At 61.5% G+C, this 55,626-nt stretch carries 57 protein-coding genes and 7 pseudogenes (2 of these 64 running past the window's edge); 40 read left to right on the top strand and 24 right to left on the bottom strand.

Annotated features, from left to right (window positions below):
- From tauA to F3H98_RS21135, 5 genes are all read left to right on the top strand, one after another.
- A protein-coding gene (gene tauA, locus F3H98_RS21155) for a taurine ABC transporter substrate-binding protein (RefSeq protein ID WP_149762307.1) crosses the window boundary here: on the top strand, positions 1-113 show its 3' portion. 901 nt of this gene lie to the left of the window's left edge; only the last 113 of its 1,014 coding nucleotides appear in the window; its start codon lies beyond the left edge, outside the window; its stop codon occupies positions 111-113.
- A gap of 102 nt (positions 114-215) precedes the next feature.
- Positions 216-989, top strand: coding sequence for a taurine ABC transporter ATP-binding protein (locus F3H98_RS21150; RefSeq protein WP_149762306.1), 774 nt, complete (start codon positions 216-218; stop codon positions 987-989).
- Complete coding sequence (locus F3H98_RS21145) at positions 986-1,846, top strand: ABC transporter permease subunit (RefSeq protein ID WP_149762305.1); 861 nt, start codon at positions 986-988, stop codon at positions 1,844-1,846. The genes F3H98_RS21150 and F3H98_RS21145 overlap by 4 nt, the downstream gene beginning before the upstream one ends.
- Positions 1,847-1,865: 19 nt before the next feature.
- A complete protein-coding gene (locus F3H98_RS21140; RefSeq protein ID WP_149762304.1) occupies positions 1,866-2,054 on the top strand; it encodes a hypothetical protein in 189 nt (62 codons plus the stop codon).
- A 183-nt stretch (positions 2,055-2,237) separates the two neighbouring features.
- Complete coding sequence (locus F3H98_RS21135; RefSeq protein ID WP_149762303.1) at positions 2,238-2,960, top strand: glutathione binding-like protein; 723 nt, start codon at positions 2,238-2,240, stop codon at positions 2,958-2,960.
- Positions 2,961-3,100: 140 nt separating this feature from the next.
- On the opposite strand, the gene F3H98_RS21125 is transcribed toward F3H98_RS21135, so the two are convergent.
- Complete coding sequence (locus F3H98_RS21125; RefSeq protein WP_149762302.1) at positions 3,101-3,589, bottom strand: cupin domain-containing protein; 489 nt, start codon at positions 3,587-3,589, stop codon at positions 3,101-3,103.
- A 26-nt stretch (positions 3,590-3,615) separates the two neighbouring features.
- Positions 3,616-4,230 (bottom strand): peroxiredoxin-like family protein, encoded by a 615-nt coding sequence (locus tag F3H98_RS21120; RefSeq protein WP_210249703.1) that lies wholly within the window; start codon positions 4,228-4,230, stop codon positions 3,616-3,618.
- A 459-nt stretch (positions 4,231-4,689) separates the two neighbouring features.
- Here F3H98_RS21120 and msuE point away from each other — a divergent pair, with 459 nt between their 5' ends.
- From msuE to F3H98_RS21050, 14 genes are all read left to right on the top strand, one after another.
- Positions 4,690-5,250 carry an FMN reductase gene (gene msuE, locus F3H98_RS21115; protein WP_149762300.1) on the top strand — a complete coding sequence of 187 codons (561 nt, stop codon included), beginning with the start codon at positions 4,690-4,692 and terminating at the stop codon, positions 5,248-5,250.
- A 31-nt stretch (positions 5,251-5,281) separates the two neighbouring features.
- Complete coding sequence (locus F3H98_RS21110) at positions 5,282-6,451, top strand: acyl-CoA dehydrogenase family protein (RefSeq protein ID WP_149762299.1); 1,170 nt, start codon at positions 5,282-5,284, stop codon at positions 6,449-6,451.
- Between the two features lie 25 nt (positions 6,452-6,476).
- Positions 6,477-7,589 (top strand): LLM class flavin-dependent oxidoreductase, encoded by a 1,113-nt coding sequence (locus F3H98_RS21105; protein ID WP_149762298.1) that lies wholly within the window; start codon positions 6,477-6,479, stop codon positions 7,587-7,589.
- Positions 7,590-7,662: 73 nt separating this feature from the next.
- The gene (locus tag F3H98_RS21100; RefSeq protein WP_149762297.1) at positions 7,663-8,730 is read left to right on the top strand and encodes an ABC transporter substrate-binding protein; all 1,068 of its coding nucleotides are present in this window, start codon (positions 7,663-7,665) and stop codon (positions 8,728-8,730) included.
- 12 nt (positions 8,731-8,742) lie between these two features.
- On the top strand, positions 8,743-9,756 hold the full coding sequence (locus F3H98_RS21095; protein ID WP_149762296.1) for an ABC transporter permease: 1,014 nt from the start codon (positions 8,743-8,745) through the stop codon (positions 9,754-9,756).
- Positions 9,750-10,547: an ABC transporter ATP-binding protein gene (locus tag F3H98_RS21090; protein WP_149762295.1), complete on the top strand. Its 798-nt coding sequence runs from the start codon at positions 9,750-9,752 to the stop codon at positions 10,545-10,547. Before F3H98_RS21095 ends, F3H98_RS21090 begins: the two co-directional genes overlap by 7 nt.
- 22 nt (positions 10,548-10,569) lie before the next feature.
- Positions 10,570-11,112: a YcnI family copper-binding membrane protein gene (locus F3H98_RS21085; protein WP_149762294.1), complete on the top strand. Its 543-nt coding sequence runs from the start codon at positions 10,570-10,572 to the stop codon at positions 11,110-11,112.
- 17 nt (positions 11,113-11,129) lie between these two features.
- Positions 11,130-12,743: a copper resistance CopC/CopD family protein gene (locus F3H98_RS21080; RefSeq protein WP_188130507.1), complete on the top strand. Its 1,614-nt coding sequence runs from the start codon at positions 11,130-11,132 to the stop codon at positions 12,741-12,743.
- 195 nt (positions 12,744-12,938) lie between these two features.
- A complete protein-coding gene (locus F3H98_RS21075) occupies positions 12,939-14,276 on the top strand; it encodes an LLM class flavin-dependent oxidoreductase (protein WP_149762292.1) in 1,338 nt (445 codons plus the stop codon).
- Between the two features lie 52 nt (positions 14,277-14,328).
- Positions 14,329-15,306, top strand: a complete 978-nt coding sequence (locus F3H98_RS21070; RefSeq protein ID WP_149762291.1) for an ABC transporter substrate-binding protein — start codon at positions 14,329-14,331, stop codon at positions 15,304-15,306.
- Positions 15,307-15,330: 24 nt separating this feature from the next.
- A complete protein-coding gene (locus F3H98_RS21065) occupies positions 15,331-16,212 on the top strand; it encodes an ABC transporter permease subunit (protein WP_149762290.1) in 882 nt (293 codons plus the stop codon).
- Positions 16,185-16,976, top strand: a complete 792-nt coding sequence (locus F3H98_RS21060; protein ID WP_149762289.1) for an ABC transporter ATP-binding protein — start codon at positions 16,185-16,187, stop codon at positions 16,974-16,976. Before F3H98_RS21065 ends, F3H98_RS21060 begins: the two co-directional genes overlap by 28 nt.
- Before the next feature lie 11 nt (positions 16,977-16,987).
- Positions 16,988-18,577, top strand: a complete 1,590-nt coding sequence (locus tag F3H98_RS21055; protein ID WP_149762288.1) for an FAD-dependent oxidoreductase — start codon at positions 16,988-16,990, stop codon at positions 18,575-18,577.
- The gene (locus tag F3H98_RS21050; protein WP_149762287.1) at positions 18,574-19,005 is read left to right on the top strand and encodes a 4Fe-4S dicluster domain-containing protein; all 432 of its coding nucleotides are present in this window, start codon (positions 18,574-18,576) and stop codon (positions 19,003-19,005) included. The genes F3H98_RS21055 and F3H98_RS21050 overlap by 4 nt, the downstream gene beginning before the upstream one ends.
- A 257-nt stretch (positions 19,006-19,262) precedes the next feature.
- Here the strand turns inward: F3H98_RS21050 and F3H98_RS21045 are convergent, their stop codons facing one another.
- The 4 genes from F3H98_RS21045 to F3H98_RS21030 all read right to left on the bottom strand — a co-directional run bounded on the left by F3H98_RS21045 (position 19,263) and on the right by F3H98_RS21030 (position 22,737).
- Complete coding sequence (locus tag F3H98_RS21045) at positions 19,263-20,624, bottom strand: FAD/NAD(P)-binding protein (RefSeq protein WP_280178017.1); 1,362 nt, start codon at positions 20,622-20,624, stop codon at positions 19,263-19,265.
- 115 nt (positions 20,625-20,739) lie between these two features.
- Complete coding sequence (locus F3H98_RS21040; protein ID WP_149762285.1) at positions 20,740-21,072, bottom strand: BRA0787 family protein; 333 nt, start codon at positions 21,070-21,072, stop codon at positions 20,740-20,742.
- Between the two features lie 75 nt (positions 21,073-21,147).
- Positions 21,148-22,332 (bottom strand): FMNH2-dependent alkanesulfonate monooxygenase, encoded by a 1,185-nt coding sequence (gene ssuD, locus F3H98_RS21035; protein WP_149762284.1) that lies wholly within the window; start codon positions 22,330-22,332, stop codon positions 21,148-21,150.
- Between the two features lie 174 nt (positions 22,333-22,506).
- Complete coding sequence (locus tag F3H98_RS21030) at positions 22,507-22,737, bottom strand: permuted SH3 domain-containing protein (RefSeq protein ID WP_149762283.1); 231 nt, start codon at positions 22,735-22,737, stop codon at positions 22,507-22,509.
- Positions 22,738-23,076: 339 nt separating this feature from the next.
- Between F3H98_RS21030 and F3H98_RS21025 the strand changes: the two genes are divergently transcribed.
- Positions 23,077-23,991, top strand: coding sequence for an aldo/keto reductase (locus tag F3H98_RS21025; protein WP_425294863.1), 915 nt, complete (start codon positions 23,077-23,079; stop codon positions 23,989-23,991).
- The gene (locus F3H98_RS21020) at positions 23,992-24,654 is read left to right on the top strand and encodes a DUF6064 family protein (RefSeq protein WP_149762282.1); all 663 of its coding nucleotides are present in this window, start codon (positions 23,992-23,994) and stop codon (positions 24,652-24,654) included.
- Between the two features lie 417 nt (positions 24,655-25,071).
- Here F3H98_RS21020 and F3H98_RS21015 read toward each other — a convergent pair whose 3' ends face one another.
- Entirely contained in the window at positions 25,072-25,812 is a 741-nt protein-coding gene (locus F3H98_RS21015; protein WP_149762281.1) for a DUF6065 family protein, read from the bottom strand.
- 105 nt (positions 25,813-25,917) lie between these two features.
- The gene (locus F3H98_RS21010) at positions 25,918-26,910 is read right to left on the bottom strand and encodes an autotransporter family protein (protein ID WP_188130506.1); all 993 of its coding nucleotides are present in this window, start codon (positions 26,908-26,910) and stop codon (positions 25,918-25,920) included.
- A gap of 31 nt (positions 26,911-26,941) precedes the next feature.
- On the opposite strand from F3H98_RS21010, the pseudogene F3H98_RS21005 reads away from it, so the two are divergent.
- Positions 26,942-27,583: pseudogene (locus F3H98_RS21005) on the top strand (pyridoxal-phosphate dependent enzyme); the annotation flags it as partial.
- An 80-nt stretch (positions 27,584-27,663) separates the two neighbouring features.
- Here the strand turns inward: F3H98_RS21005 and F3H98_RS21000 are convergent.
- On the bottom strand, positions 27,664-28,134 hold the full coding sequence (locus F3H98_RS21000; protein WP_149762279.1) for a MarR family winged helix-turn-helix transcriptional regulator: 471 nt from the start codon (positions 28,132-28,134) through the stop codon (positions 27,664-27,666).
- Positions 28,135-28,279: 145 nt separating this feature from the next.
- Between F3H98_RS21000 and F3H98_RS20995 the strand changes: the two genes are divergently transcribed.
- Complete coding sequence (locus tag F3H98_RS20995) at positions 28,280-29,065, top strand: alpha/beta fold hydrolase (protein ID WP_149762278.1); 786 nt, start codon at positions 28,280-28,282, stop codon at positions 29,063-29,065.
- Positions 29,066-29,397: 332 nt separating this feature from the next.
- Here F3H98_RS20995 and F3H98_RS20990 read toward each other — a convergent pair whose 3' ends face one another.
- From F3H98_RS20990 to F3H98_RS20970, 5 genes and pseudogenes are all read right to left on the bottom strand, one after another.
- Positions 29,398-29,649, bottom strand: coding sequence for a hypothetical protein (locus F3H98_RS20990; RefSeq protein WP_149762277.1), 252 nt, complete (start codon positions 29,647-29,649; stop codon positions 29,398-29,400).
- Positions 29,650-30,123: 474 nt separating this feature from the next.
- Positions 30,124-30,877 (bottom strand): annotated as a pseudogene (locus F3H98_RS32575) (DUF6766 family protein).
- A gap of 18 nt (positions 30,878-30,895) precedes the next feature.
- The gene (locus tag F3H98_RS20980; protein WP_188130505.1) at positions 30,896-31,504 is read right to left on the bottom strand and encodes a cysteine hydrolase family protein; all 609 of its coding nucleotides are present in this window, start codon (positions 31,502-31,504) and stop codon (positions 30,896-30,898) included.
- An 82-nt stretch (positions 31,505-31,586) separates the two neighbouring features.
- Entirely contained in the window at positions 31,587-31,829 is a 243-nt protein-coding gene (locus F3H98_RS20975; RefSeq protein ID WP_149762275.1) for a hypothetical protein, read from the bottom strand.
- A 13-nt stretch (positions 31,830-31,842) separates the two neighbouring features.
- A complete protein-coding gene (locus F3H98_RS20970; RefSeq protein WP_149762274.1) occupies positions 31,843-33,432 on the bottom strand; it encodes an FAD-dependent oxidoreductase in 1,590 nt (529 codons plus the stop codon).
- 114 nt (positions 33,433-33,546) lie between these two features.
- Here F3H98_RS20970 and F3H98_RS20965 point away from each other — a divergent pair, with 114 nt between their 5' ends.
- The gene (locus F3H98_RS20965; protein WP_149762273.1) at positions 33,547-33,726 is read left to right on the top strand and encodes a hypothetical protein; all 180 of its coding nucleotides are present in this window, start codon (positions 33,547-33,549) and stop codon (positions 33,724-33,726) included.
- Between the two features lie 6 nt (positions 33,727-33,732).
- Here the strand turns inward: F3H98_RS20965 and F3H98_RS20960 are convergent.
- The 4 genes and pseudogenes from F3H98_RS20960 to F3H98_RS20945 form a co-directional block, all read right to left on the bottom strand.
- Positions 33,733-34,211 (bottom strand): annotated as a pseudogene (locus F3H98_RS20960) (DUF2269 family protein).
- Positions 34,211-35,493 (bottom strand): annotated as a pseudogene (locus tag F3H98_RS20955) (SDR family oxidoreductase). Before F3H98_RS20955 ends, F3H98_RS20960 begins: the two co-directional pseudogenes overlap by 1 nt.
- A gap of 40 nt (positions 35,494-35,533) precedes the next feature.
- The gene (locus F3H98_RS20950; RefSeq protein WP_188130504.1) at positions 35,534-36,046 is read right to left on the bottom strand and encodes a hypothetical protein; all 513 of its coding nucleotides are present in this window, start codon (positions 36,044-36,046) and stop codon (positions 35,534-35,536) included.
- Positions 36,043-36,474 (bottom strand): GFA family protein, encoded by a 432-nt coding sequence (locus F3H98_RS20945; protein ID WP_244621822.1) that lies wholly within the window; start codon positions 36,472-36,474, stop codon positions 36,043-36,045. Before F3H98_RS20945 ends, F3H98_RS20950 begins: the two co-directional genes overlap by 4 nt.
- Before the next feature lie 45 nt (positions 36,475-36,519).
- Between F3H98_RS20945 and F3H98_RS20940 the strand changes: the two genes are divergently transcribed.
- The 10 genes and pseudogenes from F3H98_RS20940 (at position 36,520) to F3H98_RS20895 (ending at position 45,022) form a co-directional block, all read left to right on the top strand.
- Entirely contained in the window at positions 36,520-37,200 is a 681-nt protein-coding gene (locus tag F3H98_RS20940) for an alpha-ketoglutarate-dependent dioxygenase AlkB (protein ID WP_244621821.1), read from the top strand.
- 13 nt (positions 37,201-37,213) lie between these two features.
- Positions 37,214-38,219, top strand: a pseudogene (locus F3H98_RS20935) (ATP-dependent DNA ligase).
- 188 nt (positions 38,220-38,407) lie between these two features.
- Positions 38,408-39,043 carry a LysE family translocator gene (locus F3H98_RS20930; protein ID WP_244621820.1) on the top strand — a complete coding sequence of 212 codons (636 nt, stop codon included), beginning with the start codon at positions 38,408-38,410 and terminating at the stop codon, positions 39,041-39,043.
- 105 nt (positions 39,044-39,148) lie between these two features.
- The gene (locus F3H98_RS20925; protein ID WP_149762272.1) at positions 39,149-39,598 is read left to right on the top strand and encodes a GFA family protein; all 450 of its coding nucleotides are present in this window, start codon (positions 39,149-39,151) and stop codon (positions 39,596-39,598) included.
- 90 nt (positions 39,599-39,688) lie between these two features.
- Complete coding sequence (locus F3H98_RS20920) at positions 39,689-40,222, top strand: inorganic diphosphatase (RefSeq protein WP_149762271.1); 534 nt, start codon at positions 39,689-39,691, stop codon at positions 40,220-40,222.
- Positions 40,223-40,952: 730 nt separating this feature from the next.
- Positions 40,953-42,142: pseudogene (locus F3H98_RS20915) on the top strand (MFS transporter).
- A complete protein-coding gene (locus tag F3H98_RS20910) occupies positions 42,139-42,615 on the top strand; it encodes a cyclophilin-like fold protein (protein WP_188130503.1) in 477 nt (158 codons plus the stop codon). The pseudogene F3H98_RS20915 and the gene F3H98_RS20910 overlap by 4 nt, the downstream one beginning before the upstream one ends.
- Before the next feature lie 24 nt (positions 42,616-42,639).
- On the top strand, positions 42,640-43,656 hold the full coding sequence (locus tag F3H98_RS20905; RefSeq protein WP_149762270.1) for a zinc-dependent alcohol dehydrogenase family protein: 1,017 nt from the start codon (positions 42,640-42,642) through the stop codon (positions 43,654-43,656).
- Between the two features lie 188 nt (positions 43,657-43,844).
- Positions 43,845-44,234: a (R)-mandelonitrile lyase gene (locus tag F3H98_RS20900; protein WP_149762336.1), complete on the top strand. Its 390-nt coding sequence runs from the start codon at positions 43,845-43,847 to the stop codon at positions 44,232-44,234.
- A gap of 29 nt (positions 44,235-44,263) precedes the next feature.
- Entirely contained in the window at positions 44,264-45,022 is a 759-nt protein-coding gene (locus F3H98_RS20895) for a carboxymuconolactone decarboxylase family protein (RefSeq protein ID WP_149762269.1), read from the top strand.
- A gap of 58 nt (positions 45,023-45,080) precedes the next feature.
- Here the strand turns inward: F3H98_RS20895 and F3H98_RS20890 are convergent, their stop codons facing one another.
- On the bottom strand, positions 45,081-45,977 hold the full coding sequence (locus F3H98_RS20890; protein WP_149762268.1) for a LysR family transcriptional regulator: 897 nt from the start codon (positions 45,975-45,977) through the stop codon (positions 45,081-45,083).
- A gap of 157 nt (positions 45,978-46,134) precedes the next feature.
- Here F3H98_RS20890 and F3H98_RS20885 point away from each other — a divergent pair, with 157 nt between their 5' ends.
- The 6 genes from F3H98_RS20885 to F3H98_RS20860 all read left to right on the top strand — a co-directional run bounded on the left by F3H98_RS20885 (position 46,135) and on the right by F3H98_RS20860 (position 51,582).
- Complete coding sequence (locus F3H98_RS20885) at positions 46,135-46,581, top strand: (2Fe-2S)-binding protein (RefSeq protein ID WP_149762267.1); 447 nt, start codon at positions 46,135-46,137, stop codon at positions 46,579-46,581.
- Between the two features lie 10 nt (positions 46,582-46,591).
- Positions 46,592-48,826: a xanthine dehydrogenase family protein molybdopterin-binding subunit gene (locus F3H98_RS20880; RefSeq protein ID WP_149762266.1), complete on the top strand. Its 2,235-nt coding sequence runs from the start codon at positions 46,592-46,594 to the stop codon at positions 48,824-48,826.
- Positions 48,823-49,191, top strand: coding sequence for a c-type cytochrome (locus F3H98_RS20875; RefSeq protein WP_149762265.1), 369 nt, complete (start codon positions 48,823-48,825; stop codon positions 49,189-49,191). Before F3H98_RS20880 ends, F3H98_RS20875 begins: the two co-directional genes overlap by 4 nt.
- A 90-nt stretch (positions 49,192-49,281) precedes the next feature.
- On the top strand, positions 49,282-49,467 hold the full coding sequence (locus F3H98_RS20870; protein ID WP_149762264.1) for a hypothetical protein: 186 nt from the start codon (positions 49,282-49,284) through the stop codon (positions 49,465-49,467).
- A gap of 543 nt (positions 49,468-50,010) precedes the next feature.
- Complete coding sequence (locus F3H98_RS20865; protein ID WP_149762263.1) at positions 50,011-50,928, top strand: aldo/keto reductase; 918 nt, start codon at positions 50,011-50,013, stop codon at positions 50,926-50,928.
- Positions 50,929-51,582: a DUF6064 family protein gene (locus F3H98_RS20860; RefSeq protein WP_149762262.1), complete on the top strand. Its 654-nt coding sequence runs from the start codon at positions 50,929-50,931 to the stop codon at positions 51,580-51,582.
- Positions 51,583-51,956: 374 nt separating this feature from the next.
- Here the strand turns inward: F3H98_RS20860 and F3H98_RS20855 are convergent, their stop codons facing one another.
- The 5 genes and pseudogenes from F3H98_RS20855 to F3H98_RS20835 form a co-directional block, all read right to left on the bottom strand.
- Positions 51,957-52,280, bottom strand: coding sequence for a hypothetical protein (locus F3H98_RS20855; protein ID WP_149762261.1), 324 nt, complete (start codon positions 52,278-52,280; stop codon positions 51,957-51,959).
- A 347-nt stretch (positions 52,281-52,627) separates the two neighbouring features.
- A pseudogene (locus F3H98_RS20850) lies at positions 52,628-52,925 on the bottom strand (IS30 family transposase); the annotation flags it as partial.
- A 50-nt stretch (positions 52,926-52,975) separates the two neighbouring features.
- The gene (locus F3H98_RS20845; RefSeq protein ID WP_149762335.1) at positions 52,976-53,473 is read right to left on the bottom strand and encodes an RES family NAD+ phosphorylase; all 498 of its coding nucleotides are present in this window, start codon (positions 53,471-53,473) and stop codon (positions 52,976-52,978) included.
- Positions 53,474-53,477: 4 nt separating this feature from the next.
- Entirely contained in the window at positions 53,478-53,828 is a 351-nt protein-coding gene (locus F3H98_RS20840; RefSeq protein ID WP_149762260.1) for an MbcA/ParS/Xre antitoxin family protein, read from the bottom strand.
- Positions 53,829-54,402: 574 nt separating this feature from the next.
- On the bottom strand, positions 54,403-55,626 hold the 3' portion of the coding sequence (locus tag F3H98_RS20835; RefSeq protein ID WP_149762259.1) for a PhoX family protein. Its footprint extends 774 nt past the window's final position; 1,224 of the gene's 1,998 nt are visible here — the last part of the coding sequence; its start codon lies off the right edge, out of view; it ends in the stop codon at positions 54,403-54,405.

The following is a 55,626-nucleotide window of genomic DNA, read 5'->3' as shown; positions in this document are numbered from 1 at the left end:
TCGAGGCGACATCCGCTTTCCTAAAGGAACAGGGCAAGATTGACGCAGTCCTCCCGGACTACTCGAAATATGTGACCGCGAAATACGCCACCGAGGCGCTTGCCTCGAATTGATGAGGTCGCGCGGCTTCCATCCCGATGCCGCGTGCTGCCCGCCTTGGAACCGCTAAGCGGTTTCGGGGCGGGTTTGCGTCCGTAAAACCTGTGCGAGGGCCGATGCCGAGACTGGTGCTTGACCAAGTGTCCGTTCGCTACGACGGCCAGACGAGGCCGGCGGTGGAGCGCGCCTCAATCGAAGTCGCCAGCGGAGACTTCGTCGTGCTGGTGGGCCGTTCAGGATGCGGCAAGTCCTCGCTGCTCAACGTCGCGGCTGGTTTGGTGACGCCGACCGGCGGAAGCGTCACGGTTGACGGCACACCTATTATTGCGCCCGGCGCCGATCGCGCCGTGGTCTTCCAAAACGATGCGCTGTTTCCGTGGTTGACGGCGCGCGAGAACGTTGCCTTCGCGCTCCGGCTGCGCGGTGTCCGACCAAGCGAACGCGAGCGCCGCGCTGATGCGCTTCTGGCACTGGTGAAGCTCGAAGGCTCGGGCGACAGGCGCATCTGGGAATTGTCGGGGGGCATGCGCCAGCGCGTTGGGCTGGCGCGGGCGCTGGCCGCGGAGCCGCAATTCCTGCTGCTCGACGAGCCGCTGGGCGCACTCGATGCGCTGACCCGCGAGCGTATGCAGACCACGCTGCTCGACATTTGGAAGGAGAGCGGCGTCGGCGTCCTGATGGTCACGCACGGCATCGAGGAAGCCTTGGTGCTGGGCACCCGCATCGTCGTCCTGGCGCCAGGTCCGGGCCGTGTCGTGCGGGCATTCGAAACCGGGTTCAGCCGGCGCTATCTGGCTGGTGAACCGCTTCGCGACATCAAGGCCGATTCCGTCTTTGCAGCGGCGCGCGGCGAACTCACCGACGCGATCTTCGAGGGAGAGGCGGCGTGACGTTTTCCTCCTACGCCGAACGCCGCGGTCGCAAGCTCGACGAGGTCCACGTGCTGTCGGTTCCATTGTCGCGACCGCGACGCACGCGAGTGATAGTCTCGGCGCGCGTCGTCAGCGCAGTCACCATTCTGGTCGTTCTGGCGGTCTGGGCGCTGTCGGCGCGCCTGCAACTGGTATCGCCGGTTTTCCTGCCTTCGCCGGTCGCGGTGTGGAGCAAATTTATTGCGGTAGCAAGCGACGGTTTCGTCGATGCTACGTTGCTCCAGCACATCGCCGCCAGCTTGTGGCGGGTGTTCGCCGCGCTTGTCGCTGCGGTCCTTGTCGGCGTGCCGGTGGGGCTGGCGATCGGCATCAGCACCGTCGGGCGCGGCATCTTCGATCCCTTGCTCGAATTCCTGCGCCCGATCCCGCCGCTCGCCTACCTGCCGCTGATCATCATCTGGTTCGGCATCGGCGAGCCCTCCAAAATCCTGGTGATCACGATCGCCATGCTGGCGCCGGTGGCGCTGTCGACCGCTTCCGGCGTGCGTGGTGTTTCGCAGGAGCGCATCAACGCGGCCCTCTCGCTCGGCGCCACAGGCGGACAAGTCGTCTGGCACGTGATCCTGCCCAGCGCGCTGCCCTCGATCCTGACCGGCCTACGGATCGCGCTCGGCGCCGGTTGGTCCACACTGGTCGCCGCCGAGTTGGTGGCGGCAACGCGTGGCCTCGGCTTCATGATCCAGTCGGCCGCCCAGTTCCTGGTGACTGACGTCGTAGTGATGGGAATCCTGGTCATCGCGGCAATCGCATTCGCGCTGGAATTCACCATCCGCAGGATCGAGCGCGCACTCGTCCCGTGGGCGGGACGCGAATGACCCCACCGGAGACATGATCGTGGCTCACCCTGCAACGGCCCTGTTTGCCCTTCTCGGAAGCCGGCCCCGCGCTCTGGAGGCGAAACGCGAGACGCAGGTCAGCGACGACCCCAACGCCCTTGGAAGTGCGGAGCAGAATGCCAAGCGTATTCGTCTTCCACCGCCTGACGAGAGTTTCTACTGGGCATGGCAGTATTGGTCAAAATGATCGAGCCATCCGTCATGGCAACAATCACGGCCGGGCAGTTGGGATCGGTCGCCTTTTGTTTCAACCTAATGGCAGGCGTTTGCCAACCTTGCCGGCAAACGACGCGTTCTCGCCGCCAGATTTCTTCGCGCGTATTGTCGGCTTCCAGGCCTCCTCCACCACAATCGAACGAATGGACTGCACATGATTGATCTCTACTACTGGCCCACGCCTAACGGCAAGAAAGTTTCGATCTACTTGGAAGAGACGGAGACGCCGTACTCGCTGGTGCCCGTCAACATTTCGCTTGGCGACCAGTTCAAACCGGAGTTCCTGAAGCTCAATCCCAATCACCGCATGCCAGCGATCGTCGACCATACGCCGAAGGACGGCGGGGCGCCGATCAGCGTGTTCGAGTCGGGGGCGATCCTGTTTTACCTCGCCGAGAAGACAGGTAAGCTCTGGCCGCAGGATATTCGCAGCAAATACGAGGTCACCCAGTGGGTGATCTGGCAGATGGCGAACCAGGGCCCGAAGCTCGGCGAGGCAGGACATTTTCGCCGGCTAGGCGACAGGGAAGGTGATCAATCTTACGCGGTGCGCCGCTTCACCGATGAAGCCAACCGCCTCTACGGCGTGCTCAATATGCAGCTGCGAAACCGGCGCTACATTGCTGGTGACGAACTCACGATCGCCGACATAATCAGCTATCCATGGACCGTGGGGTGGCAAGCACAGGGGCAGGACATCAACGAATTCAAGCATTTCAAGCGTTGGTTCGAGGAGGTTGGGGCTAGGCCCGGCGTACGGCGCGGTCTGGCCGTCGGGGCAGACCTGTCCACCGACACGAGCAAGCTGTCGCAAGAGGAGCAGGATCGTATCCGCAAGATACTCTACAACCAGCGGGCGCTTCCTGTGACGGAATGACAGCAAGCCAGAGGAAGTCTCATGAGATCTGAAGTCGCCGTTGTCGCCGGCGCGGGATCGGGCTTGAGTGCATCGCTAGCGCGGATTTTGACCCGTGAGGGTTTTCGCGTCGTACTGGCCGCCCGGACATCGCCTGACGTTCATCTGTGAATTGGATCTATCCAGAGCACCTCTTCGGGTGCTTCTACAGGTTCAATGTCCAGATTAACTACCACCGGCTCTTGGCCTGATCTGACAAGCACGCATTCCAGGGTCTCGTCGCGGCTGGCATTGATCTCCTGGTGTGGCACGTAGGGCGGCACATAGATGAAGTCGCCGGGGCCGGCCTCCGCAACATATTCCAAGCTTTCGCCCCACCGCATGCGCGCCTTGCCCTTCACCACATAGATGATGCTTTCCAGATCGCCGTGGTGATGGGCGCCGGTCTTGGCGTTGGCGTGGATGGTGACCGTGCCGGCCCAGATCTTTTCAGCGCCCGCCCGCGCTTTGCTTATCGCCGTTGCCCGGTTCATTCCGGGTGTCTGCGCGGTGTTGGGGTCAAGTGAATTGCCGGGAATAACCTTCACGCCATTCTCGCGCCAGTTGGTCGGCGGGCGGTCGTGGTCGTCATGTCTATGATCGTGTGTCATGTCGTTTTGCTTGTCCTGATCCTTGCTCAGGCCGCGGCGCGGGCCGGGATCGCCCGAACAGCTGCGATGATATCGGCAGGTTCGGTGCGCACGAGCCAGTCAGGGCTGACATCTGCAAATCGTACCGTGCCCGCCTGATCGACCACAATCGCCGTTGGCATCGGAAGCTCCCAGGTTCCTGTCCCGGTGACCTCGCCAATCGGACTTCCGGCTTCGATCGACGCTCGGCGAGAGGGCTCGTCAAAGGAATACAGGATGCCGAAGCGGCGTCCCAGCGAATTGTCGGCGTCGGTCGCAATCTGGAAATCCAGTTGATGGCGATCCTTGATGTCACGCAGCTTTTCGGGGACCTGAGGGCTGACGCCGACCAACGTCGCGCCGAGCTTGCGTAGTTCGGGGGCGAGATGTTGGTTGTAGTAGGGCAGGGCGATGTTACAGGCCGGACAACCGGCAAATCGGAAGAAGATGAGGACGAGGGGTCCGTTCTTGAGGATGGTTGCAAGCGACAGCGGACCGGCATCCACTTCGGTCAATTCGAAGGGCTGGACCACATCACCCACCTTGACGAAGGCGGAACGGTCGGCGGTTTCGACCAGCAAGCGCCGCTGGTCGACATTAATCTTCAGCTTCTCGGCCGGCATTGTCAGCGCCCGCGTGGCTTGGAATGCCGCGAGAACCTGGTTGAGCGATTGCGCCATTGGTTTGCTCCGTCGGTGAGAGTTAGCCGCCGAAGCGGCATGGACGATGGCCCGGCCATCGCATTTCTTTCAGGATAAGTTTGCCGCGGCGCGGAGCGAGGAAAGAAATTGCGCGGAAGATTTCGCCTGGCAACGAATTGTCTAATTCGCGCGGTGGCCTCGGGTCGGCGTTGCCGAGCCGCTGTTGGGACACCATTCGCGGGATAACCCTCGAGGTTCCTTAAATGGCTCCGCACCAAGCATGATTTTCTAACGCATCGCGAACATTCGAAACGCCGGGGACTACTTGCCCTTTAAATCTACAAATATTGTAGACATTAGGATGCAACCGCACCCTTAGGCCAGGCGCGAGCACGTCGGCTGGGCGAAAAATACTGATAAATCAACAGTGAAGGTGCCAGCATGCCTAACGCGAAATTGGTCGGCCTCGTTGGAAATTTCAGCCGCCCGTCCAAATCTTATGCGCTTGTTGAGACAGTTGCCGGGCTTGCAGCCAAGCGATACGGCTTTCGCACGCAGCTCCACGACCTGACCGATATCGGTCCGTCACTGGGCAATGCCCGTCATCACAAGGACCTTGATGAGGTTGCACGCCAGGTGCTGCAGAACATCGTTTCCGCTGACGTGCTCGTGGTCGGATCTCCGACCTACAAGGGTAGCTACACCGGATTGTTCAAGCACTTTTTCGATCTGGTCGACCCACTTGCTCTACAAGGCAAGCCGGTCATACTCACTGCCACGGGCGGCGGCGACCGCCACGCGTTGATTGTTGAGCATCAACTGCGCCCGCTCTTCGGTTTCTTCATGGCACACACGCTACCAAGCGCCGTCTATGCCGCCGATCGGGATTTTGTCGACTATCGACTTGTCTCGGAGCCCATCCGCGGCCGTGCCGAACAGGCCGTAGCCGAGCTTGGAGCTTTCTTTCCGCAAAGGTCGCTTCATGCAGAGGCGGCCGAGTAATGCCGCCGTCGGCGCCCGAAAGGATGCGTGGATGAGCGTCACCCCGCTTAGGCCAAGACCTGTCACCAACGCGCGCACGTCTGTCGAGGTGGCGGCCAAATTGGCACAAATATTTGCCAAGACGGCCGGCGATTATGATGAGAGCGCTGCGTTTCCGCACGAGAATATTTTTCGGTTGCATGATGCGGGCCTTATCTCCCTCACAGCCTCAGTCGAATTTGGCGGCGCCGGGGCCGGGCTTGCCGAAGCATCGGAGGTGATCCGCGAAATCGCCCGGGGCGAGCCCTCGACCGCACTTATCCTGATCATGCAATACATCAATCTTGCAACGCTGCCCAAGGGCCGCTGGCCAGAACACCTTGCGCGCAAAGTGATCGGCGACGCGGTCGAAAACGGCGCCTTGATCAACGCATTCCGGGTCGAGCCGGAACTCGGTACGCCGCTTCGCGGTGGGCTGCCCGCCACTACCGCGCGGCGCACGGCCGACGGTTGGTCGATCAGCGGCCGGAAAATCTATTCGACCGGTGCCGAGGGGCTCACATGGGCGATCGTCTGGGCCCGGACCGATGAAGCCGAACCACGTGTCGGCGGCTTTCTGGTGCCGATGGGCGCACCGGGCCTGCGTATCGAAAAGACCTGGAATCCGCTTGGGATGCGCGCCACCGGAAGCCACGACGTGGTCCTCCAAGATGTGTGGGTTCCCCTTGATCACGCTGCCGATGTCCGCCCTCCATCCGAGTGGGATACGCGCGGCGAAGGGCAGGCGGCATGGTTCGGAACGCTACCGGGCGCGCTTTATAGCGGCGTCGCGGAAGCCGCGCGTGACTGGCTGGTAGGCTTTCTGAAAGAACGCATCCCGACAAACCTTGGTCAACCATTGGCGACGGTTCCCCGCGTCCAGCAGGCGGTCGGCGAGATCGAGGAGCTGATCGCCATCAACCGCCGGCTGATTTTGTCGGCAGCTCGCGATGTAGACGAAGGGCGTCCCTTCACGCTCTCGGAAGCCGGCCTCATCAAGGTCGTCACAACCGAAAACGCGATCGCGGCGGTCGAGAAGGCGCTTAAGCTCACTGGCAACCACGGGATTTCACGCAACAACCCGCTCGAGCGTCATCATCGGGATGTTCTTTGCGGGCGCATCCACAGCCCGCAGGAAGACGTGGTCCGGCTCAGCGCCGGCAAGCTTGCTCTCGGCATCTGATCAGCAAAAAGCGACGGAGATTTTCATGCCAGTCGAATTCATCGGTTACGTTGGGAATTTCAACGCCTCGGAAACGATTGCTCGCTCCGGGCCGGTGATCAATCGCAACCATATCGCCGCAGCTGCTGCCATCCATGAGAACGGCGGCTTCGACAGGGTCCTGCTCGCCTTTCACTCCACGTCGCCAGAGAGCATCCTCGTCGCCCAACACGTGACCAGTATCACGCGCGATCTCAAGCTGATGATCGCGCACCGCCCGGGCTTTACCGCGCCGACACTGGCCGCCCGCCAGCTTGCAACCCTCGACCATCTGAGCGACGGCCGCATCGCCGTCCACATCATCACCGGCGGCAACGATCAGGAACTCGCGCAGGATGGTGACCATCTCACCAAGGACGAGCGCTATGCCCGCACAAGCGAGTATCTCGATATTGTGCGACACGAATGGACGAGCGAAAAGCCGTTCGACTACGACGGCAAATTCTACCGCGTCACTGGAGCATTCTCGGAGGTCAAGCCACAAGGGCCGGACGGCATCCCGATCTATTTCGGCGGTTCGTCCGATGCCGCAATTACGGTGGCCGGAAAACATGCCGACATCTATGCGTTGTGGGGCGAGACCTACGCGCAGGTGGCCGAAACCATTGGCAGAATCCGCGCTGCCGCGGCTCCTCATGGCCGCTTGCCCCGCTTCAGTCTGTCTCTAAGGCCGATCCTTGCCGACACCGAAGAAGCGGCGTGGGCCAAGGCCGACCGCATCCTTGAGCGCGCGAAAGCTCTGCGCGCCAGCGCAGAGCGCCTGATCCGTGGAAATGCCCCCGGTCAACAGCCCGCCAATGAAGGGTCGCGGCGCTTGCTGGCGGCTGCCGCAAAGGGCACCCGTCTTGACAAGCGGCTGTGGACCGGGATCGCCGCCTTGACCGGCGCAGCCGGCAATTCGACATCGCTGGTTGGCACGCCCGACCAGGTCGCCGAAGCCATGCTCGACTACTACGACCTTGGCGTCTCAACTTTCCTCATTCGCGGCTTCGACCCGCTCGAAGATGCCTTCCACTACGGCCGCGATCTTATCCCGCGTGTTCGGGCACTCGTCGCGGAACGGGAAGCCGCGGCGCCGCATGTCCAGGCGGCTGAATAGCACGAACCATCCGCAAAGAAATTGGGGGATGTTTCGATCCCTTCTTTCAGACAGACCGGCAGGAGAAACGACAATGAACCGCAATGCGAAGACATCGATTCAGCTAGGCAATGGCTCTCTCATCGGCGGGCTTGACCGCCGCTCATTCCTTAAGAGCGCGGGCGCGCTCGGACTCGCCGCGCCGCTCGGCGCCATTTCTGCAAGCAACCTTTGGGCACAGGCCGCGGCGCCGGCCGGCGAACTGAAGAAGATAAAATTCGCGACCAACGCCTCGGCGATCTGCCTCGCGCCGGTGTTCGTGGCGCAGCAGCAGGGGATTTTCAAGAAATACGGTCTGGAGGTGGAACTGGTTAATTTCGGCGCATCCACCGAGGCCCTGCTCGAAGCCATTGCGACCGGCAAGGCCGATGGCGGCGTCGGCATGGCGCTGCGCTGGCTAAAGGCTTTGGAGCAAGGCTTCGACGTCAAGATCACCGCGGGCACTCATGGCGGCTGTTCGCGCCTCGTGGCTTTGAAATCTGCCGGCATCACCCAACTCAGCCAGCTCAAGGGCAAGACGATCGGTATTTCCGATCTGGCCAGCCCCGGCAAGAACTTCTTCTCGATACTCCTTCACAAGGAGGGCCTCGATCCGGTCGCCGACGTCGAGTGGCGACAGTATCCGGGCGAGTTGCTGCAGCTTGCGGCCGAGAAGGGGGAGATCCACGCCATCGCCGATGGAGACCCGAAGGCCTATTTCTGGCTGCAGGATCCCAAATACCTCCAGATCGCCTCCAATCTCGACCATGGCTTCGAGAACCGCGTCTGCTGCATCGTCGGCCTGACCGGCAGCCTTGTCCGCGACGATCTACCGACGGCTTCGGCGCTGACGCGTTCACTGCTTGAAGCGCAGGATCTGACCGTCGCCAAGCCGGAGATTGCCGCTACCGCCTTCCTTCCCAACGCACCCAAGGACAAGACCGTCGAGCAACTGGTTGGCGTGTTGCTCGACCAGACCCACGGCCATAACCCGACCGGGGCGGATCTGCGCCAGGAGATCGCGCTCTATGCCCAGGAACTGCGCGATGTTCAGGTCTTCAAGAACTCGACCGATCCGCAGGAATTCGCGGACCGCGTCTATGCCGACGTGCTGACGGCGTAGGGAGGCGGAACGATGGCTTCGATCGATCCGGCGCTCTCCGACCGTACTGACGGCGAGCCGACGCTCGCTGGACGTGAAAGGGTGGGCATCTGGGTGCTCGGGCTGGTGGCTGCAGCCACCTGGATCGGCGTCGCCGCGCTGATCGAGCTTTGGCCGGAGATCATCCCACAGCCATACGGCCGCGAACTGGCGATCATTTCGCTGGTTTTCGCACTCGCTCTGGTGGTCGTCGCTGCGGCGGGACGGCTCCTCGGAGCCGCCGCGTCCACCACCCGCTATTACGGTCCCTGGTTTGTGGCCGCAGCGTTCGTTGTCGCAGGCTGGGAGATCGTGACGGCAAAAACCGGCCTGTTGCCGGTACCCTTTTTCTCGTCGCCGCAGAGCATTTTGGAAGTGTTCTTCGACGACTGGAGCCGGCTCGGCATGAGCGTCGGGTATTCGGTACTTCTGCTGGCGAAGGGCTATTTCTTCGGCGCCTTAGCCGGCTTCGCCACTGGCGTCACCATCGGCTGGTCGCGGACCGCGAGCTATTGGGTGCATCCGCTCTTGCGTCTCATCGGGCCGCTGCCGGCCACGGCCTGGCTGCCGCTCGCCTTCTTCATCTTCCCGACCAGCGGATCGGCAAGCGTGTTCCTGATTGCCCTTGCAACCGCTTTCCCGGTGACCATCCTGACCTGGTCCGGTATCGCCAGTGTCAACCGCGACTATTACGATATAGCCCGCACGCTTGGCGCAAAACCATCTTTCCTGATCCTGAAGGTTGCGATACCGGCGGCGCTGCCGCATGTCTTCGTCGGGCTCTTCATGGGTCTCGGTACCTCTTTTGCTGTGCTGGTGGTGGCCGAAATGCTCGGCGTCAAAGCCGGTCTTGGCTGGTACCTGCAATGGGCGCAGGGCTGGGCTGCCTACAACAACATGTATGCCGCACTTTTGGTGATGGCGCTGATGTGCTCGGGCCTGATTACCATTCTCTTCAGGGTGCGTGACTGGACGCTGTCCTGGCAGAAGGGCCTTGTCAGATGGTAGCTCTTGCAACGAACCAGGCTGCGGTATTCGCCGCTGCCGGGCAGAAAATCGACATCGAGAACGTCTTTCATCAGTTTGAACTCGAGGGCGAACCGCTTCCCGTGCTTGACGGCATCGACTTTTCGGTCGAGCCGGGATCGTTTATCGCGCTGCTCGGCCCCTCGGGATGCGGGAAATCGACGTTGCTTCGCCTGCTCGCTGGCCTCGACCACCCGACGAAGGGCGACTTGAAGGTCGACGGTGAGAATGTTGGCGACCCCGACCCCTCGCGCATCATGGTCTTCCAAGATCCAACATTGTTTCCGTGGCGAACAGTCTGGGACAATGTCGCGCTCGGCCTCGAAGCCCGCGGCATCGTGAAGAAGTCGCGCCAGCGGGTCGATGACGCGATCCAGCTTGTCGGGCTCGGCGGTTTCGACAAGGCCTATCCGCATCAGCTTTCGGGTGGCATGGCGCAGCGTGTGGCGCTTGCCCGCGCGTTGGTCAACGAGCCACGGCTGCTTCTTCTGGATGAGCCACTCGGCAAGCTCGACTCGCTGACACGCCTCACCATGCAGACCGAGCTCGTCGGCCTGTGGCAACGCGCTGGACTGACCGCAGTCCTCGTCACCCACGATGTCGAGGAAGCGCTGTTCCTGACGCAACGTGTGTTGGTTTTCGGCCCGCGGCCAGCGCGCATTGTCGCCGATATCGAGGTCGACCTTCCTTATCCACGCCATCGCGGCGACCCGCGCCTCGCCGAGCTTCGGCGCGAAGCGCTCGGCCATCTCGGCCTCGCCGCAACCTGGTAGTCAACCGATTGGAATCCCTCAAATGAAAATGTTCTACTACGGCTTGCGCGCTATCCTTGCTGTGGCGGCGTTTGCGACATTTCCCGCCCACGCCCACATCACGTTCGAGAACAAGGAGATAAAGGCCGGCAGCACGGTCAAGTTCGTGCTCCGCGTGCCGCATGGTTGTGCCGGTTCACCGACCACGGCTGTCAGGATTGCGCTGCCCGAGGAACTGACGGATGCCAAGCCGCAGCCGAAACCCGGCTGGTCGCTCGACATCACGAGGATCGAAGCCCAGGGCGACGGCTCCAACGAGCCCGGCAACAACGCCCATGGCGGACATGATGATGGAATCATCAAGGAGATCGCATGGTCTGGCGGCAGGCTCGAAGACGCCCACTATGACGAGTTCGTGTTTCGCGCGAAGGTGGCAGAAGACGTTGGGGCATCATCGATCTTTGTCCCGATCGTTCAGGAATGCCAGGCCGGTGTCGAACGTTGGATCGAGATTGCGCCCGCTGGCGTCTCATCCGACGATCTCAAATTCCCGGCACCATCGATCAAGGTCTTGCCCGCATCGTGAGCGGGCTTCACGATTGGATGTTGCGGATTTCGGCGGCGCTTTGCGCCGCCGTTTTCGCGTTGACGCTTTCCGCCGCAGATGCGTCGGCCCATGCCCAGTTGATCAGTGCCGAACCGTTCGACGGGGCGGTCCTTACGACGGCGCCCGAACAACTGACACTTGCATTCTCCGAGCCAGTACGGCCGCTCGTGGCGCGGCTGATCCATCCCGACGGGCGCGCCGAAATCCTAAAGCTGAGCGCCGACAAGGGTGCCGTTATCGTGCTGGTCCTGCCATCCAGCCTGGAAAACGGCACGCATATCTTGTCGTGGCGCGCCGCCTCGTCTGACGGCCATCCGATCGGCGGTGGCCTTGTGTTCTCGGTCGGCGCGCCGAGCGCGGTCGCCCCAGCGACGATCGCGCAATTCGATTTGACAGCCCGCATCGGGTTATGGTCGGCGCGCTTCCTGTTGCTCCTCGGACTGATTGTCGGGGTTGGCGGCACCGCATTTTATGCGCTGATTGGCCGCTCCGCTTCGATTGCGGGAGCCCGCATCGTGACGGGAGCGCTGTTCGCCGGGCTTGCGGTTGCGCCACTTCTGGTAGGCTTCCAGGGCCTCGACGCGTTCGGCTCACCGCTTTCCGGTCTGGCGACCGCCGATGTTTGGGAAACCGGATTGTGGGCGACCAGCTATGGCAGTTCGACGCTGTTGGCGGCAATGGCGATCTGCGTGGCATATGCAGCTGGACAGGCGGGTTACCGATCCCGCTTTGGAACATTGCTTGCCATCGCAGCATTGCTGCTGGTCGGTGTTGCAGTCGCCAGTGCCGGCCATGCCTCGGCCGCGCCGCCACGCTATTTGACCGTTCCCGCACTATTTCTCCATGCGGTGACTGTCCTGCTGTGGATTGGGGCCCTCGTTCCCCTTGGAGCCGTGCTTATCGCCGGCGGGGCGGCACTGCCGTTTGTAATACAGCGGTTTTCCCGTATCGTTCCCGCTATCGTGGGGGTACTGGCGCTCTCCGGCCTTCTTCTAGCGATCGTTCAGGTGCAATCCATCCCCGCGCTCTGGAACACCGACTATGGCCGCGTGCTCTTGGCCAAGCTCGCATTGGTCGTCGCGCTGTTGCTGCTCGCTGCGGTCAACCGCCTCTATCTGACCGCTCCCGTGGTCGCCGGAGACGCAAGTGCGACGCGCCGCCTGACGCGCAGCGTTGGTACTGAAATCGTCCTTGCAGCCGCGGTCATCGCGGTGCTCGGCCTGTGGCGTTTCACGCCGCCGCCGCGCACGATTGCGGCAAACCCTGCTTTGTTCGAGATTCAGGAAGTGCGCACGCAAAAGGAGGGTATCAGCGCTACCCTGTCGATCCATCCGCCAATCGTCGGACCGGCGAGGGTAGAGATCGGCAGCTTGCTTCTCGATGGAAAACCGTTCCAGCCGATCGGCGTCAGTGTCGATCTCGACAAGCCATCCTACGGTATCGGTCCATTCACACGCGAAGCGCTAAGAGCAAGCGATGGGATCTACCGTGCGGAGGGCTTCGTTCTGCCGCTAGACGGGTTCTGGATCGTTCGTGTTACCGTCCTCGTATCGGATTTTCGTTCGGTGACACTTATGGATGTCTTCGATGTCCAAAGGGCGCCCCAATAATCTTGGCTGCCTATTTCCAGGCCCGGACGACATGCCGACATGCGACCGGAAAGGAGAATTCGAACCTCCGATCAGGGCAAAGTTCAGCACGCCATGCCTAGTCTACTAAATTAGTAGAAATTAGCCTGAGGGAAATCGGCCGAAACCAAACGGTCTTCCGGCGATGCTTATGACCACAGCCCAGGGAAGTCCCTCATGCCCCAGAAACGTCAACTCAAACTCGGGTTCATGCTCCACGGCGTTGGCATGGGATGGGGCGACTGGCGCCATCCAGATGGCGACCCGGCCGCGAGCACGAGCTTCGAATACTACAAGCGGCAGGCGCAACTCGCTGAGGCGGCGAAGTTCGATTTCTTATTCGTCGCAGACAGCGTCTTCATCACCGAAAAATCCAGCCCGCATTATCTCAATCGCTTTGAGCCGCTGACCATATTGTCCGCGCTCGCAGGCGCCACTTCCCATATCGGGCTCGTCGCCACGCTCACCTCCAGCTACAGCGAGCCCTTCAATGTCGCGCGGCAGTTCGCCTCGCTCGACCATATCAGCGGCGGTCGCGCAGGCTGGAACGTGGTGACGTCGTGGCTGGAGGGCAGCGCGACCAATTTCAGCAAGGCGTCCCATCTGGCGCACGACACGCGCTACCGGCTCGCAGCCGAACATCTGGATGTCGTGCAGGGGCTTTGGGATTCCTGGGAGGACGACGCGCTCGTCCACGACAAGAAGAGCGGGGTGTTCTTTGACCCAAAAAAACTTCATGCACTCAACCACAAAGGCGAGTTCTTTCAAGTGAAGGGTCCGCTCAACATAGCACGTTCGGCGCAGGGACAACCCGTAATCTTCCAGGCCGGCGCTTCGGAGGACGGCAAAAATTTTGCATCGAGCCGCGCCGACGCGATCTTTGTCCATCACGAGAATCTCGCAGAAGGCAAGGCGTATTACCGCGATATCAAACAACGTGCCGCTGGCTTCGGTCGCGATCCGGACAAACTCTTCATCCTGCCCGGCATCCGCCCGGTGATCGGGTCGACCGAGGCGGAAGTTGAACGCAAATACCGGGATTTCGCCAATCTCACGTCGATCGAAAACGCGCTGTCGATGCTTGGCCGCCCCTTCAACGACTATGACTTCCTACAACACGATCTCGATGCATCGTTTCCGGACGTGTCGGCACATGGAGCAAACAGCAACCAAAGCACGTCGCGGAAGATTTTGGAGACCGCTCACCGTGAAAACCTGACGCTTCGCGAGGTAGCACTGCACTTCGCGACGCCGCGAACGGAGTTCGTCGGTACGGCGGAACAGGTCGCCGACGCTTTCCAACGTTGGTTGGAAGAGCACGGGTCTGACGGCTTCGTCGTCAACGTCTCACTGCCTAAGGAACTCGAAGTCTTCGTCGAGGTGGTCATCCCGATCTTGCAGGCGCGCGGCATCTTCCGCACCGAGTACGAGGCCGAGACGTTCCGGGGAAATCTTGGAATTCCGGTACCGTCCAACCGCCATGCGGTGCCAGGCGTGGCCGTTGCCGCCGAATGAGCTTTCCCGAGTTTCCCAGGCAGATTCCCTTAACAGCCAACAGGTGAGCCCCATGAAAATGCTTTCGCGTCGCGTATTCAATCTCTTGTTCGCCGGGTTTGCCGTCGCCACCGCATTCGGTTCGGTGCCGTCGGCATTTGCAGCCGAAGATCTCAACAAGGTGGTGCTGCGCGTCGGCGACCAAACGGGCGCCACGCGCGCCAAGCTGGAGGCGGCCGGTCTGCTCGATGACGTTCCCTACCGGATCGAATGGTCTGTTTTTGCAGCGGCCGTCAACCTGCATGAGGCGCTCAAGGCCGACGCAGTCGATATAGGGTCGGCAGCGGATTCGCCGACAGTCAGCGCAATCGCTGGCGGCTCCAAGATCAAAATCGTCGCCAGTTGGTCGAATGGCGGCCGTGGCAGTTCACTGATTATTCCTGCCGATAGTCCGATCAAGACCATTCAGGATCTCAAAGGAAAGACCATTTCGCCAACCACTCGCGGCAGCGTCGCACACTATCTCGTGCTCGGCGTGCTCAAGAAGGCCGGACTTGGTCAGGACGATGTGAAGCTCGCCTTCCTCAACCCTTCGGACGCCAGCGCTGCCTTCCAGGCCGGCAGCATTGACGCCTGGGGTACTTGGGGAATTTACAAGGCGCGTTCAATCGGAACGCTGAAAGCTACCGTGCTGATTGACGGACCTGGCATCAACACCGGCAATGGCGTGCTCAGCGCAACGGACAACGCGCTGTCGGATCCGGCAAAGGTCGCGGCGATTGCTGATTTTTCCGCCCGCATCGATCGCGCCTACAAATGGTCGAAGGACAACAAGGACGCTTATGTGGCCTTTTACGCCGCCTTCACGAAACAAGACAAGGCGACGGTGGAGAGCCTCTATGCGGATGAGGCCGCGTTCGAGCGGACGCCGATCGATCATGCTTTTACTGCTTCGCTTCAGAACGTCTTCGAGACCTGGAAGGAAGCCGGCGTGCTCAGCGGCGATCTCAAGCTTGCCGACTTCGTCTATCGCGACCTGCCGACGAACTGAGGCACAAGCGCGGGGAACAATGCGATGAGTTCGATCGCCACGATCACTATCCGGCCGGGCGCTGTCGAAAGGCGGGCGGCAGATGCCAAAGATGACGGAACGCTGGCGCGTCAGCGCATTGAGCCGGCGTCGGCCGCAGGACAGGGGGTGCCGCGCTGGTTGCGGCGTCTGTCGGGTCCGATCCTCCTGGTCCTTCTGTGGCACGTTGCATCGCAAACGGGCGTGCTACCGGGCGAGGTGCTCGCCGGTCCGTCGACCGTGATCGGCAGCGCCGCCAAGCTCATCGGGACCGGCGAGCTGCAGGATGCGATGGTGATCTCTCTCGGGCGCGCGCTGGCTGGCCTGGCAATCGGCGGCTCGATCGGCGTGGCTCTTGCGGTTCTGGCTGGGTTGTTCCGGCTTGGTGAGGATTTCGTCGACGCTACCATGCAAATGTTGCGGACCGTGCCCAATGTCGCGCTTATCCCGCTGTTGATCATCTGGTTCGGCATCGGCGAGGCGCCAAAGATCGCGTTGATTGCGCTCGGCACCGCCTTTCCCCTCTACCTCAACGTTTACGCTGGCATCCGCAACGTCGATTCGACCTTGATCGAGGCCGGCCGCACGCTTGGGCTGTCGCGCGCGGCGATGATCGGCCACGTCGTATTGCCGGGAGCGCTGCCGAACGCCCTGGTTGGATTGCGCTACTCGCTCGGCATCGCCTGGCTAGCGCTGGTCTTCGGCGAACAAATCAACGCCACCGCCGGCATCGGTTATCTGATGGCCAACGCGCGGGAGATGTTCCAGACCGATGTGATCGTTGTGTGTCTGGTCGTCTACGCCCTGCTTGGTCTCGGCGTCGATTTCACCGTCCGCACTCTCGAAAAGGTATTCCTCGCATGGCGGCCAGCCTTCAGCGGAACTTGAATGTAGTCGAGGCGGCCGCGCCTCAGACTGCTCCGAAACAGTCGAAAGCAGCAGTACCTGCAGTCAGGGTTCGCGGGCTGACACGCCGCTTCGGCGAACGCGAAGTTTTGAAGAACCTCGACGTCGACATCGCACCGGGGGAGTTCGTTGCGCTGCTTGGCGCCAGTGGCTGTGGCAAGAGCACCCTGTTGCGCATCCTGGCGGATCTCGACCGCGAAATGGTTGGCCACGTCGAGGTGCCGGTGCGCCGCGCCGTCGCCTTCCAGGCGCCGCGCCTGATGCCGTGGAAGAAGGTGTGGCGCAACGTCGTGCTTGGTCTGCCGGGGCGGGCTGACAAGGCGCGCGCTCTCGCTGCGCTGGAGGAGGTCGGTATCGGCCACCGGGCCGACGTGTGGCCGAAGGTGCTGTCCGGCGGCGAGGCGCAACGCACGTCGCTGGCGCGCGCTTTGGTGCGCGAACCCGATCTGTTGCTGCTCGACGAGCCATTTGCCGCGCTCGATGCGCTGACCCGCATCAAGGCGCAGGATCTCGTCGGTGAACTCTGGCAGCGGCATGGCTGCGCAATTCTTCTGGTCACGCACGACGTGGAAGAGGCGGTGCTTCTCGCCGACCGGGTGCTGGTTATGAAGGACGGCATCATCGCGCATGAGGAACGCATCGACCTGCCGCGACCGCGCGACGTCGCTGATCCGCATTTCGCCAGGATACGCGGCAGTCTTCTCGATTGGCTGGGCGTACGTCACGGTACTCACGGCAATGCCTGAGGCTTTGGACGATGAATAGGTCGAGGGGAGAGACTCTAGAACTGACCGCCGACGTGCTGGTCATCGGCGGGGGGTTGGCCGGAACCTGGGCTGCTTCGGCTGCGCGGCGCAGCGGCGCCTCCGTAATTCTGGTCGACAAGGGCTATTGCGGCACCAGCGGTGTCACCGCGACTGCAGGGCCAGGTCATTGGTGGGTGCCGCCAGACCCTCCCGAACTGCGCGAGACGGCAATTTGTAACCGGAAGAAGACTGGGGCGGGCCTGAACGATGCGGATTGGATGGCGCGCATTCTGGCGCTGACCTGGGAGAGCCTTCCGACGCTCGAAGGTTTTTATGACTTTTCCACGGATGAGAGCGGCGTGAAGCAGTATCGCGCTCTGCGCGGCCCCGAATATATGCGTGCCCTGCGAAAGCTCGTCGACAGCCTTGGTGTCACGGTCCTCGATCATAGCCCGGCATTGGAACTGCTTCAACGTTCCGATCGCTTGGTTGCTGGCGCGCGCGGTATCCGCCGGCAAGCGGGCGGCGACTGGCATGTAAATGCCGGCGCGGTCGTGCTCGCCACCGGCGGCACCTCGTTTTTGTCGCGCCTGCTCGGCTCGCACACCAACACCGGTGACGGCTACCTGATGGCGGCGGAGGCCGGCGCTGAACTCTCCGGCATGGAGTTCACTTCCTACTACACTGTCGCCCCGGTACGCTCGACGATGACGCGCTCCATGTCTTACGCGTTCGCGACCTATTACGACGAGGATGGCGCGGTCATTCCGATGCCGCCCGGGCCTGAGACGACACGGCCGCTGGCGCGGGCCATGCTCAAGGGCCGCGTCTTTTGCGACCTTGCCCGCACGCCGGAGGATATCCGCGCGCACGTGCCGATGATTTCGCCGAACTTCATGCTTCCGTTCCGACGCTGGGGCATCGACCCATACAAAGACCGGTTCGAAGTGACCTTGCATGGGGAGGGAACGATCCGCGGCATCGGCGGGCTACGGATCGTCACCGCGGATTGTAGAACTTCGGTTCCTGGTCTTTTTGCGGCTGGCGATGTGGCGACACGCGAACTGGTAGCCGGCGCGATCTCGGGTGGCGGGAACATCAATTCGGCCTGGGCAGTCTCGTCAGGCCAGTGGGCAGGGTCAGGAGCGGCACGCCATGCCGCCAAAAACCCTGCGGCATCGGGCGCCAAGCCCATTGGGCAGGCGGGCCTACGCCCGGGTGGCAGGCAGCGCGATGTCGATCTTGGCGCAACGTTGTCTGCAATTCAGGGCGAGATGCTTGCGTATGACAAGAATATCTTCCGCAGCGGCCACCCGCTGAAGCGCTCGGCCGAAACTCTCGACGCGACTTGGGCAGAGTTCGATGCCCACGCGCGCGGCTTCGGCACCGATCTATTGAGGACGCGAGAAACCGCCGCAATGCTGGCTACTGCGCGCTGGTGTGCGGCCTCGGCGCTGGCGCGCGACGAAAGCCGCGGCATGCACCAGCGCGATGATCGCCCCGAGACCGAGCCCCGCTTCAACCACCGCATACTCGTCGGCGGCCTGGACAAGGTTCGGACGAGGCTGGATTCCGTCCGCCCATTGGAGCTCGCCTCATGATCGAACTCGTCATCGCCGAGCGCTGCACAGGCTGCAACGCATGCGTGGAGGTTTGCCCTACCAACGTGCTTGATCCGGCGTCGGCGGGGCCGCCTCTGATTGCCCGGCAGGAGGACTGCCAGACCTGCTTCATGTGCGAGCTTTATTGCCGCGGGGATGCCATTTACGTAGCGCCCGACTGCGAAAACCCGACCCCCGTTGACAAGGACGCGATCCTGGGCTCCGGCCTGCTTGGCGAATTCCGCCGCAACCATGGCTGGCACGAATGGGAGGCCGATCCCCGCTACACCAACGAGCATTGGCGAATGGAGAGCGTCTTCCTGCGGGCGAGGGATGTGGCCATCGCCGAGGCGGCGCAACGGACGGGTGAACTGGGCGGTAAGCAACGTAAGGTTCACGCCATGCCTGTTACATCCCCGGTGGCATGAGCAATTTTTGGGACGAAACGGAAATTGCGCTCAAGGCTTCATGCGCCCATTCACTCACACGGGCGCCGAGCGCTACGCTGACGCTTCCCGGATGCAACCATTAACTAAACCTTGTCCATCCAACGCGTTTGGCGCGGATGATTGAAGCCGGCCAAGTCGACACCTTCGTCATGCCGGCCATGTGACCGGGCTCGATATACTCGTCAACGCTCAACTGAGCGAAGACCTGTGCGCCGGAGAGCCAGCACCACCTTGCGTCACATCGACGAAGGCTGCCTGAGCAATGCACTCGCAAGGTGCTGGCACTGAACGCGGATGTCGGGGATCGCTTCGATCTCCAGAAAGGTACCGCGGGTAAGAGGACCCACCGCGTAAAGACGAGCGTTGCGGCCCTGCTGACTGATCAGCGCCCCGTCCGGGGAGACGTCGAGCCCAATGCGAAGCCTATCGGCCCGTGCAATGCCAGTAGCCAGAAGTGACCGCATAAGCGGATTTGAGCTCTTTCCGGGGTCGGCGATGACGCCTGCGCAGTCGTATATGCGCGCAACACGAATTTCCTCTACAGCCTGACTATTTCGACGTTGCAACACCGCTTCGAAGCCCTTCCCGATCGATTTCACGTCAAGTATCCGGCCCGCGATCACATGCAACTGACCGTTCGCGACTGCCTCGGAGAGTTGCTCCCCGACCTGGGGCGCCATGCGGTGCCTATGGATGTCCCACCAAGCCTTCAGATGCCTGAAGAATTGGCGCTTCGAGGCATCAGACCAGCTTTGCCAAATCAACTGATTGTGCGGACGCAACCCATCCACGACATCGCGCCAGTTGCCTCCCCGCGCCTCAGTCTCGCGAACGAGATCCCGGAACCAACCTGCGAATTCCAGTGGTCCGCCGCCGAGGGGAACATCGGCTTGCTGAAGAACAATGGAACTGGTCTTGCTGTGTACGGCTGGAAGCAGCCCGCGGCGTGAAACAGCAACAATTTGGCCCTGGTGCCCAGCAAGCATTAGAGACAGGCATGTATCGACCATGCTGAGGCCGCTGCCGATGATGAGGACTTGATCGGTTGGATCAGGCAGGGCGCCATCGGCCTCTGATGGCGGCGCAAGTGACAGCCCACGGTTCACCTTCTGATCGTGTCCCGTTGCCAGAACGCATCGCTGTGTTACAACTCTTGTACCGTCAGCCAACTGCAGCTCCAAATGCTCGTCGCGCTCAAGGATTGCGACGCATTCCTCGTCGATTATGCGCAATCTTGCATTTGAGCCGTACTGGTTCGAAGTCTCATGCAGGAGCTGGCCGAGATATTCGCCATACAGGTGACGGGGAGCGAAATAGGTCGTCGGATCATCGATCTGGATGTTGCGAGCACGCAGCCAGTGCACGAAATGGTCGGGCTCGTCCGCGAAGGCGCTCATGTTCGAAGCCCGAACATTGAGAACGTGATCTTCCAGGTCGGTTGAATAAGCCAAGCCTCGCCCAAGCGAGGTCCGCTTTTCGACGATGACGATTTGGAGGTCGGGATCATAACTGCGCAGGAGATGCGCCGCCATCAGAACGCCGCTTGCGCCGCCGCCGATGATTGCAATCGACCTGTTGGATACTGTGGGCGCTGCCAAACTCTATCTTTCGCGATTGGCGATCGTCATCAACGATCTGGGTGCGGCACTTGAGCGTGACGCACAACCGGGGACGGGAATGGGAGAAATCCAACACGCTCCCGTCAGGTGTTTCCTAGCCGGCGTCGAGATTGCGCAATCGCTCAACACAGAGCGCCCGCAACACGCGTGCGGCATCCGCATAGGTCAGATGCTCTTCACCAAACGCAAAAAGCCTCTCAGGGACAACCGCTGCGACATCCTCCAGAATGCGAACCGGAAGGAGATCCGAACAGCTTCGCATACGCCCGAAGACCGAGCTGATAGGCACAGACACACCTTCGAGTTCAACCAGCGGTTCTGTCATGCCACGTTCCCAGCCTTCATAGGCGTCGAGGGCATCGGCGAATGCCTGATGCAGATAGATCGGTGCATGGCCTTCGTGCAGTGCGGGAAGCAAGCGCGTCATCAACTCCTCCTGTGATCTGCCAATTAACGAAAGCGAACTCATCCCCTTGTTGCCTGAAATGAAGCACAGCAGCGTTCAGCCGGCTGCAGAAGCGAGTTTCGATCCACCGTAGGCGCCGACCGAAAATTCGTTGGCGATGGTATCGCGCAGCCCTAGTCGGCTGGCATCAATGCCAAGCTTGGGGAACAGCAATTCGGCCACGCGATAGGCTTCCTCGAGATGCGGATAGCCAGAACCTATTACAGTATCGATACCGAGAGCCTGATATTCGCCGAGCCGTTCTGCGATCTGGTCTGGCGTTCCGACAAGTGCGGTTCCCACGCCGACCCGCACCAGCCCAACACCGGCCCAAAGGTTGGGGGCGACGACCAGCTTGTCGCGGCGGCCACCATGCAATGCCGCCTGCCGCTTTTGGCCTACCGAATCCATTTCGTCCTGGAAACGCTTCCAGGCGCGCTCGATCTGTTCATCCGAAATATGGCTAATGAGGCGGTCGGCGGCAGCCCACGCCTCTTCCTCGGTTTCTCGAACGATGAAATGCAGCCTCATCCCGAACCGCAGCGTTCGGCCGAATGCCGCGGCATGTTTGCGTGCTGAAGCAATTTTTTCCGCGACTTGTTCCAGCGGCTCGCCCCACGTCAGGTACATATCGACGGCCTTGCCGGCCAGTTCTTGCCCCGCATCGGAAGAGCCACCAAAGAAAAGCGGCGGCGTCGGCTTCTGAACGGGGGGAAAATCGACCCGGGCGCCCTTTACCTGATAGTATTTGCCGCCGAAATCGACGGTCTCGCCAGAAACCATGCGGCGCCAGATGGTGAGGAATTCCTCACCCTGTGCATAGCGCTCGTCATGAGGGAGGAAAATGCCGTCGCCGGCAAGTTCGGTCGGATTGCCTCCGACAACGACGTTAAGGAGAAGTCGCCCCTCGCTGAGACGGTCGAGTGCGACGGTTTGGCGTGCCGCAAATGCCGGCGAGGTCACGCCCGGCCTCAATGCAACAAGGAATTTCAGTCGCTCGGTTGCGGTTGCAAGGCCGGTCGCAACAATCCAGGAATCCTCGCAGCTTTGGCCTGTAGGCAGAAGCACCCCCCCAAAACCAAGCTGGTCCACGGCGGTCGCCACCTGTTTGAAGTAACGAAAATCTGGTGGCCGACTGAGTTTCTCGGTGCCGAGATAGGTCCCATCGCCATGCGTCGGAATGAACCAGAAAAAATCGAGCGGATTCGGGGCATGGTCGCGACCCGGTTTTATGGCGGCCATTGTTGTCTCCTCTTTGGAGGAGCCTCGCACCTACAAACTCTATAAAGAAGGTAGAATTTACCAATATTCCGCCGGACGCCCAACTTTACACCATCGTATGGTCCGCTTGGAAAACGTCATTCCAGGGCGCCCGGGCCATTCGTTCAATCTAAAGTTCCTGAAGATCGAGCGCGGTCATTTCTTGTCTCCTTCGTCCACGCGTACTTTCTGCTTGTCATGAGGTCTGTTGACGTCAGCAGTCACGACAACGTCGCCGCTCTCCAATCCGCTACTGATGATGACGCGGTCTGTCTCGTAACAGGCGATCGTGATTGGCTTCAGGCGAACTGCGGAATTCGCGTCGATCGCCCAGACGGCAGGGCCGCCATCCTGATCGAACAGCGCGCTACCTGCCAGGGTGATCACCGGTGACGTGAACAGATTGACGCGGCCCGAAACGCGTGCACGCGTTTCTCAGGTTCGACGCCCGCACGGGAGGAGGTGCGCCGCGTGCAACGTCGGCATCGCATCTGGTATAAGTAGATGGCGAACGACGCAAACGAATCGCATCCAAAACATTTTGCAGGCACAAACCATATCGCAGGTGCGAAAGCGCCGCGGCCGTTCCGTACGGCAAGGTCCCATGGAGGTCATCGGAGTACGAAGCACCTTTGTGCACTGCTAATCCCCGCGCTACCTTAGACCTGCCGGCAGCGGCCTGTTTCAAAGCATACGAGAGCGAGGTTAAAAGGATTGCGAAATAGAATCATCACCCGCAGGGCTTTCGTGAAGGCAGGCGCTACTTGCGCAGCGGTCCTCGCCTTGCCGGTGGTGGCGCCCGCGGCGGAGCACGCTCCCCTGATGCGGACCATTCCCTCATCAGGCGAACCCATATGCGCAATAGGGCTCGGCACATGGATCACATTCAATGTTGGGGACGATCCCATCCTGCGCCACGAATGCGCCGACGTGATCGCGGCTTTCTTGGAAGCCGGCGGGCGCATGATCGATTCTTCGCCCATGTACGGCTCCTCGCAGCCCGTCACCGGCTATGGGCTGGAAAAGCTTGGCCGACCCGAGACGCTGTTTTCCGCCGATAAGGTCTGGACATCTTCGGCCGCCGGCGGGCCAGCGCAGATCGAGCAGTCGCGGCGCCTCTGGGGCGTACCGCGCTTCGACCTCGTGCAGGTTCACAACCTCGTGGCATGGGAGGCGCACCTCGAGACCCTCTTTGCCATGAAGGCGGAAGGGCAGATCCGCTATGTTGGGATCACCACATCCGAGGGCCGCCGGCACGATCTGTTCGAGCAGATCATGCGAAGGCATCCGCTCGATTTTGTGCAGTTCACCTACAACATTCTCGACCGCGAGGCGGAGGAACGGATGCTGCCGCTGGCGGCCGAGCGCGGTATGGCCGTCATCGTCAACCGGCCCTTTCGGCAAGGCGCGCTGACGCGCCGGTTGGAAGGCGAAACGGTGCCTGACTGGGCAGCGGAGATCGGGGCGGCAACCTGGGCTCAGTTTATCCTGAAGTTCATCCTCTCCCATCCGGCCGTAACCGTCGCCATCCCCGCTACGACAAGCGTCAACCACGTGCGCGAGAACGTGGCTGCCGCTGTCGGTCCCCTTCCGAATGACTCTCAGCGCGAGCGGATGGCGGCTTACGTCCGGGACCTCTGAATGTCGGAATGGTGGACCTACCGGCCGGAGGACTTTCTGCTGTTCTCGCCGCGCGTCTATTGGCGCATGTTCGAGCTGCATAATGAAGCGCTGTGGCCGCTGCATCTCATTACACTCGCTGCTGGGGCGGCTATCCTTGTGCTCGCGCTGTGGCGGCCGCATGGCCACGGCCTCTGGATTGCGCTCATCCTTGCCGCGCTCTGGGGCTTCGTCGGCTGGTCCTTCCTGTGGGACCGCTACGCGGCGATCAACTGGGCGATCGCCTATGTCTCGCCGGCATTCTGGCTGCAGGCGGTGCTGCTCGCCGTCGTCGGGGCAGGAGGCGGCGTCGCCTTCGACAGGCGGGACATCACCGCATGGCTCGGCCTGGCGCTCGCGGTTCTTGCTATTGTTGCCTATCCTCTTCTGCCGTCGCTGTTTGGCCGCCCCTGGACAACCGCCGAGGTTTTCGGCATCGCTCCGGACCCGACGGCGATCGTGACGCTCGGTTTCCTTCTTATCGCGCGCGGCGGGCTCGTGCTCCTGCTGTTGCCGATCCCGCTGTTGTGGCTTCTGCTCAGCGGCCTTACGCTTCACATCATGGGCGATACGCAGGCTTGGCTGCCGTTCGCGGTGGCGGGCGTATCGTTCATCCTTGTGGTCTTGCGCCGACTGCTCCGATGATAGAAGGGGCGGACTGAGGCATGTAACGTCAAATAGGTTTTCCATTGCCGACGACGCCAACAGCGACTTCAACCTTGTGTCTAACCCAGAGCCTTTCCAACCATAGGATCTGATCGGTCGATTTTCAGCGCGGCCCAAATGAACTGAAGAAGTTGGACCCCGAGCGGACTCACTTCTGCCGTAGCCTGAACGGCAGCTTTGCGGCCCCCATGTCGGCCGTTTTGACTAACGTTGCCCACTGCTCAAAAACAGACGTTATGGTCTGAAAGTCGCCGTTATGCCTTTCGCAAACGGGATCCTGACCGACCGGAATAGGCTAACAAACAGATTTCGGCATACGGTCAAAGTTAACGCACCAACCCTCTCGACGAGCCTATCATCGTATTCGGCACGTTTCGTGAACCCGTTAGTGTGTTCTCAGGATTCTGCCGACTTGAAAGGCCGCAAGCGCAGCCGGCTGCGGTGGTCTTTGGATCCCGGAGCGCCCGACGGGTGAACACCCTTGAAGTACGATTTCTGCCACTTCTCCTGAGCGGCTTTTGATGCCGGGACCACAAGCGTGGCGTTGAAAGTATCGCGCCGCTCCGACCAATCCCTGAACTCTCGATCGAGTTCGGGGTTTTCCGAAAGCTTGCGGATGGTTGGCGTGACGTCCTCGAGGCTGCCGCGCGCGAGCGGAAACAGATGGCAGAAGGGTTCGTCGATCTCGAAATGCACGCGTTGGTTCGGGCGTGTGAACTTCCAGTTCATGGTGAACGTGTAAGGCGACCAGTCGGTCTCGATGATGCCTGACAGGGCAGAGATCGCGTCCTTCGGCCGATTGACCGGTCCGGTTACGAACAGGTCCACGCCGGGATCAGTCCGGAAAAGGCACGGGATGTGAAATGTCAGCACGCCGCCTCCGAAATGGGAGACTGCCGGCGATATGGCTTCGGGTTTTGCCTTGATGCGGATCGCATCGTTGGTTTGCCTGCCGTCCCAGATCGCGGAAAAGGCGGCGGTGCACAAAATCTCCCAACCATGGGCGTTGGCTATGTTCAGCGGCAGGCAACGATAGGCGAAACGCTCGTCGCTGTCGTCCATCCATTGGCGCTCCAGCGGCGCCGGCCGAATTCGCAGTTCATGTCCGTCGATCACATAGGCGATGAGCTGGTTCAAAAGAGCTTATCCGGTCATTTCATTTGCCGGCGGCGTCGCCGCCAATCCGCGTCCTCGCCGACAGCACCCGCCGGCGGTGCGATCGTCAAGGGTCGCCGGAAAGTTTTACCATCTCAGCTTGAGACCGATCTGACCACCGAACAGGTTGTGATCGCTGCCTTCGACATCGAAAGAGTAGGCGACGTCGCCGAAAGCGGACAGATTCTCGCTGATCGCGTACGCAGCGCCGCCGTTGACGTCCAACCAGGTCCCTTTGCTGGTGATCAGTATCGGAGTGGTGTTGAAGGTGACTGCGGACGGGCCCTCGTCGAAGCCGTGCCACAGGTTGGCGCCGAGATGCGCCAGCAGTTCTCCTCTCCTGTATTCCAGGCGCGCACCCAGCCGCCCGGTCACCGAGTCGAACGCTTCATGGCTGATCTCGGAGAATGGATCGTTGGTCTCATCGAAATCGATGCGCTGCCAGATCAGTTGCGCCTGCGGCTCGATCGTCCAGCCGTCGGCGATCGCGAAGGGTACGCCTGCTTCGATCGAGGCGGCCACGCTGTTGCCATTGAGATCGGCACCGATGCCGCGATCGGAATCGCTGGAGCCGTTGAGCCAACCGTATTTGGCGACGGCGTCCACATACCAGCCGTTGGGCGACAGGTGGGTCCAGTAGCCGGCGATGCTGTCTTCATCCAGGTCGAGACTGCCGGCTTGCACATGAGAGAGGCCCAGCACATTGCCGCTGATGTCGCCGGATGCCTCGGCATGCGTGTAGAACAACCCGAGGCGGTCAACATGGCCGTTCTCGTGTTCGAAGCCGATCAGGTCGCTGCCGGCCTGCAGCCCCCAGTAATGGCCATCGAAAGCCGGTGCGATCTCGAAGCTGGCGACGCTCACATTCGCACCGGAGCTCAAATCGCTCTCGGCGCCGAACACACGGCCCCAGATGGCGGGCGGCGGGCGGACGCCCTCCGATGGCACGTCCGCGCCCTGCGGTTCGGGAACACGATAGACCAATGCCCCATCGCCGATCAGAAGCGACTGATCGGCGCGCCGTTGATGGAAGGTACCCATCGTCATTAGTCCCATCCGCTCAGCCACAAACGGCGCCATGACATGCCCCGGGACCTCCGGCCTAACGTTCAGCCGGCTTGTCGATGACGGCTTCGACATCGGCATCCGTCAGAGCTGGGAGGACGCGATCCAGTCGGTCAAGGACGCCGGCGGCAAGCCTTATCCGATCCCGGCGGGCGCCTCGGTGCACAAGTACGGCGCGCTCGGCTATGTCGGTTTTGCCGAGGAGGTCGCGGCGCAGGAGAAGGAACTCGGCTTCACCTTTGACTATATCGTGGTCTGCGTCGTCACCGGGTCGACTCAAGGCGGTATGATCGTCGGCTTTGCGGCGCAGAACCGCGCGGACCGGGTGATTGGTATCGATGCTTCCGGCACGCTCGACCAGACCCGTGCGCAGGTACGCGGCATCGTCGATTCCACCGCCGGACTCGTCGGACTGGGGCGTGCGATCCGCGAGGATGAGATCGTCATCAACGCTGATTACGCCCATCCCGCTTACGGTGTCCCCTCGGAGGAAACGAACGAGGCAATTCGGCTTGCCGCCCGCACCGAGGCGATGATCACCGACCCGGTCTATGAGGGTAAATCCATGCAGGGGATGATCGATCTCACGCGCAAGGGCTTCTTCCAGGCGGACTCCAGGGTGCTCTACGCCCATCTCGGTGGCGCACCGACGCTCAATGGCTACAGCTATTATTACAAGAACGGATGAGTCTCTCCTTGCCCAATCTGCTCCCCTTTTGCCCCTTCTCGCGGAACATGACGATGACCGATACGAGCCTTCACATCGGATCAAGACGGCGCGGTCCAACTGCCCAGCTTTTCATAGATGTCGTCGCGCAACTGTCTGACTTCGCGGTTGAGGTCGCCCAGTTGACCCGACGTGTGCCCGGACGTTTCCAGGAGCGCATCGCCCAGGCAGCCCGCTCTGGATCTCAACGCGCGGCCCTGGTCGGTCAGCGTCACGACAACCTGCCGTTCGTTCTCCGGATTGCGCGTGCGGCGCAGGAGGCCGGCCCCTTCCAGCCGCTTGAGCAAGGGCGTCAGGGTGCTCGATTCAAGGGCGAGTTTCTCGCCGATGTGGCCCACGGTCTGTTCGTCCGCCTGCCAGAGCACATTGAGGACGAGATACTGGGGATATGTCAGGCCGAGCTTGTCCAGCCAGGGCTTGTAAAGCCTCTGGATTGCCATGCCCGCCGAGTAGATGGCGTAGCACACCTGATTGTCGAGCGGCACGGGGTCGTTTGATTTCTGTCGGGCCATGGAAGTCTCCTTTGGTCCAACATATAGCTAACGCTTTCGCAAAAAGATATATCGCGATAAGAATTATGGTTGACAGACATCAAGACAATCGCTAGACAACAATTATCGCGATAACAGTTATCGCATATGACAAAGGAGAGAGCAAATGAAGACCAGCACCATCATCGCCGCCACGGCAGCAATCGGCATCGCAGCCGCAACATCCGCCCAATCCGCTGAAGGGATCCCCGACAACCAGGTTGTCAGGAATGTCGTTCTCGTCCATGGCGCTTTCGCCGATGGATCTGGCTGGCGCGGCGTCTATGACAATCTCACTCAGAGAGGGTACAAGGTTACCATTGTCCAGAATCCGCTGACCTCGCTCGCCGACGATGTCGCCGCCACCAAGCGGGCGATAGAACGTCAGGACGGCCCGACTATTCTTGTTGGCCATTCCTGGGGTGGCGTCATGATCACCGAGGCCGGCATCGACCCCAAGGTTACAGGCCTGGTCTATGTCTCCGCCCTGTCGCCGGATGCTGGCGAGACCACGGCGCAGCAGTATGAAGGCTACACGACACCACCGGAATTCGTGATCGAACCGACCGCCGATGGTTTCGGCTTCATCAAGGCGGACACGTTCAAGGCCGGCTTTGCCGCCGACACGACCGATGAAGACGCCGCCTTCCTGCGCAACTCGCAGGTGCCGATCAATTTGTCGGCCTTCGGCGTCAAGCTCGAGAATGCCGCCTGGCGCACCAAGCCGAGCTGGGCCGTCATCGCTCGCCAGGACAAGGCTTTCGACCAGCGCATGCTCCAGGATATGGCCAAGCGCATCGGCGCGAAGGTGACCGAGGTTGATGCCAGCCACGCGCTGTTCATGACTCAGCCGAAGGTCATCGCCGACGTCATCGACGAGGCCGCAAAGAGCACGCAGGAAGCCGCCCGGTGATATCTCGTCCGAACGCTAAGCAGGCGGCCAAAGCCGCCTGCCAGTGTCACAACGCCTACTTAGATTAGCTGTATCCGATACCCCAACGCATCACCACCAGGGACGCCGTCGGACCAGCAAGACCTATTTTGCCGCTACTCTCTTGTGGGAGTGGAGTCTTGAGCGCTGCGTGACGTTGACAATGATCCAGTCCTTTCAATCAAAGCGCACATGGCCTGCAACCAGAAGGGTTTCCAGGATCTCGCCGGACCCTCGGTCGACATGCCTGATGTCACTGCGGTCGGGTTCCGAGGTGCCGTGCCAAAGCTCGCCGCCAAAAAAACATACGCCTGTCACGATGGAGTTGATTGGATCGTGTTGAGGACGCTTCCATCGCTCGGATCGACTTGTTGGATCACTTTCCCGAGATGCTGGCCGACCCAGAGGAACCCTTCCGCCCAAGCCAATCCCGAGTCGCCTCCGTGGCCAGGTGCGGGAATGCTCCTGACGATATTGCCGTCGAGCAATCGAATTTGGTTTATCCGGTCTTCGGCAATTTGCCAAAGATGTTCGCCGTCGAATGCCGTGCCCGCATCGGTGGTCACGTCCAAACTCCGCACGATCTCCCCCCTTTCGGGGTCAATGGCATGGATCGGTACGCATCAGCAACAAAGCCAGCGCAGGAGGACCCCATGAGCGCGGTCGCCGCGTCTGTGCGCGCTGCGATTGCGCCCAATCAGAACAACATAAGCTCGATGTTTGACAAATGCCTCGCTGTAACCAGTCCGATGCCGCTGGTGCCCCCGGAGAAATGCTGTCTGTGGTCGTAACTGCATCACCAGTCCCCCAGAGGCGAAAGCTTACGTGCACCATGATCGTCCTGTCTCCACGTTATGTCGTCATTTGCCGCATCCTTGGGGGAGCGGCAGCTTTCGGGAATCGCATAGCGATCCATAGCGACCGGGATGCAGGCGCATGACCGCCATGGCTTGAGCCCTTCGCAGTTACACATTTCCTAAAAGCTCAGTTATGACTGCTCCAATGGCGGCTTCGGACGGACCCCCGGGCCGCCAAGAAAGTCAGATATCAGTTGCCTCTGCGAGTGTCAGCGCATCTTCGATGTCGACGCCCAGATACCGAACTGTGTTCTCGATCTTGGTATGGCCAAGCAGGATTTGCACTGCTCGAAGGTTGCCGCTCGCCTTGTAGATAATCGAGGCCTTGGTGCGGCGAAGCGAATGCGTGCTGTATTCCTCAGAGCGAAGTCCGATCGCTCCAACCCATTCATCGACCAAGCGGGCATACTGCCGCGTGCTCATGTGTTTCGAACGATCTATCCGACTTGGAAAAGGCATAGTCGTCGATCGTTCCACCGCGCCGTTCGAGCCATGCAAGCAAGCTCGCTCGGGCATCGGGCCTCAGTTCGAATTGAACCGAGCAGGCAATGAACAGCAGCGCCAGTACGATGCCCAACGAATAGGAATGGAGCCAGGAGAAGACGGGATTGCGCCGCCGCGTCGTTGCTGAGAGTTCATCATTGGGGCGGTCGGGATCATCCGGGTCGCGCGACTCGGCCGAGCCGCGCTGAAACAGCGTCGCCGTTAAGATGACAAAGGCAGCCATCTGCAGGAATTCGCTTTCCCAGTTCTCAAACAGCGCCGAAAGGAAGCTGCCGCTCGCCATGTACGCCAGTAGGCCGAGAGGGGCAGACCCGTGCACAATTAGCTCTTCATTGTGGGCGGCTTGACCCGTGCAGATCATGCCGACCACGCTGAACAAAAACATTGTGACGAGAAGGATCGTCAGCCCGTTGTCCCGGAAGAACGTTTTCACAAGTCCTCTCCCTACGCTTCAATGCCAGCTGTCGAGAACTTCTGCCGTCGACGCTGCTTCAACCTGCTCGCTGAACCGCGAGCGGTAGAGTTCCATCAGCGCATCATGCGTCGGGTCGGCGGAACTACAAACGGCGTCAGTGACGACAACGACACGGAAGCCGCGATCGATGGCACCGAGCACAGTGGCAAGCACGCAGACGTCCGTCTCGCCACCGGTAATGACCAGGGTGTCGACCTTCGAACCATTGAGCATTGCGTCAAGCCGCCCCTCCGTCCAAGGCGAATAGACGCGCTTGTCAATCAACTTCGCCGGCGGAACGAAGCGCGCGAGGGACGGCATCAGTTCAACAAGGCTTGGGTCGATGTTAGAAAGGGTGACTTTCGCCCATCGGTTGTAGTATCGCGCCCACGTTCCCGGGCCAGCGCCAGGCCGAGCCGCGGGAACGAAGCGTGTGAACAGCGTCTGTCGTGGATGACTGGCGACCAGTTCTTCGATAGCCGGAAGAACCTTTTCCGCCCATGGTACGGGCCATGGGCCGCCTGGCGCGAACAAGCGCTGCATGTCGACGCACAGATGGAGGCAACTCTCCCCCAGGGAACCGTGGATGAGACCTGGAGCGGCCATCACCCGCCGCAGGATTGAACGACTAACAGCCCGGCCCCATAGAGCCCGGCTGAGATGCTGGGGAATTCTGTGCGCCGATGCGTCATTGCCGTGCCTGTCGGGCTGCTTCGGCCTCCTGAACATCGACGGCACAGAGCAGTTCACCGTTCGCGTCGCGCACGCGGACCAATTCCATGACCAGATGCTCGTTTGCGGCGCGAACATCCTGCAGCCGTCGCAGGAAGAAGCTCAACGTATCCGCGTTGATCCTGCCGTTTAGAGAGATGTTCGGGCGATCAAGAAGTTTCGGGTCGGAAAGCCTCTGCGGCGAGATATTGACGTTCATGATACGCGTTCTTTTAGGCGGCGCTGCTGGCTTTTTCCGGTGATTCCTTATCGGTCGAAGTCAGACCCTCGGTGGGATCGCGCGCGGACAAAGGTTTGGTAGCCGGTCCGTTGAGAACGGTTCCGTCAGGTGCGAACTGCGACCCATGGCACGGGCAATCCCAGCACTGCTCGGTCGAGTTCCAGTGCACGATGCAGCCAAGGTGCGTGCAGGACGCGGAATGCGTGTGGACTTGCCCGCTCTGGTCGCGCCAGACGGCGAGCTTGCTGAGGCCGGCTCGAAGGATGCCCCCCTCGCCAGGGTTGAGGTCGTCGGCCGACTTAATCTCTCCGGGCAGCAAATATTCTGCAAAGTTCTTCACCGCCGTAAGGTTCTCATTGACGTAGTTCGCCAGCGCGGCAGGCGGCGTCCGGTCGGGAGCATAGACGGCTTCCCACTCGCTCGAACCGTCGACGATCAGGTCGCGTATCAGGAGCCCCGCCAAGGCGCCGTGCGTCATGCCTTGCCCGGAATCGCCGGTGGAGATGAAGACGTTGCCGCTGCCTGGGCTGCGGCCGATGAAGCCGCAATAGTCGATCGTGTCGAGAACCTGCCCCGACCACCGGGCCGTTTCCTCGCCCAGGTGTGGGACCAGCGCCCTGATCCAGGCCTCGAGCGCACCGAACCGCGCCTCGCCATCATCGGCTTCCCCGGATTTGTGATCGCGTCCACCCGCGATGAGATAGTCAATGTCGTCGGCACCGGGATGGAGGCGGACGTAGTAGTAAGGGTCGTCCATGTCCCAATAAAGCGCATCGGGAAGCGTGTCTTTGGGCAGTTCGAAAGCCATCGCGTAGGTGCGATAGGGCGCCATCTTGCTGTGGATCGCTACGACGGTGTTGATGGGTGAGTTGGTAGCGAAAATCGCATGGTCAGCGCTAATCGTCGCTCGACCTTCGACATGAAGGCGGACTTCCTCCTCCTCCTCGATTTCGGTCACGGCGCTATCTGCAAAAACCTTGCCTCCGCGTTTCTCGAAATCGGCTAGCAAGGCGCGGAGATATTTGAGCGGGTGGAAGGTGGCCTGGTTGGGATAGCGCAAGACAGGCGCTGACTCATGACCCTTCAGCGGGACGCCCTTGCCGTGCTCGGCGATGGCTCCGACTTTGCCTGCCGCCTCATATTCTTCGTCGCAGGTCTTTCCTGCTTCCTCTTCGTCCATCCACGCCGCCGGAAAGAGATAACCGTCCAGTCGCCGGAAGGCGCAGTCGATACCGAGTTCTTTGACATGCTGCTGGATGCGGTCTACGGCGGCTGCCTGGCTCTCTTGGAAACCCCGCGCCAACTCCTCTCCGCGTATCTTGACAAGCTCGCTTAGACCGTCGTCGCAGATCGGCGCCAGGTGGGCCGTCGTCCGCGAGGTCATACCACCAAGCAGCGGTCCGCGATCGATCAGCACCACGCTGCGGCCCGCCAAAACGAGTTCATAGGCAATTGAAACCCCGGCGATACCAGCGCCGACCACCGCAACGTCGCATTGCTGGTCCTGTTCGAGCCGCGGAGCCGAGGGGAAGTCCGTATCCTTCATCCAAAGGGATTTCGTGGATTCGCCGCTGACGTTCATCGCTGCCTCCCGGTGGCTCACGTCTTAACGGTCTGCGGAGCCATTCGATCCCCCAGATGCACGAATGAATCGAAATCATCCTTCGTGCGTTAAGCATCAGGTTGGACCAAACGCATGGCAAAACGCGAATTGAACGACACAGGCAAGGACAAGCGGTTCATCCCTCGCAACGACAAGGGCTGGTTCAAGGAATCGGATGATGTCGGGCGCTCGCTTTTCAAAGACGTGCGCCAAAAGGCGACGACGGCGGTGAAATCAGGCCAAGGCGACCGTGGCGACCGAACGAAGTCGTAGGCGAAATCACCCCGTGCCGAACCATGCGATGAGCGGGCGAGCGATCATCAGCCAGAATATCGCGGCCACCGCGCCGAATGCAGGAAAGCCGAAGAGGATCCAGAGCCGGAAAAGCCGGTGATAACGGGGCGGAAGCGGCTGGCCGCCGCCGCCGCCGCCAGATCGCGCATCTCCATCTGCATCCATACGACGGGAAGCCAGAAGAGCCCGGTTACGATGTAGAGGAGGATCGACAGCGCGATCCAGCCCTCCCACAGCGAATAGCCGACATGCCAGGCGAGCGCGACGCCGGTGATCGGCTGCGCCACGACTCCAGTGGCGGTAAAAAGGAAATCGGCGATGACGACGATGCGCGCTACCGCCGCCACGGTGGCCGCGTTGCCGGTCCGATGCGCGAGCAGCATGAAAAAGGCGATGCCGGCGCCTGTGGCGAGCAGCACCGCCGCGCCGACGACGTGCAGGTATTTGAGGGCGAAATACAGCATCAGCGCTCCTCCAGGATCGCCAGTGCAACGAGGTGCAGGAGAAAGATCGGCAGGATCTTCATCAGCGGACCGAGCGGCTCATTCCAGAGATCGGGGCGCAGGACCGTGCCGGCCAATGCGTAAAAGACACATACGCCGATCGCTCCCCAGAGACCGGGACGCGCCGTCTTGCGGAAGGCGATCAGCGCGCCGACAACCATGTCGGCCAGGGCGCCCGCGACGACCAACGGCGCCGCCAGCGCGCTCACCGCGGTGCCGATCAGGAGTTGGAGGCCGCTCTGCCAGCCGGTTGTCAATGATATGATCCCGGTCATGATCCAGAAGAACGGCAGCACCACGAAGATCGCAGGCTTGATGAGATAGAGGCCCGCGAACCAGCGGTCCTGCACCGTGGCTGGGTTAGCGGCGAGTGCTGCCGCGAGACCTTCCGGCTCAACTCCAACGATTGCTTTCCATGGTCCCGGGTCCCCGGTCGCGCCACGGGTGATCTCCAAGGCCGCGTTGGTGCGTATAGGTGGGCGCCACCCCAGCGCGCTCACGGCGTCGCCAAGCCGGTAAAGCGAACGCGCCGCCCGGCGAGAGAGGGTGAAGAGGCGCGCCTTTTTCCGTCCGAGCCATTTGCGATAGAGCGCCACGACCTCCACCATCGTGAGGGCATCCGGACCGGCCAGTTCGAGAGCGATCCGCGACGGGCTGTCGGCGCGAAGGAAAAAGATCACCGTTTTCACCACATCGTCGAGTTGGACCACTTGAAGCCGGCCGGTATCCGGCATGGATGGAAGGACAGTGCGGCGAGCCCTCGAAACAGCGCGCTTGCGCCGAAGACAGGCTGCCCCAGGACAACCGACGGCCTCAACACGACCCACTCCAAATCGAGCTTCATCAGCGCTTCGTCGCCGGCAAGCTTGCTGGCGGAAAAGGCAGATGATTGCTCGCGATCGACTCCGATGGCGGAAAAATGGATGACCCGGCGCACGCCGGCCCGCTCGCACGAACGAAACAACGCGCCTGCGCCCCATGCATGAACCTCTGTCGTATGCTCGCGGGCGCTGTCCTGTAGTACGCCGGCGCAATTCACCACAGCATCGACACCGCGAAGAGCATGGCTCCAATCCTCGGCAGCGAGCGCATTCGCCATATCGATGGGGATGATCGTTTCGCCCTCATCGGCGCGATCCGGTTTGCGTCTCTGCGCCCGGACGACGTCATACCCCTCGACAACCAGGCGCGCGCAGACAGCCGTGCCAATAAGGCCGCTTGATCCGGTAACGAGAATTCTCATCGAAGTGCCGCCGGAAATAATACCGCACCCGAGGGATCGTTCACCTGAGTCTACCCTCCGCTTGCTCCTTTCGCCCCACGGGCCGCTTGCGGGATGAGGCGAACGCTTCGTCGGCCGCGTCTTCCATCTCCTTCAGTGATTTCGAGAGCGTCAGACCCCAGACGATATGAGCTGCGATCATCAGCAAGTTCCTTCTGAGAGGATGGCGGTGTGCGGGCGCCAGGATGCGGGCGGCGGGAATCCAGCCAAGGTAGCTCAATGCCCAGACGCCCAGACCATAAGCTACCCCACCTCCTCGAATGGCGGGCAGCAGCGCAAACAAAGCACCGGTCAGACCGCCGAACCCGAAATGCGCGAGCAATGTTTTTGACCGTGCCTGGCGCTCGTCAATCGCTGAAACAGAGCGGTCGACAATCTCACGCGGTGGAAGAGGATAGCGCTCGTCATCGGGCAACACGGTGTGCAGGCGTCTCATTGTCGCGGTCATTGCCATGGTCGCGGCGACACCAGCCAGGACGCCGAGCAGCACTCTGTCGAACGGTCGTGCGCTCACCACCTCTCCTCCGTGTTGCGATCGGGCAAGTCAATGCCGCAGCACACCCAGCCGAGCCTTTGACTGGCACCATAATTGTAACGAGGCTCAAAGCGCTCTGGTATGTCCAGAGTTCCGACATGCAGGGCAAGCTCGCCTTGATTTGCATCATAAGCGAGCGTGAGCGGCGTGCCGCAATCCGCGCAAGATCCACGCTCGGCCAGCGGCGACGACCGCCGGTATTTTGGCCTTCCGCTGGTCCAGAAGAGGTGCTCGAAGGAGATCCACGCCAGCACCGCGAATGCGCTGCCGGTTGCTCTGCGGCACATGTCGCAGTGACAATAGTGGACGCGAGGAATGTTCGTCAGCCGATACCTTACAGCACCGCACAAGCAACCACCCGCGATTTCCGTTGTAGACATATCCAAACTGTCATTCGTGCGCGCCATCCAGAATAACCGCGACACAACCTCGTCTGTTCCCCAGGCAGACAGATGATGACTAGTACCCCAGCACTTAAGAGCCGGAACCAGCTAGCCGAGATGGCGTTGGTGTCGGGTGAGGTACAACGCGCGATGCCGGACCAACTTAGCCTGTTTGTCGACAAAGTAGCACAGCCGTCCGGATTTAGTTTCGAGCCGGATTTTGTCAGCGCGGACGAAGAGCGCGCGCTGATCGGGCGTCTCGGCGACCTCCCGCTCACTCCCTTTCAGTTCGGGGCATTCGAGGGGAAGCGGCGGATCGCGTCTTTCGGCTGGCGCTACGACTATTCAATGCAAAAACTTCAGCAGGCTAGTCCGATGCCCGATTGGCTAATCCCCTTTGCGCACCGGGTTGAGAGCTCCTTCCAGCTGGCTAGTGGAGCGATCCAGCAGATCCTTTGCACAGAATATGATGAAGGTGTGGGCATCGGCTGGCATCGGGACAAGCCCCATTTCGATGAGGTTTTCGGATTGTCCCTCGCCTCGGCCTGCAAGTTCCGCTTCCGCCGCAAGGTCGATGATGTTTGGCAGCGTTTGACCTTCGATATCGAACCGCGCTCGCTCTACAGGTTGTCCGGCGCGGCTCGCAACGTTTGGGAACACAGCATCGCACCGGTGGCGGCGCGGCGCTACTCGGTTACGTTCCGAACCATGGCGATCGCCGCCGGGAAAGGCTGGGGATTGAAACGGTGAAGACGCGTCAGGGATGGAGATGGCAGACCAAGTCAAATTCACGTTGCCGGTTGACACCGAACCCATGGAGGCGAAGCTGACCGACGCCATCCCTTCCGAAGATGGCGTCTGGCAGTATGAGCCAAAATGGGACGGCTTTCGCTGCCTCTCGTTCAAGGCGGACGACGCTGTCGACATCCGCGCCAAGTCAGGTAAGCCGCTGGGGCGCTACTTTCCCGAGTTGGTCGATCGCCTGCGCGGCCTTGCTGCCAAGCAGTTCGTCATTGACGGCGAGATCGTGATCGAGCTGTCCGGCCAATATTCCTTTGACGCACTGCAAATGCGGCTCCACCCCGCCGAAAGCCGCATCCGCAAGCTCGCGGCCGAAACGCCTGCCAAGCTGGTGCTGTTCGACATGCTTGCCGATTCCAACGGCAATGTCCTAACCGGTCGCCCGCTTTCGGCGAGGCGCGCCGCCCTTGAAGCCTTTGTCAAATCGACAAATGCCGAGGACATTGAACTCTCGCCAATTACCTTCGACAAGCAGGAAGCCGACGCGTGGCTGGAGGGTGCAGGGGATGGAAAGACCGATGGTGTCATCGCAAAGCGGCGTCACGATCCGTATTTCTTCGGCAAACGTGCGATGACAAAAGTCAAGCGCATGCGTAGCGCCGACTGCGTGGTCGGCGGGTTCCGCTATCTCGCCGACAGAGATGAGGTCGGGTCGTTGTTGCTTGGTCTTTATGATGGCGACGGCAAGCTCGACCATGTTGGCTTCACCTCGACGATCAGCAACGGGGAAAGACCCATATTGACCCGCCGGCTGGAAGCGTTGCGGGGGCCGCCGGGATTCACCGGCAAAGCACCTGGCGGGCCCAGCCGCTGGAGCACCGAACGCAGCGGAGCCGGTGCGGCCCGAACTGGTGGTTGAAGTACGGTTCGATCATGTCACCGGCAACCGCTTCCGCCATGGCGCCAAGCTGCTGCGCTGGCGGCCCGACAAAGCCCCGCGCCAATGTACTTTTGAGCAGATCAGGTGAAGCTATTTCGGCAGGGACCTAAACGCCTTCATCACGAGCAACCCTCTGCCAATGCACATTAACGGCAGGAAACGGCAAATGGGTCTGGGCTCTAATAGCCAAGGCGGGTCGGTCAGCTTGCTGCCGTTGCTGGCCGAGATCGCTGCGCTATCTACAGGGCGCAGCTTCGCCGGTGAAAGATGCGTTCCGTGAACCCAACGATGTGGATGGCATTCCTTGGAACCGTCGCCTTGATGCAATTGCCGCCCGGTCCAGACAGCATGCTGGTGATGGCGCGTGGCGTCGGCCAGGGACGGCGTGTTGCACTGTTCACTGTGCTCGGCATGACGGTTGGAGCCGGAATGATCCAACTTCCGCTGCTAACTCTTGGCATATCTTCATTGGTCAAGGCGTCGCCCTTTGCCTTCAAACTGCTTCAGTGGGCTGGAGCCGGCCATCTCATCTGGCTTGGCCTTAAACTAGTTCTCTTTTCCTCCGTAAGCTCCGGGCCGTCACAACATGAAACGGCAGGACCGTTCGCTGCGGCACGCGAAGGCATGATCGCCAATTTGGTGAACCCATGGCCGATCACGTTCATGGTGGCCTTCCTGCCCCAGTTCGTGGATCCGGCAGCAGGCTCCGTTACCCTGCAGATGCTGCTGCTGGGAGCGAATCGGAAAATGACGGGCGTAGTTGTGCTGGGGACCTATGCGATTGGGTCAGGAGCGATCGGCACGTGGATGATGCGGCGCCCTTCATTCATGCTTTGGCGCCAGCGGGTCGCAGGGTGTTTCATCATCGGGCTTGGAATTCGAATGGCGATAACCGGGGGAATGAGCCGATGAAACACAACCGATGCTTCTTTTGTGCCTTTGGCCCGATCTCTCCCGTCCTTGGCGCCGCCCCGGTTTGGCGAGATGCGCGATCATGCGGAAATGAGAGTTCTCAAGATGACGCATCGCACTGAGCGTGGTTCTTGTTTCTGCGGATCGATTGTCGCGGAAATGGAAGGCGAGCCCTTCTGGATCAACTACGACCACGATGACGATTGCAGAAAGGCGCTCGGCAGTCCTCTGACGGTATGGATCGGCTATCGCCGAGAACAGGTCCGGTTTACCAGTAGAACGCCGAGGTCCTTTAGCAAGACATCGGGTATCCAACGCACATTTTGCGCCAAATGCGGGTCATCGATCAGTTATATTGATGAGGGTCTCAAGGATGAAATCTGGTTGACCATCGGCTTTATGGATCGTCCGGAGCGTTTTGAACCTGTGGCGCACGGCTTCTGGCGGATGAAGCTTCCCTGGATCCAGTTTGCCGACGACTTGCCGCGCTCCGAGACCTACACCAGGCCACGGGATCCCACCATCGGGTATCCATCAGACAGAAAGAACAGGTGAGTAGATGTGCCGGCGTTGTCGAATTCAGTGTCCCACGGTCGGGGTTTTGAGGGCCCGACCCGACCTACCGCCCGCAAAGGACGCCGGCTGATGCCCAACTATCTTACGCTGCCTACCACGACGAAGGGACTGATCCGGGTAGTGGTCGAGACGCCCCGTGGGGCTGCCGCCAAACTCGCTTACGAACCAAAAACGCAGACGTTCGACTATCGACGTCCCCTTCCGGTTGGAATGATGTATCCCTACGACTGGGGATTTGTGCCTTCGACACTCGGAGACGATGGCGACCCACTTGATGGCCTTGTCATACATCAGGCGGCAACGGCCCCAGGGATCGTCATCAAATGCGATCTGCTCGGCGCGCTGCGCGTTCAACAAACGGACCAGGATGGCAAGGTCCTGCGCAATGATCGTTACGTTTTCGCTCCCCACAAGGAGGATGCGCCGAACGAACTTGTCGCGGAAGATCACGTGTCGGATCGCCTTCGCGGTGAAATCGAGCAGTTCTTTTTGTCTTCAGTTCTGGGTACGGGAAAGACGCTCAAGTTTGAAGGATGGCATGGCGCCCAAGACGCGCTCAAGTCAATCCGAAAGGGCATGAAGGCCTTCGCCGCCCGCCGCTAGAGGCGGCCTCAAGGGATTGTGGCGGCAATCGGTTGTCTCTGCCGGCGGCCGTTACCGCAGGATCGGTTTCAACTAGCGTGGCCCTGTTCGTAGTTCCTTCGTAAGAAAAACGCGAGCGTGACCACCAATCTCGACGTCACGCTGCCATATTGCTCGTAACCGTGGCGAGCGTCTGCGTTCAGGCGAACGGCTAACTCGTGGGTGTGTCCGGGACGAGGCGCATTGCTGAACGGCGGCCTTGGGCTGCCAGCGGACCGGCAGCTTTTGGCGTCCAAAACGCAAGAGTGGACATTCGGCTCACAAGGCGTGATGACCTTGGGTGACCCCTAGCGGTCATAGCCGGCGATGACGCGCGAAATCTACTTTTTGGCGGTGACCGGCGATCCGGCGGACACCTGTTCGGCGTGGGCAAAAACGGCACTAGATGAGAGAGCCGCAAAAGCGGCAACAAAGATTTCCTTACGCATGGAACTGGTTCCTTTGTTTCAAGTCTCTGAAGGGATAGCTTGAGCAACCTGCGAGTGGAGCATGACACTGCGCTCGCAGGCACCTGCTCAACACCGAACTTGTGCCGAGCAGGGCGGTTTCCAAACCCTATTCATGGCCCAGATCGATAAGTTCAAGCGGATTGATCCGTCTAATGCGATAAGCATAGAGACGCTATTTTCCCAGGCATAGCGGTGGATTGGCGGAGTGAACGAGCCGCCTGCCGATTGTCGGGATGCCCATCATGGAAACCATTTACAACACACGGCTTGTCGGCGAGCGCGCCGCATGGGGCGCGGTGCTTTCGATGGCGCTGTGCGTGGCCGTGCTGATTGCTTCGGAGTTCATGCCGGTCAGCCTGCTCTCCCCGATCGCAGCCGATCTCGGCATTACCGAAGGCCAGACCGGGCAGGCCATCTCCATCTCGGGCGTCTTTGCGGTCATGACCAGCCTGCTGGTCGCCGGCCTCACGCGCCGGATCGATCGCAAGCTTGTCGTGAGCGGCTTCACGATACTCCTGATTGTTTCCGGCCTCGCCGTCACCTTCGCGCCCGATTACGCGTTCCTGATGGTCGGCCGGGCGCTGCTCGGTGTCGCGATTGGAGGCTTCTGGTCGATGTCGACCTCGATCGTCATGCGCCTCATGCCGGAAGAGTTCGTGCCCAAGGGTCTTGCCATGCTGAACGCGGGCAACGCGATAGCGGCGACCGTTGCGGCTCCGCTGGGCAGCTTTCTCGAGGCCTACCTCGGATGGCGAGGCGCCTTCTTCGCCGTCGTGCCGCTCGGCCTGCTGGCGCTGGTGTGGCAGTGGATCAGCCTGCCGCCACTTCCTCCACGCGGGAGGAGGGCGTCCGGCAACGTGCTGGGGCTGCTTCGACGCCGCCCGGTCGCGCTCGGCATGGTTTCCATCCTGATGCTCTTCATGGGCCAGTTCGCGCTCTTCACCTATCTGCGCCCGTTCCTGGAGAACGTGACTGGTCTCGCCATCCCGGCGCTCTCCGCCATCCTCCTCTTCATGGGCCTGGCAGGCGTTGCCGGCACGTGGTGCGTCGGCAGGCTCCTCACCACGCGTCTGTTCAGCATCCTGGCCATCATCCCGCTCGTCATGGCCGTGCTCGCCATGGGGCTGATTGTGTTCGTGCGATGCCCGGGCCTGTATCCTTGCTGCTCGTCGCCTGGGGCTTCTTCGGCACCGCCGCTCCCGTGGGCTGGGGCACGTGGCTTAGCCGCACTCTCTCGGATGACGCGGAAGCCGGCGGTGGGCTGCAGGTGGCCATCATCCAGCTCGCCATCACCGGCGGCGCGGCGATCGGTGGTATGCTCTTCGATGCAATCGGCTGGTGGAGTGCATTCGCCTTCGGCGCAGCGCTTCTCGGCGGATCGTCACTCCTCGCGCTCGCCGCTTGGCGCACAGATCGGAGGTCCGTGACATGATCATGAAGTTGCCAACCCTCAACCGCCGGACATTGGTCGGCGCCGCACTTGCAACCACCATGCTGCCGCGCCTTACCTACAGCCAGCAAGGCAGGGACCCGGCCAGCCAGGAGCCGACCAACATGCGGATCAGGATGACGTTCGACGGTCGGAACATGACCGCCACGCTTTACGATAACCCGTCGGCGCGGGATTTCTATGCGATGCTGCCGCTCGATCTCTCGATCGACAACTACGCCAACAACGAGAAGATTGCCTATCTGCCGCGCAAGCTGACGGAAGAGGGCAGCGGCCCGTTTCGCAATGAGCAGCCCTACGACCTGTGCTACTTCAAGCCCTGGGGCAATCTGGCTCTTTTCTACGCCGGTTACCGCTATTCTAGCGGGCTGATCAGGCTCGGCCGTTTGGACGAGGGCCATGAGGCCCTGCATGTGGCAGGCGAATTCCCGCTCCGCATCGAGACCATCTCCTGACCCAGACAAGAAAGGAGCAAACCAATGCTCGCAACCATTCTTCACAAGCCGGGCGATATCCGCTGCGAGGAGATTGCTGATCCCAAGATCCTGCAGCCCACCGATGCCATCATCAAACTGTCGGCCAGCTGCATCTGCGGGTCTGACCTGTGGCCCTATCGCGGGCTGCAGCCGGTGGACCGACCGATGCATATGGGCCACGAATATTGTGGCGTAGTCGTCGAAATCGGAGCCGAGGTCCGCACGGTCCGTCCCGGCCAGTTCGTCGTCGGCTCCTTCTGCATCTCCGACAACACCTGCCCGCATTGTCGCTTCGGCTTCCAGTCTTCCTGCGTGCAGCGCGAGTTCATGAGCGGGGCGCAGGCGCCTTACGCCCGTGTTCCGCTGGCAGACGGCACGCTGGTGGCCACGGCGGAAGTTCCTTCCGCCGATCTCGTGCCGGATCTTCTGGCGGTATCCGACGTGCTCGGCACAGGCTGGTACGCGGCGGATGCCGCGGAGGTAAGGGAAGGCTCGACGGTGGTCGTGGTTGGCGACGGCGCCGTCGGCCTGATGGGCGTGCTTGCGGCTAAAGAGATGGGTGCGGAGCGCATCGTTGCCATGAGCCGCCACGAGAGCCGCCAGAAGCTCGCCCGCGAGTTCGGCGCGACCGACATCGTGGCGGAGCGTGGGGAAGAAGGTGTGGCGCGTGTCAAGGACCTCACCGGCGGTGTGGGCGCGGACTCGGTGCTGGAATGCGTCGGCACGATGGAGTCGTTCGATCAGGCGCTGGCCTGCTCACGTCCTGGCGGCACGATTGGCTATGTCGGCGTTCCACATGGGGTCAATTTCGACGGCCAGCGGCTCTTCTTCGGCCAGAAGCGCATGCTCGGCGGTCCCGCGCCCGTGCGCCGCTTCCTGCCCGACCTCATGGACCGGGTGCTGAAGGGCAAGATCAAGCCCGGCAAGGTCTTCGATCTGCAGCTGCCGTTAGCGGAAGTCGCCGATGGCTACTGTGCCATGGACGAGCGACGCGCGATCAAGGTGCTGCTTCGGGTCTAATCCCAGAGCCGACCGGCGACGCAGAACGAGCCCAAACACAGCCACTAGCCAACACAAAGTCCGGCAATGGTCTGCTGTGCAGAGCATTTTGCATGCCTCATGACTGGAGACAGATAATGAAGAATTCCGTGCCTTCTATCACCGCCGCGCTCGCGCTGGTTACCTGCGTGGCTGCACAAGCTCAGACCATGCAGGTCTCGCCCAACGGGTCGCGGGCTTCAATGCCAGGTCCGGCCGAAACGTTCACCGGCATCGTCACGGTCACGCCGCTGTTCACGGGAAATGAGCACAGCAACGCCAGCGGCGGTCTGGTCGAGTTTACACCGGGCGCCCGCTCTCATTGGCATACGCACCCGGCAGGCCAAACGCTGATCGTTACCGCCGGCACGGGTTGGGTCCAGGAAGAAGGCGGAGAGAAGATCGCCATTAAGCCCGGCGACGTCATTTCAACACCGCCTGGGGCGAAGCACTGGCACGGCGCAGCCGCCGAAAGCTCCGTGAGTCACATCGCAATAACGCCGGTGCGCGACGGCAGTGCCGAGTGGCTCGAGCCCGTCACCGACGAACAGTATCGCTGATCCAGAACCTGAGACGAAAGGAGAAGATCATGAAATCTATCGCAGCTCTCGCGCTGGCAATGACCTTTGCACCTTTTGCAAGCAAGGCGGCTTCAGGCGTCGAGGAAGATGTCTCGTCTGTCGCGCCGGCTCTGCAGAGGTATCAGCAGGAGACCCTCGACAACGTGCTTTGGAAGAGGCCTGGCCTGTCTGTTCGTGACCGCAGTGTCGTGACTGTCGCAGCTATTATAACCCGCAACCAGGCAGGCCTCATGACTGAGCAAATCCGCCGCGCGCTCGACAATGGGGTAAAGCCCGCCGAGCTCTCGGAAATCATCACGCATCTGGCCTTCTATGCCGGTTGGGGCAATGCGATGGCGGCGATCGATGCGGCGAGGCCCATCTATATCGAGCGAGGGATCGGCGCCGACCAGCTCCCGATTTCTGTCCCGACGCTGCTTCCGCTCGATGAAGCACGGGAGGCCCAACGCGCTGCGGCCGTAGAGCAATCCACCGGCCCGGCTTCTCCCGGTTTGGTGCGCGATACGGGCGAGGTGTTGTTTCGCGACCTGTGGCTGCGTCCGGATCTTGCGCCGCGCGACCGTAGCCTCGTCACGGTCAGCGCGCTGATTTCCGCGGGGCAGGTTGCTCAGGTGCCATTCCACCTGAACCGTGCCATGGATAACGGGCTGTCCCGCGAGGAGGCCTCTGAGGTTATCAGCCATCTCGCATACTATGCTGGTTGGCCGAATGCATTTTCAGCCGCGCCGGTCGCGCGAGAGGTTTTTGAGAAACGAGCAAACCCTTGACGGCAACTGCTTCGGCTATCCCTGTCATCCGCCCTGCAAGGATCAGGGCTGTGTCGGATCAAGGCTCTACCTGTCGTAGCGCATCAACGATGATTTTGAACGCCGGCAGGCCCTGCCTGCGGCTTGGATAGTAAATGTAGTAGCCTGGAAACTTAAGGCACCAGTCGTCCAGCATCTGGATAAGGTCGCCTGACGCGATGTGCCGTTCCACAAGGTTTTCCGGGACGAAGGCTATGCCATACCCCTTCAGCGCCGCGTCCACCATGGCGTGGGTCGTGTTGAAGGTGAGCTGCCCATTTACCCTTACCCGAATTTCCTGACCGTCCTTCTCGAATTCCCAGACGTAGAGCCCGCCGCCACGCGTCTGACGATGGTTCATGCAATTATGCCTGATCAGATCCTGAGGATGTTCCAGCAAAGGATTGACAGCGAAGTATTCGGGCGAGGCCACCGCGACGAGGCGCCAGTCTGGACCGATCCGGACTGCGATCATGTCCTTTTCGACGCTTTCACCGAGCCGGACGCCGGCGTCGAAGCCATCGTCCACTATATTGCGAAGTCCGTTGTCGATGCTGAACTCCAGCCTGATGTCGGGATAGGAGGCGATCACCGGCCCGAGCTTCGGCCAGACGACGCTCTCGAATGCATGATCCGAAAGCGTCAGCCTGATGGTTCCGGCCGGCTTATCGCGGAATTCCATCAGCGCCGCAATTTCTGCCTCGATCTCTGCGACACGCGGCGCCAGTGACTGCCGCAGGCGCTCACCCGCCTCGGTCGTTGCCACGCTTCGCGTCGTGCGCGTTAGCAGCCGGATGCCCATCGACGTTTCAAGGCGCTTGATCGTGTGGCTCAGCGTCGACTGCGTAACGCCAAGCTTTGCCGCCGCGCGCGTAAAGCTTTTTTCCTCGGCCACGGCCAGGAACCATAACAGGTCGTTGAAGTCTTCCTTCGCCATGCCACCATCCAAAGATCAGGGGAAAGATTTATGCCTCTGGTCGATAGACGCAAGCGAATTATGCGGTCTATTCGCTGTGATCCTGGATACCTATCCTTCCCCTTCGACGAGCCAACAGCCAGTCGCGTTGGCTTGCCGCGAACACGAGGATAAGGCCATGGAACTGACCATCAACGGCTCGGCACATCAGGTCGACGTCGAACCCGACACTCCGCTGCTCTGGGTGCTGCGCGACACGCTCGGCATGACCGGTACCAAATATGGCTGCGGCGTGGCCCAGTGCGGCGCATGCACGGTGCTGATCGACGGACAGGCCACGCGCTCCTGCGTGACCTCAGTGGATAGCGTCGCCGGGATGGCGATCACGACGATCGAGGCGATCGAACAGGATGCCGAGGGCAGGAAGGTGGTCGAGGCTTGGGTCGCCAATCAGGTGCCGCAATGCGGCTACTGCCAATCCGGCCAGGTGATGGCTGCCACCGCACTCCTCAAGCAGACCCCGCATCCGAACGAGGACGACATTGCGGATGCGATGATGAATCTCTGCCGCTGCGGCACTTACAACGCGATCTCGGCTGCCGTCCGGCAGGCCGCGCAGGCGTGAGGAGAGTTCCATGAACGACATGACTCCCATCCGCGACCGATCAACGCGCAGCGAGGACGGACCGCTCAACGTTTCGCGTCGCGGCTTCCTCGGCGGTGCCGCAGCACTCGTACTTTCCGTGACGATACCGGTCCGGCGCGCCAGGGCGCAGGCCACTGCCGCCGTAGCGGCGGGAACGCGCGTCAACGCCTTTCTGGAAATCCGCCCCGACAGCACCGTGCTGTTCCGCAGCGCTTTCATCGAGGGCGGACAAGGCGTGTTCACCGCCATGGCGCAGATTGTCGGCGAGGAACTCGACGTCGATCCCACGCAGTTCGTGGTGGAAGGAGCACCTCCTGGGCCCGACTATCTCTTGACCGGCGGCGGCCGCTTCACTGGCGGCAGCATGTCGGTGCGCATGAGCTACGACACCATGCGCAAGCTTGGCGCTTCGGCGCGACAGATGCTGCTGAAGGCGGCCGCCACCCGTCTTGGAGTGCCTATATCGGAACTGTCGACGGAACCGGGCCGCGTCATGCATACCGCATCCGGGCGGGCGGTCCCTTACGGCGACATCGCCGACGCTGCTGCGGAACTGCCGGTTCCGGCCGATGTTGTGCTGCGCTCCCCCGACAGCTTCCGCTGGATAGGCAAGCCCGTTCCGCGGCTCGACGTGCGCGAGAAGTCCACGGGGCGCGCGCAGTATGCGATCGACCTCACGGTGGAGGGCATGCTGCATGCCGCCGTCCAGCACAGCCCGCGTCTGGGCGGCGAACCGGGTGCGCTGGCAAACGAGCCGGAAGTCCAGGCCATGCCGGGCGTGCATTCCATCCATCGGCTGCCGGGCGCCGTGGCGGTCTTGGCCAACAGCTGGTGGCGAGCGCGCCGAGCAGTTGAAGCTCTCCAAGTGACCTGGACGGAGCCGGCGGCCAACACGGCGCACGCCATGCCGGCCGACTTCTCGTCGGACGTGCACAAGGAGATGTTGAAGACGACGCCGGGCGAAGGCATAGTCTTCGAGCAGGAAGGCGATGCTGCAAGCGCTCTTGCCGGCGCAGCCCGCGTCATCGAGGCGACCTATGACGCGCCGTACCTCGTACACGGGCAGCTCGAGCCGCCATCGGCGATGGCGCGCTGGAACAAGGACGGCACGCTGGAGCTCTGGATCCCCAACCAGGCGCCGGAGATGTTCCAGGCTGATGCCGCGAAGGTGGCGGGCATCGAGACGGGCAAAGTGATCGTTCATTCGCCGATGCTTGGCGGCTTTTTCGGCCGGCATTTCCTCTATCAGACGGCCAATCCGTTCCCGCAGGCGATTGTGCTCGCGAAGGCCGCTGGACGGCCGGTCAAGCTGATCTGGAGCCGCGAGGAGGAATTCCTGCGCGATACGTTGCGGCCAATGGGTGCGGTACGGTTCCGGGCGGGGTTGGACGCTGCCGGCCTTCCGATCGCGCTGGACGCGGTTGCGGTGGGCGAAGGCCCGACCGGCCGCTGGTTCGGACGCCAGCCGCACAAGGTCGACGGTTCCGCCGTTGAGGGCATTGCCGGAAAGGTCTATGCGATTCCCAACCGGCGCGTTGCCCAGATCCACGTGGACGACCCTGCGATCATCGGCTTCTGGCGCTCGGTCGGCCATTCGATGAATGACTTCTTCTACGAGACGTTCTTCGATGAGATGGCCGAAGCAGGCAGGCAGGATCCTTACGAGTTGCGGCTGCGACTCCTGGCGGATAGCCCGCGGCACAGCAATCTCCTGCGGGCAGTCGCCGATCTGTCCGGCGGGTGGAAGCGCGGTCCATTCACGGCGAAGGATGGCACACGGCGCGCAAGGGGCGTCGCCATGGCCTCGCCTTTCGGCAGCGAGGTCGCGACGATCGCCGAAGTGTCACTCCGGGATGGAGGGGTCGTGGTCCACGACGTCTGGGTGGCGATCGATCCAGGCAGTATCGTCAATCCGGCCATCATCGAGGCGCAGGTGAACTCGGCCGTGGCGCTTGGCCTGTCCTCGGCGCTGCTGGAAGAAGTCGTGTATGTCGACGGCATGCCACAGGCGCGCAATTTCGACGGCTATCCGATCCTGCCGCCCGACCGCATGCCGCGCGTGAATGTTAGGATCGTCGAGAGCGGAGCCCCAATGGGGGGAGTCGGCGAACCCGGCCTGCCGGGCGTGCCGCCTGCAGTGGTCAACGCCGCATCGGTGCTGACGGGCGAGCGCATCCGCAGCCTCCCGCTCTCCAAACTCGACCTGAAGGGTCTGGAAGGATGAGCAAAATCGTCCTCGCCGCGATAGCGCTTGTCGCAGTGTCCTGGGCAACGCCGGCGGTTGTTGCCCAGGAAGCTGCTGCAGGAGAGCGCCTGTTCCGGCAGCGCTGCGGCGCCTGCCATCATATCGCAACAACCCGCAACGGCGTTGGGCCTCATCTTCAGGGTGTGATTGGCCGGACCGCAGGCAGCGTCGAAGGGTTCAACTACTCGCCGGCTCTGCGCGACTCCGGCATTACCTGGACACCCGAGACGCTGGAAACCTACCTTGCGAACCCGATCGCCATGGTGCGCGGCACGAAGATGGTCCAGCGCTTCAACAACGTGGACGAGCGAACGGCGATCATCCAGTTTCTTAGTAGCCGGTAATAGGTCTCGCGAACTCGTCTCGACTGCTCGATCGGCTCAGTTCGTTAACTTTGGATTTGCGGGCCGGGTAAGGACGCATGGAGGCTGTCGGTGAGTGATGAGACGAATGTCGCCATCGCGACTGCAAGGACACGGGCGCCGTTCTACGTCGTCTTGCGTCAAGGCACCGTCATACCCGAGGGAGAGTCCACTGCCGGGACAAGTGGGCACCGCAACACTTGGCGGGTCGCCTACACGATTGAGCCGGTCCGCGAATGGATCTTCCAGCACAGGTGAATCATGGCTCGCAAGCGGTGGCGTTCGGCGGGGCAATCGCGGGGGCCGATGTCTCCCTGATCGAGCGCTGTGGCATATTGCCAAGTTGGAACGGCGGCGACCGAACCGAAATTGCGTCTCAAGTGCCCCCGCGATGCCGTTGGGGAAGATGTGGCCGAGTGGAATTCGAACGTCTATGTTGAGGCAGCTTCGCTGCCTGCTAACCGCGCCAAAGTAGCGTTCGATCACAACATCGAATGAATGCGCCGTCCCTGAAGGCATTGGTCTCGCCAATTTCAAGCGTTCGGCGGTCGCGGAGCCATACGAGACAATACTGGAAGATTTCTGATTAAGGCCCACAGGAAAAGTAATGAAATCAATAGTTTGTACCATCACTCGTCCTCGATCAGGTTCGCCACCTCCTCTTTCGACAACTTAGACGTCCCGTCGTCGGTGGGCGAAACGCCTTCATGCACTGACCGTCCTGCACTATCTTCGTGGCGAAGCATGCGAAGGCTGCGTCCAAACCGTGCACGGGAGCGGAAGCTCAAGGATGACGGGCGAATGAACATCACCCGCAGGGCATTTGTAAGGGTGGCAGGCGGTCTCCCAATGGCCTTCGCCTGGCCGAGAAAGACGCTTTCCGCCCAGCGTGCCCCTTTGACGCGTACGATCCCTTCTTCAGGCGAAGCGATCCCAGCTGTCGGGCTTGGCACGTGGATCACCTTCAATGTCGGCGATGATCCGGTGCTGCGCGACGAATGCGCCGATGTGATCGCGGCCTTCTTCGAGGCGGGCGGACGCATGGTCGATTCCTCGCCCATGTATGGCTCCTCCCAGCCCGTGACTGGGTACGGCCTGGAGAAGCTCGGCCGGCCCGGGACGCTGCTTTCCGCCGAGAAGGTCTGGACCTCGTCCGCCAAGGATGGACCGGTGCAGATCGAGCGCTCGCGCCGCTTCTGGGGCGTGCCGCGCTTCGACCTCGTGCAGGTTCACAATCTCGTCGCCTGGAAGGCGCATCTCGAGACCCTGTTCGCCATGAAAGCCGACGGGCATATCCGCTATGTCGGGATCACGACGTCGGAAGGACGCCGGCACGGTCTGTTCGAAGAGATCATGCGCAGCCATCCGCTCGACTTCGTGCAGTTCACCTACAACATCGTCGACCGGGAGGCGGAAGACCGACTGCTACCACTGGCCGCCGAACGCGGCATGGCGGTAATCGTCAACCGGCCTTTCCGGCAAGGCGTGCTGACACGGGGGCTCGAAGGCGAAGAACTGCCGGATTGGGCAGCCGAGATCGGGGCGGGAACCTGGGCGCAGTTCATCCTGAAGTTTATCCTCGCCCATCCGGCGGTCACTGTCGCGATTCCTGCGACCACGAGCGTCGAGCACGTGCGCGAGAACGTCGCGGCTGCCGCCGCGCCCCTTCCGGATGCCGCTATGCGGGAGCGGATGGCAGCTTATATCCAAGATCTTTGAATGTCGCAGTGGTGGACCTATCGGCTGGAAGATTTTCTGCTCTTCTCGCCGCGCGTCTACTGGCGCATGTTCGAGCTGCACAATGCCGCCCTTTGGCCGCTGCATGTCATAACGCTCGCTGCTGGCTCTGCCGTCATGCTCCTTGCGCTTCGGCGACCACGCCGCCACGGTCTCTGGATCGCCCTCATCTTCGCAGCGCTCTGGGCCTTCGTCGGCTGGTCATTCCTGGGGAGCCGCTATGCGGCGGTCAACTGGGTGGTCGTCTATGTCACGCCAGCCTTCGGTCTGCAGGCGCTGCTGCTGGCTATCACCGCCGCCGGCGGTCTCGCCTTCGACCGCAAAGACTCGCGGCTGGGGCTCCTGCTTGCGGGGATCGGCCTTGTAGCCTACCCGCTTCTGCCGCCGCTCTTCGGACGGCCATGGACAGCTGCGGAAGTCTTCGGCATTGCGCCGGATCCAACTGTGATGGCGGCGCTCGGCATCCTGCTCGCTGCTGGTGGACGATTGGTGCTTCTGCTGGTTCCGATCCCGCTCATATGGCTGCTGCTCAGCGGCCTGACGTTGTACACCATGGGCGACGCGCAGGCCTGGCTGCCGTTCTCGGCCGTGGGGGCGGTTCTTGCCGGCATGGTCCTACGCCATTTGATCCGATGATGCGCCGGTCCTGCCGGCAGTGCGGAAGGCCAGAAAGTTTTCATCGAATACGGTCATGGCCGGAAGGGCCTCGAAGTCCGTCGTGTTCGAGTGATTTCAGCGGAATGAAAAGCCGCTGCGGGAGGAGGTGGCAGCGGGCTCGATTTCGAAGACGGCGAGGCGAGAAGGTGCGCCGCCTTCAAGTCGGCATCGAAGAAAATCCGGAAACAAAGATGCGGCCGTAGGCTCTTAAAACGACTGTCCACGGCAGACCACGATCTTCTCCCTCACGGCTTTGGTCCCTGCCCGACGCAGCCGGACGCCGAACACATTTAGGAAGATGCATTCGCAGATCAGACCGCGCCACAGCCACTCGATGAAGACATTGTCCACGACTAGGAAGAATCGTCTTCACCGAGAGTTCGACGTTCGATCGCTGATTTCAAAATGCGGAGGCTCGCGCATGCCCGACCGGAGTCGGGCAATACGTCATCATTGCGCATTTGCGCAATGAACGAGGACACACCGTCCCTTAAATCCTGTGCAGCCGTTATCTCTTCCTTGGCTGCAAACGGGCTGCGCTCAATCTCGCCGGCCACAAGTTCAGCTTCAACCCAGAGATGAGCAGCATCGGTAAGAGTGGCGTTTCCCGACAGGAAAGCGTGAAGCCGGTTGATCCGTTCCAGGAGATCTATCGCACTACTCCTCGCAATCAGCATTTGCCAATTGGCAACCCCCAGACCACGGGGCGCTGGTGGACGCGGCGGCAAGTTGCCTGATCCTTCCGCCCAGGCATTGCCTGGGCGGTCGCGCCCGACCCGGCCATTAGGACATGCCCGGCCACGGTGATACTGACGTTTTGTGTCGGTTTACAACAGAGCGCCGGGCTTATTGCTGGATGTGGCGCCGAGCATCGCCTAGCTCTTGCGCGTGTGCAACATTGTCATTGGGATTGCCTCTGCGGCCCATCGAGCCGATCAGGCCTTGATCGGCCAGAAGCTACCGGTAGATCTCGGCAGCATATTGGGCGGGTTCAAACGGCTGTCGCAACACTGATTGTGTTCACTCATGGCAGCAACTCGTCAAGCGCCTCTGCCGGCGTTTTTCCAGCCTAGAGACTTTCTTGGTCGGGCATTAAGGGCCGCTGCCACGGCGGCGATCTCAACGGCGCTTTGGATGCTCAGGTCGGTCCCTTTTGGAAAGTACTGACGCAGTAGCCCATTGGTGTCTTCGTTGGTGCCACGCTGCCATGGGCTTTGCGGGTCGCAGAAGTAGACCTGGACCCCCGCATCGATTTCCGCTCTAGCAAACGCCGGGACTAAACATCTAGCCGAGATCGAGGCCGACCTCGCCAGCGACAAGGGCGACGCCGACAACGGAAATGGCCGTCCGGCTGATCGGAAAGCATAGGCTGCTATCTCGACAGGCGGTTCTCGTCGTCGATCAGGATCATGCGGGCTGGGGCTGCATTGCTCCATTTCCAAAGCACCAGGTTAAGATCGTCGGCGGACGCGCCGGGGGCGAAGCTTCTCACCAGTAAGCCTTGATAGCCGCCGGCGATCAGCCGGCGAGCGAACGCCTGCGTTCGTGCTTCCCCGCTCGCCGTCATCTTGTCGCGCCATGTGCCGTCGGCGAGCGCCGCGGTGTCCATTCCCTCCGCTTTGAGAGCACGGTCATCCCGACAGTCGAACACACCATCGATCTCGGCCTCGTAGGAAACGAGTGTCGTCGGCTGGAGATTGCCGACCTGGTTGGCTTCGCGCGGTGCCGCCATCACCGACAGCGACGCATAGAGCGCCGGCACGCCCTTTGGATTGAATCGTCCACCGTAGAGTTCCGCGCCCCGCCCCGACAGTGGCTCGCGCGCGTAGATGGGGTTCAGCGCTCGATAGAGCTTTCCGTGATACAGCACCGTGTCAGGCGTGCACGCCGGCGTCGACCGCGTCGACATAGTCCAGCACGTCGTCGGCACGGCCGCTGCGCACGAGCTGCATGGCGGTCTGGCCAGAGAAGCCCGGCAGCGGCTCCGAGCGATACCAGGCATAGGCCATTAACTGCGAACCGAAACGCGGCTCGACCTTGTTAATCACCTCGACCATCTCGCGCAGCCGGCGCTGGGTCTTGTCCGACCGAATGCGCTCCTTGCGCTGGACCGCGTCCCTGCCAAGCCCCGCGGTTCGGGCGACTTCCTCGCTGGTCGTGTGGAATGCCTCCGCGATCTTGCGCGGCGCGAAGAGGCCGTTGTCGGAATACTGGACGAGGCCCATGGTCGTCTCCTGCCGCTGTTGATGCCACTTACTATGACGCAATATAGCGTCTGTAGACGCGGTATTCAATCGGAATAGTGAGGCTGAAAGGGGAGGGAGGAAATCCGGTTCGCCGATCGGCCGACCCGCTGGCGCTGAAGCTCAACCGCGCCTCTCGCGATCCCGGCCGCGGCGTTCTGCGCAGGGCTGTCAGCCCCGCTCGGCCGGCCGGACAGGGATGCTCGCCAGCAGTTGCACCGGCCCGTCCGCTCCGCGTGCCAGGTAGGAGACCGTCGCCGGCCAAAGGCATGGTTCGAGTTGGCTGCCGGAATGTTGCTTGCTTCAGCATTATGTCGACGAAAAGCAGCCGGTCCGCTCCCGGCTCCAAGGGTGCCAGTCATGTCGTACAACCTCGGTGAAGCAAGCCTCGAAGATATCGATCCGTCGGGCGCGTTGGAAGCCGCTCTGCAAACAAAGGTGGCAACCTTTAGCAACGATGTCGGCGCAATAGCCGAACCGGCAGTTCGCTGTGCCTGCGACCATTACCAGTTCGGCGGGGCCCTTCGTTCCCCCGCCGAACTGTCACGAGACTCACTCAGACGCCAATCTTGCCGCCACCCTGCTTCGTGATCGCAACCACCGATGGGCGGACCGGCGTGTCGTCGCGAAAGTCCGGCCAGCGGGTAGAAAGATCCTCATAGTAGGAGGGCCGTCCGAAGCCTTCCCAATCGTCGCCGCCATCGCCTGGGTGCTGGACAGCCACGAAGGCGGTCTCGTCATTCGGCGTGAACAACGGACCGCAGAGCTCGGCGCCGACCGGAACGCGGAAGAACAGCTTCGACGTGGCACGCGCCTCGCCCTCAGTGTCAACCGCCCACAAGCCATCGGTGCGGCCGGTAGCTTTCGGCCCCTGGCCGTCGGTTGCGACCCATAGCCGGCCGATCGAATCGATTGCGCAGTTGTCCGGCATGCCGAACCAGCCGCTTGCCGAGGTCGCCGTCGAGAACGTTGCCCCGACCTCCGCCACTGAGGGATCGCCACATTTCAGGAGAACCTCCCATTTTCCCTTTACGGCGGCGAAATCGCCACCGTCTTCGGCGATCTCGATGATGTGACCAAAAGCATTTTCCGCACGCGGGTTGGCAGCATCGGCCTGGTTGGCCTCGCGCTTGGTGTTGTTCGTCAGCAAGACGTAGACTTTGCCGTTGACGCCGTTGGGCTGGATGTCCTCGGGGCGATCCATCTTGGTCGCACCGAGCAGGTCGGCAGCAAGGCGGGTCGCGATCAGCACGTCGGCCTGGCTCTCGAAGCCGTTCGCCGCAGTGAGCGGTCCCTGGCCATGCACGAGTGGCAACCACTCCATGGAGCCATCCTGCGCGAACTTGGCGACGTAGAGCGTGCCGTTGTCAAGAAGGTTCATATTGGCCGCGCGATCGTCGGGATTGAAGGTGCCGGCCGTGACGAATTTGTAGACATAGTCGAAGCGTTCGTCGTCGCCGAGGTAGAAGACGACATGGCCGTCCTTGGCGACGATCGATTCTGCTCCCTCATGTTTGAAGCGGCCAACCGCGGTCCGCTTCTTCGGCATTGAGGCCGGATCGTTGACATCGACTTCAACGATCCAGCCGAAGCGGTTTGCCTCGTTCGGTTCCTTGGCAAGGTCGAAGCGGTCGTAATGGGCCGCCCACTCATAGGCGCCTTCCGGAATGCCCATGCGCTTGTAATTTGCTGCTTCCTTGTGGTCTGCGGGCAGTTCGCCGGAGAAATAGCCGTGGATGTTTTCCTCTGCCAGTATGTAAGTGCCCCATGGCGTCACCCC

This window comes from Neomesorhizobium albiziae, from assembly GCF_900114255.1.
Classification (GTDB): Bacteria; Pseudomonadota; Alphaproteobacteria; order Rhizobiales; family Rhizobiaceae; genus Neomesorhizobium; species Neomesorhizobium albiziae.
The sequence above is the reverse complement of the archived record's forward strand: the minus strand, read 5'-3'. Positions and strand labels throughout refer to the sequence as shown.

What these genes read in the sequence shown, in the direction of transcription:
- F3H98_RS21085 (WP_149762294.1), top strand. Translation starts at nt 10,570, where the DNA reads ATGAAAATGTTCTACTACGGCTTGCGCGCTATCCTTGCTGTGGCGGCG.
- F3H98_RS20970 (WP_149762274.1), bottom strand. Translation starts at nt 33,432, where the DNA reads ATGAACGTCAGCGGCGAATCCACGAAATCCCTTTGGATGAAGGATACG.
- F3H98_RS21125 (WP_149762302.1), bottom strand. Translation starts at nt 3,589, where the DNA reads ATGACACACGATCATAGACATGACGACCACGACCGCCCGCCGACCAAC.
- F3H98_RS21000 (WP_149762279.1), bottom strand. Translation starts at nt 28,134, where the DNA reads ATGGCCCGACAGAAATCAAACGACCCCGTGCCGCTCGACAATCAGGTG.
- F3H98_RS21135 (WP_149762303.1), top strand. Translation starts at nt 2,238, where the DNA reads ATGATTGATCTCTACTACTGGCCCACGCCTAACGGCAAGAAAGTTTCG.
- F3H98_RS20910 (WP_188130503.1), top strand. Translation starts at nt 42,139, where the DNA reads ATGATCATGAAGTTGCCAACCCTCAACCGCCGGACATTGGTCGGCGCC.
- F3H98_RS20840 (WP_149762260.1), bottom strand. Translation starts at nt 53,828, where the DNA reads ATGGGCCTCGTCCAGTATTCCGACAACGGCCTCTTCGCGCCGCGCAAG.
- F3H98_RS21080 (WP_188130507.1), top strand. Translation starts at nt 11,130, where the DNA reads ATGTTGCGGATTTCGGCGGCGCTTTGCGCCGCCGTTTTCGCGTTGACG.
- F3H98_RS20965 (WP_149762273.1), top strand. Translation starts at nt 33,547, where the DNA reads ATGGCAAAACGCGAATTGAACGACACAGGCAAGGACAAGCGGTTCATC.
- F3H98_RS21065 (WP_149762290.1), top strand. Translation starts at nt 15,331, where the DNA reads ATGAGTTCGATCGCCACGATCACTATCCGGCCGGGCGCTGTCGAAAGG.
- F3H98_RS20905 (WP_149762270.1), top strand. Translation starts at nt 42,640, where the DNA reads ATGCTCGCAACCATTCTTCACAAGCCGGGCGATATCCGCTGCGAGGAG.
- F3H98_RS20940 (WP_244621821.1), top strand. Translation starts at nt 36,520, where the DNA reads ATGATGACTAGTACCCCAGCACTTAAGAGCCGGAACCAGCTAGCCGAG.
- F3H98_RS20945 (WP_244621822.1), bottom strand. Translation starts at nt 36,474, where the DNA reads ATGGCGCGCACGAATGACAGTTTGGATATGTCTACAACGGAAATCGCG.
- F3H98_RS21020 (WP_149762282.1), top strand. Translation starts at nt 23,992, where the DNA reads ATGTCGGAATGGTGGACCTACCGGCCGGAGGACTTTCTGCTGTTCTCG.
- F3H98_RS21105 (WP_149762298.1), top strand. Translation starts at nt 6,477, where the DNA reads ATGCCAGTCGAATTCATCGGTTACGTTGGGAATTTCAACGCCTCGGAA.
- F3H98_RS20980 (WP_188130505.1), bottom strand. Translation starts at nt 31,504, where the DNA reads ATGGCCGCTCCAGGTCTCATCCACGGTTCCCTGGGGGAGAGTTGCCTC.
- F3H98_RS21070 (WP_149762291.1), top strand. Translation starts at nt 14,329, where the DNA reads ATGAAAATGCTTTCGCGTCGCGTATTCAATCTCTTGTTCGCCGGGTTT.
- F3H98_RS20865 (WP_149762263.1), top strand. Translation starts at nt 50,011, where the DNA reads ATGAACATCACCCGCAGGGCATTTGTAAGGGTGGCAGGCGGTCTCCCA.
- F3H98_RS21075 (WP_149762292.1), top strand. Translation starts at nt 12,939, where the DNA reads ATGCCCCAGAAACGTCAACTCAAACTCGGGTTCATGCTCCACGGCGTT.
- F3H98_RS21055 (WP_149762288.1), top strand. Translation starts at nt 16,988, where the DNA reads ATGAATAGGTCGAGGGGAGAGACTCTAGAACTGACCGCCGACGTGCTG.
- F3H98_RS20885 (WP_149762267.1), top strand. Translation starts at nt 46,135, where the DNA reads ATGGAACTGACCATCAACGGCTCGGCACATCAGGTCGACGTCGAACCC.
- ssuD (WP_149762284.1), bottom strand. Translation starts at nt 22,332, where the DNA reads ATGGCCGCCATAAAACCGGGTCGCGACCATGCCCCGAATCCGCTCGAT.
- F3H98_RS21090 (WP_149762295.1), top strand. Translation starts at nt 9,750, where the DNA reads ATGGTAGCTCTTGCAACGAACCAGGCTGCGGTATTCGCCGCTGCCGGG.
- F3H98_RS20920 (WP_149762271.1), top strand. Translation starts at nt 39,689, where the DNA reads ATGCCCAACTATCTTACGCTGCCTACCACGACGAAGGGACTGATCCGG.
- F3H98_RS20900 (WP_149762336.1), top strand. Translation starts at nt 43,845, where the DNA reads ATGCAGGTCTCGCCCAACGGGTCGCGGGCTTCAATGCCAGGTCCGGCC.
- F3H98_RS21095 (WP_149762296.1), top strand. Translation starts at nt 8,743, where the DNA reads ATGGCTTCGATCGATCCGGCGCTCTCCGACCGTACTGACGGCGAGCCG.
- F3H98_RS20880 (WP_149762266.1), top strand. Translation starts at nt 46,592, where the DNA reads ATGAACGACATGACTCCCATCCGCGACCGATCAACGCGCAGCGAGGAC.
- F3H98_RS21010 (WP_188130506.1), bottom strand. Translation starts at nt 26,910, where the DNA reads ATGGCGCCGTTTGTGGCTGAGCGGATGGGACTAATGACGATGGGTACC.
- F3H98_RS21100 (WP_149762297.1), top strand. Translation starts at nt 7,663, where the DNA reads ATGAACCGCAATGCGAAGACATCGATTCAGCTAGGCAATGGCTCTCTC.
- F3H98_RS20875 (WP_149762265.1), top strand. Translation starts at nt 48,823, where the DNA reads ATGAGCAAAATCGTCCTCGCCGCGATAGCGCTTGTCGCAGTGTCCTGG.
- F3H98_RS20995 (WP_149762278.1), top strand. Translation starts at nt 28,280, where the DNA reads ATGAAGACCAGCACCATCATCGCCGCCACGGCAGCAATCGGCATCGCA.
- F3H98_RS21150 (WP_149762306.1), top strand. Translation starts at nt 216, where the DNA reads ATGCCGAGACTGGTGCTTGACCAAGTGTCCGTTCGCTACGACGGCCAG.
- F3H98_RS20925 (WP_149762272.1), top strand. Translation starts at nt 39,149, where the DNA reads ATGACGCATCGCACTGAGCGTGGTTCTTGTTTCTGCGGATCGATTGTC.
- F3H98_RS20975 (WP_149762275.1), bottom strand. Translation starts at nt 31,829, where the DNA reads ATGAACGTCAATATCTCGCCGCAGAGGCTTTCCGACCCGAAACTTCTT.
- F3H98_RS20860 (WP_149762262.1), top strand. Translation starts at nt 50,929, where the DNA reads ATGTCGCAGTGGTGGACCTATCGGCTGGAAGATTTTCTGCTCTTCTCG.
- F3H98_RS20895 (WP_149762269.1), top strand. Translation starts at nt 44,264, where the DNA reads ATGAAATCTATCGCAGCTCTCGCGCTGGCAATGACCTTTGCACCTTTT.
- F3H98_RS21120 (WP_210249703.1), bottom strand. Translation starts at nt 4,230, where the DNA reads ATGCCGGCCGAGAAGCTGAAGATTAATGTCGACCAGCGGCGCTTGCTG.
- F3H98_RS21040 (WP_149762285.1), bottom strand. Translation starts at nt 21,072, where the DNA reads ATGACGCGCTTGCTTCCCGCACTGCACGAAGGCCATGCACCGATCTAT.
- F3H98_RS20855 (WP_149762261.1), bottom strand. Translation starts at nt 52,280, where the DNA reads ATGCTGATTGCGAGGAGTAGTGCGATAGATCTCCTGGAACGGATCAAC.
- F3H98_RS20890 (WP_149762268.1), bottom strand. Translation starts at nt 45,977, where the DNA reads ATGGCGAAGGAAGACTTCAACGACCTGTTATGGTTCCTGGCCGTGGCC.
- F3H98_RS21050 (WP_149762287.1), top strand. Translation starts at nt 18,574, where the DNA reads ATGATCGAACTCGTCATCGCCGAGCGCTGCACAGGCTGCAACGCATGC.
- F3H98_RS21110 (WP_149762299.1), top strand. Translation starts at nt 5,282, where the DNA reads ATGAGCGTCACCCCGCTTAGGCCAAGACCTGTCACCAACGCGCGCACG.
- F3H98_RS21060 (WP_149762289.1), top strand. Translation starts at nt 16,185, where the DNA reads ATGGCGGCCAGCCTTCAGCGGAACTTGAATGTAGTCGAGGCGGCCGCG.
- msuE (WP_149762300.1), top strand. Translation starts at nt 4,690, where the DNA reads ATGCCTAACGCGAAATTGGTCGGCCTCGTTGGAAATTTCAGCCGCCCG.